This is a genomic window from Niveibacterium sp. COAC-50 (assembly GCF_013184235.1).
GTDB lineage: Bacteria > Pseudomonadota > Gammaproteobacteria > Burkholderiales > Rhodocyclaceae > Niveibacterium > Niveibacterium microcysteis.
This window is the reverse complement of sequence record NZ_JABCJM010000007.1, coordinates 57,672-115,342: the sequence shown is the minus strand read 5'-3', so window position 1 is coordinate 115,342 and position 57,671 is coordinate 57,672. Positions and strand designations below refer to the sequence as shown.

44 protein-coding genes, 1 tRNA gene, 1 other RNA gene and 2 pseudogenes (2 of these 48 cut by a window edge) are annotated in these 57,671 nt (G+C 63.8%); 20 read left to right on the top strand and 28 right to left on the bottom strand.

The window, feature by feature from the left end; translation table 11 throughout:
- From rpsA to gyrA, 10 genes and pseudogenes are all read right to left on the bottom strand, one after another.
- Window positions 1-793 carry the 5' end (the start) of a 30S ribosomal protein S1 gene (rpsA, locus tag HH302_RS19835; RefSeq protein ID WP_172204350.1) on the bottom strand. The gene continues 908 nt to the left of window position 1, outside the view, so 793 of the gene's 1,701 nt are visible here — the first part of the coding sequence; it begins with the start codon at window positions 791-793; the stop codon falls past the left edge of the window.
- A gap of 108 nt (window positions 794-901) precedes the next feature.
- A pseudogene (gene cmk, locus HH302_RS19830) lies at window positions 902-1,555 on the bottom strand ((d)CMP kinase); the annotation flags it as partial.
- A 5-nt stretch (window positions 1,556-1,560) separates the two neighbouring features.
- Entirely contained in the window at window positions 1,561-1,848 is a 288-nt protein-coding gene (locus HH302_RS19825) for a helix-hairpin-helix domain-containing protein (protein ID WP_172204346.1), read from the bottom strand.
- Window positions 1,849-3,582, bottom strand: a complete 1,734-nt coding sequence (argS, locus tag HH302_RS19820) for an arginine--tRNA ligase (RefSeq protein ID WP_172204344.1) — start codon at window positions 3,580-3,582, stop codon at window positions 1,849-1,851.
- Between the two features lie 48 nt (window positions 3,583-3,630).
- Window positions 3,631-4,914, bottom strand: a pseudogene (gene aroA / locus HH302_RS19815) (3-phosphoshikimate 1-carboxyvinyltransferase); the annotation flags it as partial.
- A 160-nt stretch (window positions 4,915-5,074) separates the two neighbouring features.
- Complete coding sequence (locus tag HH302_RS19810; protein WP_172204340.1) at window positions 5,075-5,953, bottom strand: prephenate dehydrogenase/arogenate dehydrogenase family protein; 879 nt, start codon at window positions 5,951-5,953, stop codon at window positions 5,075-5,077.
- The gene (gene hisC, locus HH302_RS19805; RefSeq protein WP_172204338.1) at window positions 5,950-7,056 is read right to left on the bottom strand and encodes a histidinol-phosphate transaminase; all 1,107 of its coding nucleotides are present in this window, start codon (window positions 7,054-7,056) and stop codon (window positions 5,950-5,952) included. The genes HH302_RS19810 and hisC overlap by 4 nt, the downstream gene beginning before the upstream one ends.
- 9 nt (window positions 7,057-7,065) lie before the next feature.
- Window positions 7,066-8,133, bottom strand: coding sequence for a prephenate dehydratase (pheA, locus tag HH302_RS19800; protein ID WP_172204336.1), 1,068 nt, complete (start codon window positions 8,131-8,133; stop codon window positions 7,066-7,068).
- 9 nt (window positions 8,134-8,142) lie between these two features.
- Window positions 8,143-9,255: a 3-phosphoserine/phosphohydroxythreonine transaminase gene (gene serC, locus HH302_RS19795; RefSeq protein ID WP_172204334.1), complete on the bottom strand. Its 1,113-nt coding sequence runs from the start codon at window positions 9,253-9,255 to the stop codon at window positions 8,143-8,145.
- On the bottom strand, window positions 9,252-11,846 hold the full coding sequence (gene gyrA, locus HH302_RS19790) for a DNA gyrase subunit A (RefSeq protein ID WP_172204332.1): 2,595 nt from the start codon (window positions 11,844-11,846) through the stop codon (window positions 9,252-9,254). Before gyrA ends, serC begins: the two co-directional genes overlap by 4 nt.
- Window positions 11,847-12,053: 207 nt before the next feature.
- Between gyrA and HH302_RS19785 the strand changes: the two genes are divergently transcribed.
- From HH302_RS19785 to ssrA, 5 genes are all read left to right on the top strand, one after another.
- A complete protein-coding gene (locus tag HH302_RS19785) occupies window positions 12,054-13,391 on the top strand; it encodes a TRZ/ATZ family hydrolase (protein WP_172204330.1) in 1,338 nt (445 codons plus the stop codon).
- 89 nt (window positions 13,392-13,480) lie between these two features.
- The gene (locus HH302_RS19780) at window positions 13,481-14,215 is read left to right on the top strand and encodes an OmpA family protein (RefSeq protein ID WP_172204328.1); all 735 of its coding nucleotides are present in this window, start codon (window positions 13,481-13,483) and stop codon (window positions 14,213-14,215) included.
- Window positions 14,216-14,319: 104 nt separating this feature from the next.
- Complete coding sequence (gene ubiG, locus HH302_RS19775) at window positions 14,320-15,036, top strand: bifunctional 2-polyprenyl-6-hydroxyphenol methylase/3-demethylubiquinol 3-O-methyltransferase UbiG (protein WP_172204326.1); 717 nt, start codon at window positions 14,320-14,322, stop codon at window positions 15,034-15,036.
- Window positions 15,033-15,710, top strand: a complete 678-nt coding sequence (gene gph / locus HH302_RS19770) for a phosphoglycolate phosphatase (protein WP_172204324.1) — start codon at window positions 15,033-15,035, stop codon at window positions 15,708-15,710. The genes ubiG and gph overlap by 4 nt, the downstream gene beginning before the upstream one ends.
- Before the next feature lie 54 nt (window positions 15,711-15,764).
- Window positions 15,765-16,126: a transfer-messenger RNA gene (gene ssrA, locus HH302_RS19765) on the top strand.
- A gap of 284 nt (window positions 16,127-16,410) precedes the next feature.
- Here ssrA and HH302_RS19760 read toward each other — a convergent pair.
- The 6 genes from HH302_RS19760 to HH302_RS19735 all read right to left on the bottom strand — a co-directional run bounded on the left by HH302_RS19760 (window position 16,411) and on the right by HH302_RS19735 (window position 19,562).
- A complete protein-coding gene (locus tag HH302_RS19760) occupies window positions 16,411-16,644 on the bottom strand; it encodes a DUF2789 domain-containing protein (RefSeq protein WP_172204322.1) in 234 nt (77 codons plus the stop codon).
- A 440-nt stretch (window positions 16,645-17,084) separates the two neighbouring features.
- Window positions 17,085-17,528 (bottom strand): PRC-barrel domain-containing protein, encoded by a 444-nt coding sequence (locus HH302_RS19755; protein ID WP_172204320.1) that lies wholly within the window; start codon window positions 17,526-17,528, stop codon window positions 17,085-17,087.
- Between the two features lie 125 nt (window positions 17,529-17,653).
- The gene (locus HH302_RS19750; RefSeq protein ID WP_172204318.1) at window positions 17,654-17,875 is read right to left on the bottom strand and encodes a hypothetical protein; all 222 of its coding nucleotides are present in this window, start codon (window positions 17,873-17,875) and stop codon (window positions 17,654-17,656) included.
- Window positions 17,876-17,967: 92 nt separating this feature from the next.
- Window positions 17,968-18,114 carry a lmo0937 family membrane protein gene (locus tag HH302_RS19745; protein WP_172204316.1) on the bottom strand — a complete coding sequence of 49 codons (147 nt, stop codon included), beginning with the start codon at window positions 18,112-18,114 and terminating at the stop codon, window positions 17,968-17,970.
- Window positions 18,115-18,409: 295 nt separating this feature from the next.
- A complete protein-coding gene (locus tag HH302_RS19740) occupies window positions 18,410-18,991 on the bottom strand; it encodes a DUF1003 domain-containing protein (protein ID WP_172204314.1) in 582 nt (193 codons plus the stop codon).
- A 64-nt stretch (window positions 18,992-19,055) separates the two neighbouring features.
- A complete protein-coding gene (locus HH302_RS19735) occupies window positions 19,056-19,562 on the bottom strand; it encodes a hypothetical protein (RefSeq protein ID WP_172204312.1) in 507 nt (168 codons plus the stop codon).
- A 665-nt stretch (window positions 19,563-20,227) separates the two neighbouring features.
- Between HH302_RS19735 and HH302_RS19730 the strand changes: the two genes are divergently transcribed.
- Window positions 20,228-21,286, top strand: a complete 1,059-nt coding sequence (locus HH302_RS19730) for an OmpA family protein (protein ID WP_172204310.1) — start codon at window positions 20,228-20,230, stop codon at window positions 21,284-21,286.
- A 397-nt stretch (window positions 21,287-21,683) separates the two neighbouring features.
- Here HH302_RS19730 and HH302_RS19725 read toward each other — a convergent pair whose 3' ends face one another.
- Complete coding sequence (locus HH302_RS19725) at window positions 21,684-23,327, bottom strand: oleate hydratase (protein WP_172204308.1); 1,644 nt, start codon at window positions 23,325-23,327, stop codon at window positions 21,684-21,686.
- Window positions 23,328-23,652: 325 nt separating this feature from the next.
- Here HH302_RS19725 and HH302_RS22360 point away from each other — a divergent pair, with 325 nt between their 5' ends.
- The gene (locus HH302_RS22360; protein WP_216661994.1) at window positions 23,653-24,432 is read left to right on the top strand and encodes a hypothetical protein; all 780 of its coding nucleotides are present in this window, start codon (window positions 23,653-23,655) and stop codon (window positions 24,430-24,432) included.
- 149 nt (window positions 24,433-24,581) lie between these two features.
- Here HH302_RS22360 and fumC read toward each other — a convergent pair whose 3' ends face one another.
- The 4 genes from fumC to HH302_RS19700 form a co-directional block, all read right to left on the bottom strand.
- A complete protein-coding gene (gene fumC, locus HH302_RS19715; RefSeq protein WP_172204306.1) occupies window positions 24,582-25,970 on the bottom strand; it encodes a class II fumarate hydratase in 1,389 nt (462 codons plus the stop codon).
- Window position 25,971: 1 nt separating this feature from the next.
- Entirely contained in the window at window positions 25,972-28,539 is a 2,568-nt protein-coding gene (mgtA, locus tag HH302_RS19710) for a magnesium-translocating P-type ATPase (RefSeq protein WP_172204304.1), read from the bottom strand.
- 113 nt (window positions 28,540-28,652) lie between these two features.
- Window positions 28,653-29,285 (bottom strand): Crp/Fnr family transcriptional regulator, encoded by a 633-nt coding sequence (locus HH302_RS19705; protein ID WP_172204302.1) that lies wholly within the window; start codon window positions 29,283-29,285, stop codon window positions 28,653-28,655.
- Window positions 29,286-29,518: 233 nt separating this feature from the next.
- Entirely contained in the window at window positions 29,519-30,235 is a 717-nt protein-coding gene (locus HH302_RS19700) for a Crp/Fnr family transcriptional regulator (protein WP_172204300.1), read from the bottom strand.
- 429 nt (window positions 30,236-30,664) lie between these two features.
- On the opposite strand from HH302_RS19700, the gene HH302_RS19695 reads away from it, so the two are divergent.
- The 11 genes from HH302_RS19695 to HH302_RS19645 all read left to right on the top strand — a co-directional run bounded on the left by HH302_RS19695 (window position 30,665) and on the right by HH302_RS19645 (window position 46,034).
- On the top strand, window positions 30,665-31,273 hold the full coding sequence (locus tag HH302_RS19695) for a hypothetical protein (protein WP_172204298.1): 609 nt from the start codon (window positions 30,665-30,667) through the stop codon (window positions 31,271-31,273).
- A gap of 61 nt (window positions 31,274-31,334) precedes the next feature.
- Complete coding sequence (locus tag HH302_RS19690; protein WP_172204296.1) at window positions 31,335-31,562, top strand: glycine zipper 2TM domain-containing protein; 228 nt, start codon at window positions 31,335-31,337, stop codon at window positions 31,560-31,562.
- A 220-nt stretch (window positions 31,563-31,782) separates the two neighbouring features.
- Window positions 31,783-31,944 carry a DUF1328 domain-containing protein gene (locus tag HH302_RS19685; RefSeq protein WP_172204294.1) on the top strand — a complete coding sequence of 54 codons (162 nt, stop codon included), beginning with the start codon at window positions 31,783-31,785 and terminating at the stop codon, window positions 31,942-31,944.
- A gap of 44 nt (window positions 31,945-31,988) precedes the next feature.
- Window positions 31,989-32,315, top strand: a complete 327-nt coding sequence (locus HH302_RS19680) for a YqjD family protein (RefSeq protein ID WP_172204292.1) — start codon at window positions 31,989-31,991, stop codon at window positions 32,313-32,315.
- A 170-nt stretch (window positions 32,316-32,485) separates the two neighbouring features.
- Window positions 32,486-32,644: a DUF3309 domain-containing protein gene (locus tag HH302_RS19675; RefSeq protein ID WP_172204290.1), complete on the top strand. Its 159-nt coding sequence runs from the start codon at window positions 32,486-32,488 to the stop codon at window positions 32,642-32,644.
- A 297-nt stretch (window positions 32,645-32,941) separates the two neighbouring features.
- Window positions 32,942-33,223 carry a hypothetical protein gene (locus HH302_RS19670; RefSeq protein ID WP_172204288.1) on the top strand — a complete coding sequence of 94 codons (282 nt, stop codon included), beginning with the start codon at window positions 32,942-32,944 and terminating at the stop codon, window positions 33,221-33,223.
- Between the two features lie 56 nt (window positions 33,224-33,279).
- The gene (locus HH302_RS19665) at window positions 33,280-33,564 is read left to right on the top strand and encodes a ferritin (RefSeq protein WP_172204286.1); all 285 of its coding nucleotides are present in this window, start codon (window positions 33,280-33,282) and stop codon (window positions 33,562-33,564) included.
- Window positions 33,565-33,622: 58 nt separating this feature from the next.
- Complete coding sequence (locus HH302_RS19660; RefSeq protein ID WP_172204284.1) at window positions 33,623-36,121, top strand: bifunctional diguanylate cyclase/phosphodiesterase; 2,499 nt, start codon at window positions 33,623-33,625, stop codon at window positions 36,119-36,121.
- A 220-nt stretch (window positions 36,122-36,341) separates the two neighbouring features.
- Window positions 36,342-36,596 carry a GlsB/YeaQ/YmgE family stress response membrane protein gene (locus HH302_RS19655; RefSeq protein ID WP_172204281.1) on the top strand — a complete coding sequence of 85 codons (255 nt, stop codon included), beginning with the start codon at window positions 36,342-36,344 and terminating at the stop codon, window positions 36,594-36,596.
- A 165-nt stretch (window positions 36,597-36,761) separates the two neighbouring features.
- Window positions 36,762-37,076, top strand: a complete 315-nt coding sequence (locus tag HH302_RS19650) for a BON domain-containing protein (protein ID WP_172204279.1) — start codon at window positions 36,762-36,764, stop codon at window positions 37,074-37,076.
- A gap of 138 nt (window positions 37,077-37,214) precedes the next feature.
- Entirely contained in the window at window positions 37,215-46,034 is an 8,820-nt protein-coding gene (locus HH302_RS19645; RefSeq protein WP_253946244.1) for a glycoside hydrolase family 94 protein, read from the top strand.
- Between the two features lie 208 nt (window positions 46,035-46,242).
- Here the strand turns inward: HH302_RS19645 and HH302_RS19640 are convergent.
- The 6 genes from HH302_RS19640 to acs form a co-directional block, all read right to left on the bottom strand.
- Window positions 46,243-46,333, bottom strand: a tRNA-Ser gene (locus tag HH302_RS19640).
- Window positions 46,334-46,353: 20 nt separating this feature from the next.
- Complete coding sequence (locus HH302_RS19635) at window positions 46,354-48,420, bottom strand: sodium:solute symporter family protein (RefSeq protein ID WP_172204277.1); 2,067 nt, start codon at window positions 48,418-48,420, stop codon at window positions 46,354-46,356.
- A 50-nt stretch (window positions 48,421-48,470) separates the two neighbouring features.
- On the bottom strand, window positions 48,471-49,952 hold the full coding sequence (locus tag HH302_RS19630) for a DUF294 nucleotidyltransferase-like domain-containing protein (RefSeq protein WP_172204275.1): 1,482 nt from the start codon (window positions 49,950-49,952) through the stop codon (window positions 48,471-48,473).
- Entirely contained in the window at window positions 49,933-52,080 is a 2,148-nt protein-coding gene (locus HH302_RS19625) for an exonuclease domain-containing protein (protein WP_253946243.1), read from the bottom strand. The genes HH302_RS19630 and HH302_RS19625 overlap by 20 nt, the downstream gene beginning before the upstream one ends.
- Window positions 52,077-52,448, bottom strand: a complete 372-nt coding sequence (locus HH302_RS19620) for a response regulator transcription factor (protein WP_172204273.1) — start codon at window positions 52,446-52,448, stop codon at window positions 52,077-52,079. Before HH302_RS19620 ends, HH302_RS19625 begins: the two co-directional genes overlap by 4 nt.
- 248 nt (window positions 52,449-52,696) lie before the next feature.
- Window positions 52,697-54,673 carry an acetate--CoA ligase gene (acs, locus tag HH302_RS19615; RefSeq protein WP_172204271.1) on the bottom strand — a complete coding sequence of 659 codons (1,977 nt, stop codon included), beginning with the start codon at window positions 54,671-54,673 and terminating at the stop codon, window positions 52,697-52,699.
- 247 nt (window positions 54,674-54,920) lie between these two features.
- Between acs and HH302_RS19610 the strand changes: the two genes are divergently transcribed.
- Both HH302_RS19610 and HH302_RS19605 read left to right on the top strand, forming a co-directional pair.
- Window positions 54,921-55,481 carry a TIGR00645 family protein gene (locus HH302_RS19610; RefSeq protein WP_172204269.1) on the top strand — a complete coding sequence of 187 codons (561 nt, stop codon included), beginning with the start codon at window positions 54,921-54,923 and terminating at the stop codon, window positions 55,479-55,481.
- A 23-nt stretch (window positions 55,482-55,504) separates the two neighbouring features.
- Complete coding sequence (locus tag HH302_RS19605) at window positions 55,505-57,022, top strand: fumarate hydratase (RefSeq protein WP_172204267.1); 1,518 nt, start codon at window positions 55,505-55,507, stop codon at window positions 57,020-57,022.
- Window positions 57,023-57,095: 73 nt separating this feature from the next.
- On the opposite strand, the gene HH302_RS19600 is transcribed toward HH302_RS19605, so the two are convergent.
- On the bottom strand, window positions 57,096-57,671 hold the end of the coding sequence (locus HH302_RS19600) for an MFS transporter (RefSeq protein ID WP_172204265.1). The gene runs 636 nt beyond the window's last position; 576 of the gene's 1,212 nt are visible here — the last part of the coding sequence; the start codon falls outside the window, past its right edge; it ends in the stop codon at window positions 57,096-57,098.

Here is a 57,671-nt window from a genome sequence, read left to right as displayed (position 1 = left end):
GGCCCAGCGAGACGCGGTTCTTCTCGGCGTCGAACTTGAGGACCTTCGCGGTGACTTCGTCGCCAACCTGCACGACTTCCGTCGGGTGGCGGACACGGCGCCAGGCCAGGTCGGTGATGTGCAGCAGGCCGTCGATGCCGCCGAGGTCAACGAACGCACCGTAGTCGGTGATGTTCTTGACGATACCCTTGACGACGGTACCTTCCTGCAGCGACGAGAGCAGCTTCTCGCGCTCTTCGCCCATGGAGGCCTCGAGCACGGCGCGGCGCGACACAACGACGTTGTTGCGCTTGCGATCGAGCTTGATGACCTTGAATTCGAATTCCTTGCCTTCGAACGGGGTCGTGTCCTTGACCGGACGCATATCGACCAGCGAACCCGGCAGGAATGCACGGATGCCATTGGTCATGACGGTCAGACCGCCCTTGACCTTGCCAGTCACGACGCCCTTGACCAGATCACCGTCGTTCAGTGCGGCTTCAAGGTGGTTCCAGGCGGCGATGCGCTTGGCCTTGTCACGCGACAGACGGGATTCACCGAAACCATCTTCGAGGGCTTCGATGGCGACCTGGACGTAGTCGCCCGCGGCAACTTCGAGCTCACCACGGTCATTGCGGAACTCGTCGAGCGGAATGTAGCTCTCGGACTTGAGGTTGGCGTTCACAACGACGAAGTTGTGATCGACGCGCACGACCTCAGCGGTGATGACTTCACCGGCACGCATTTCCTGGCGATTCAGGCTCTCTTCAAAGAGGGCCTCGAAGCTTTCCGGAGCGGGAATAGAAGTAGACATGGAAAAATTGACCTGTTGCCGTCTTGCGACAGCGGGAAAAAGAAAAAACAAACCCGGTCCGCGGCGAAAAACGCAGCGGCCGGAGCCTCAACCATCGGACTCAGTGCTTCAGCAGAGCTTGTGCGTCTGGGCTTGCTGCAGGACGAATGCGACCGCCTCGTCAATCGTAAGTGGCGTGGTGTCCAGCAGGATGGCGTCTTCACAGGGCTTCAGCGGCGCAACCGGGCGACTGGCGTCGCGTGCGTCACGCTCGCGCAACTCCTGCACAAGACTATCTAGGTTAGCAGCCAATCCCTTTTCAATCAACTGCTTATAACGCCGCTCTGCGCGCGCCTCAGCGCTGGCGGTGAGAAAAATCTTCAGCGGCGCGTCCGGAAAAACCACTGACCCCATGTCGCGACCATCACCGACGAGGCCGGGCGCCTGACGAAAGGCGCGCAGGCGCGCCATCAAGGCGGTCCGCACACCCGGCAGCACGGCAATCTTCGACGCGGCGTTGCCGGTGGTTTCGCGCCGTACATCGAGACTGGCTTCAACCCCGTCAATGTAGATGGCTTCGCCGTCAAAACGCACTTCGAGCTTGGGCGCCAGGTCGGCCAGGCTTGCCTCGTCGTCGAGCGCGATACCTCGTTGCAGCCCTGCGAGTGCCAGAACGCGGTAAATCGCGCCGGAATCGAGGTAATGCCAGCCCAGGGCACTGGCCACGCGCGCGGCCACCGAGCCTTTACCCGACGCAGTCGGGCCGTCGATTGCGATGACGGGGGTGTTCATGTTCGGTCCTTCCAGTTCCACCACTTGAGCAGTTCAGGGTCGTGTGCCGTGTGCCGCGCGAAATACACGGCACAACGGAAGGTGTAGAGCACGCAGGGGTCTTGCCGCGCACCCGAGAGACGGCACAGGCGCTCATAGAGCACCTGTGGATCCGCCTCGACAAGATCCGCTACCCGCCGGATGCCGAGCGCGTGCAGATCGCCCGCCATCGCCGGCCCGATGCCCGGGATGCGCAGCAATTCGGCCGCAACATCCCGTGGCAGCGCGGCCGGCGCGCGGGGCATTTACATGACCTCAAGCGTGGCGATGCCGAGCAAGCCGAGGCCAGTCTTGATCGTGTCGGCCGTCAGGCGGCACAACTGCAGGCGGCTGGCCCGCTGTGCGCCTTCGCTCTTGAGCACCGGGCAGTTCTCGTAGAAACGGCTGAACACCACGGCAAGCTCGAACAGGTAGGCGCACAGTTGGTGCGGTGCCGTGTCCTTCGCAACCGCATTCAACGCGTCAGCGAAACGTGCAAGTTGTAGCGCCAGCACTTGCTCGGCACGTTCTTCCAGAATCACCGGCGCATCCGCCACGGCCGAATCCGCCGCGTCGCGCAAGACCTTGGCGCTACGGGTGTAGGCGTACTGCAGGTAGGGCGCAGTGTTGCCGTCGAAGGCCAGCATCGACGACCAGGAGAATACGTAGTCGCTCGCGCGGTTCTTTGACAGATCGGCGTACTTCACGGCGCCGACGCCCACAGCGCGAGCGATCTCCCAGCGCACATCCTCGGCAAGGTCAGGGTTCTTTTCCGAAACCAAGACGAAGGCACGTTCGACGGCCTCTTCGAGCAGTTCCGCCAGCTTGACGGTGCCACCCGACCGCGTCTTGAACGGCTTGTTGTCTTCGCCAAGCATCACACCGAAGCCGACATGCTCCAGCGACACGGAGGCATCGGCGTAGCCCGCCTTGCGCGCCAGCGTGAACAGTTGCTGGAAGTGCAAGCCCTGACGCTGATCGACCACGTAAAGCACGCGGTTGGCCTTGAGCTCATCGACGCGATAGCGCACAGCCGCCAGATCCGTCGTCGAGTACAGGAATCCGCCGTCCTGCTTGCGCACGATGTACGCCTGCGGCTCGCCTTCCTTGTTCTTGAATTCGTCGAGGAACACGACCTGCGCGCCTTGGCTCTCAACAGCAAGCCCCTTCTGCTGCAGGTCGGCAACGATGCCCGGCAGTGCGTCGTTGTAGGCGCTCTCACCACGCAAGTCGGCACGCGTCAAGCCGACGCCAAGCGTCTCGTAGACCGCCTCGCAGTGATGCATCGACACCTCAAGGAAGCGCCGCCACAACATATTGATGTGCGGATCGCCGCCCTGAAGCTTGACTACGTATTCGCGTGCGGTGTCGGCAAAAGCGGGGTCCTCGTCCATCCGCTGCTTCGCGCGGCGGTAGAAGTCCTCCAGGTCGGAGAGCGCCATCTCAGTATCGGCGCCCTGCTCCACCTCGACCAGGAAGGCGGTCAGCATGCCGAACTGGGTCCCCCAATCGCCGATATGGTTCTGCGCGATGACCTCATGGCCGAGGAAGCGCAGCACGCGCGCCAGCGCGTCACCGATGATGGTGGAGCGCAGGTGCCCGACGTGCATTTCCTTCGCCAGATTGGGCGAGGAGTAGTCAACGACCACTCGCTGCGGCGCGGGATGTGGCACAGCCAGATCTTCACGGCCAAGCGCCGCAGCCACGCGCTGAGCGAGGAAGGCCGGATCGAGCGTGATATTGATGAAGCCCGGCCCTGCGATTTCGACCTTGCTGGCGATGCCGCCAAGATCGAGCTTGTCGACGACCTGCTGCGCCAGCTCGCGCGGGTTTTGCTTGCGGGCCTTGGCCGCACCCATCACGCCATTCGCCTGATAGTCGCCAAATTCAGGGCGCGCAGCCGGTGTAATCACGGCAGGCACACCCTCGCACCCGGCGGCGGCGAGTGCGGCCGAAACGCGGGAATCGAGAAGCTGATAGATCGTTTGTGTGAATGTCATGGCACATCTGAACGCGCGGCCGCCAACTGCGCCGCGGCGTTCTTATCTCCTGCAGACCGACGCGAAGGCGTCGAAGTAATCGGGGAAAGTCTTGGCGGTGCACTTCGGGTCGTTGATGCGCACCGGCACGCCACCCAGGCTCACCAGCGAGAAGCACATCGCCATACGATGATCATCATAGGTGTCGATCGCAGCGTCCGCGGTGAGCTGTGACGGCGCTGTCACACGCAACCAGTCCGGCCCCTCCTCCACCGTTGCACCGACCTTGCGAAGTTCGGTCGCCATCGCTGCGATGCGGTCGGTTTCCTTGACGCGCCAGCTCGCAATGTTCGTCAGGCGGCACGGGCCGTCGGCAAACAGCGCGGCGACAGCCAGCGTCATTGCGGCATCCGGAATGTGGTTGAAATCGCGGTCGAAAGCGCGAAGTTTGCCGTTGGCTGGCGCCGCAGCCTCGATCCAGTTGTCGCCCATGCTGATCTGCACACCCATTGCTTCCAGCGCCTCGGCGAACTTCACGTCGCCCTGGATGCTGGCACGCCCTACCCCTTCAACACGCACCGGGCCACCGCCAATCGCGCCGGCGGCCAGGAAGTAGGAGGCCGACGAGGCGTCGCCTTCAACATGAATCACGCCGGGGCTGCGATAGGCCTGCCCGGGGACATGGAAACGCGCCCAGGCGTCGCGCTCCACCTCAACGCCAAAACGCGCCATCAGGTTGAGCGTGATCTCGATGTAGGGCTTGGAGATCAGTTCGCCGACGACCTCGATCGTGGTGTTCTGGCCCGTCAGCGGCAGCGCCATCAGCAGTGCAGTCAGGAACTGGCTCGATACATCACCGCGCACCTTGACCACCCCACCCGCGGTGATCTTCGATGGCAGCAGCTCAAGCGGCGGGAACCCCTCGTTGCCGAGGTAGCGGATATCGGCGCCCAGCTGGCGCAGCCCGTCGACGAGGTCGCCGATCGGGCGCTCGTGCATACGCGCCACGCCAGAGAGCTTGTAGTGACCGCCGGCAAGCGCAAGTGCTGCCGTCAACGGGCGAAAGGCGGTACCCGCGTTGCCCAGGAAAAGATCCGCCTGTGCCACCGGGAAGCGCCCACCGCCGCCGGTCACGGCCCAGCTCGATCCGCCCAACGACTCGGGCGGCAGCCCCAGGGTGCGCAGCGCCTCGAGCATGCGATCCGTATCGTCAGAGGCGAGCAGATCGCGGATCTCGGTGCGGCCCTCGGCCAGCGCCGCGAGCAACAGCGTGCGGTTGGAGATGCTCTTTGAGCCGGGCAAACGGATGTTGCCGACAGCACCCTTAGCAGGTGCAAGATCCAGGTATTCCATGGGTCAGTCTCAGAAAACGTCGTTGTGCCGACGGCAAACGCGTGGCGCAGGGTCGGTCGCCTGCATGCCGAGATCGAAGCGCACCGCACAGCTATCCATACGGTAGTGCAAAGCTTGCAGCTTCGAAATCGGCGAGGGCAGCGGAATCATGCGCAGCCCGTCAGGCGTCGAATCGGCCGGCCAGCCATGCCTCGCGGGCGTCGCGCGCTTCGCTGAAGAGTTTCAGCAGCGAATCGCCGTCGCCCTGCGACAGCAGCGCCCGAATCCAGGCCAGTTCGGTGATGTAGGTGTCGAGTTCGGCCAGCAGCGCATGGCGGTTGGCCACACTGATGTCGCGCCACATCTCCGGATGGCTGCTGGCGATCCGGGTGAAGTCGCGGAAGCCGCCGGCGGCGAATCCGAATAGCTGTTCCGCATTGGCGCGCCCCGCGATCTCATGGACCAGCGCGAAGGCGAGCAAATGCGGCAAATGACTTACCGCAGCGAACACACGATCGTGTTCCTGCGGCGACATGTCGTGTAGCGATGCGCCCGTCGCAGCCCAGGCCTCGCGCACGCGGGCCACAGCCTCCGGGCGATTCTCGGACAGCGGCGTGATCACGACCTTGCGGCCCGCGTAGAGGTCCGCACGCGCGGCGTCCGGGCCACTCTTCTCGGCCCCGGCGATCGGATGCGCCGGCACAACCTGCTCAAGATGAGACTTGAGGTTCGAGTAGATCGCCTCGATCACATCGCGCTTGGTGCTGCCCGCATCGGTGACCAAAGTATCGGGCCCGAGATGCGGCGCCATGGCCTGCATCACGCCGAGCATCTGTCCCACCGGCATCGCCAGCAGCACGAGTTCAGCACCGTCGAGCGCGGTCGCCCAATCCGTGGCGAAACGATCAATCACGCCCAGTTCGCGCGCGCGCTCCAGCGACGCCGTCGTCCGGCCGATGCCCACCACCTCGCGCACCAGGCCGCGCGCTTTCAAAGCGAGCGCAAACGAGCCGCCAATCAGGCCAACGCCGCAGATGACGACACGACCAAATGGCTTCATGCGCGGCCCAGCGCCTTGGCCAAGGCGCCAAGGAAGCGCTCGTTCTCGGCCGGCAGGCCGATGGTGACGCGCAGCCACTCAGGCATTTGGTAGCTGGCGATCGGACGCACGATCACCCCTTGCTCCAGCAGCTTGCGATTGATCGTGGCTGCATCGCCGACGCGGAATGTCAGGAAGTTGCCCGAGGACGGGATGTACTCAAGCCCGAGCGCCGTCAGGCCCGCAATGATCTGGGCCATGCCATCACGGTTGACCGCATAACTGCGCGCCACGAACGCCTCGTCCCCCAAGGCCGCAGCAGCCGCCGCAAGGGCGACGTTATTGACGTTGAAGGGTTCGCGAACACGATTGAGCAGATCGGCAAGTTCCGCGCGTGCCAGACCGTAGCCGACACGCAAACCACCCAGACCGTAGATTTTGGAGAAGGTACGTGTGATGACGAGGTTCGGATACTTCTCGAGCCATGCGACGCTGTCGTAGCGCTGCTCCGGCTCAAGGTATTCGTTGTAGGCCTCGTCGAGCACGACCAGCACGTCGTCGGGCGCCGCATCCAGGAAGGCCTCGATCTCCGCCGCGGGCAAGAAATTGCCGGTCGGGTTGTTCGGGTTCGCGATGAACACGACGCGGGTGTCAGGACGAATCGCCGCCAGCATTGCCGGCAGGTCGTGCCCGAATTCGCGTGCAGGCACTTCAATGCCGTGCGCCCCGGCGCTCTTGACCGCAAGCGGATACACCGCGAATGCGTGCTGCGAGAACACAGCCGAAGTCTCGTGGTTCAGGTACGCCGCCGCGCACAGGTTGAGCAGATCATTCGAGCCATTGCCGAGCACGATCTGTTCCGGTGCAACGCCAAACTTCTTGACCAGGGCCGCGCGTAGCTCGAAGCCATTGCCATCCGGATAACGGTGGATTTCGGCAATCGCGCGCTGAGCAGCTTCCAACGCCTTCGGGCTCGCGCCCAAGGGGTTTTCATTGGACGCCAGTTTGACGATGTCCTGCTCGCGCAGCCCCATCTCGCGCGCCAGTTCCGAAATCGGCTTGCCCGGGATGTAGGGCGAGATCGAGCGGATGTACTCGGGTGCCTGCTGGACGACTTTGCTCATGCGGAATCCTTAAAGCGCTGCGGCCGGGTAGCTGCCCAGCACCTTGACGAAAGCGGCACGGTCCTGCAGATCGGCGAGCGCCTTCGCCACCGCCTCGTCCGCCCGGTTGCCTTCGACATCGATATAGAACACGTACTCCCAAAGGCCGGTACGCGACGGACGCGATTCGAGCTTGGTCATGCTGACGCCGTGCTTCGCGAACGATTCGAGCAGGAAGAACACCGCGCCCGGGCGGTTCGGCGCGGAACACACCAGCGAGGTCTTGTCCTTGCCGGAAGGGCCGGCATCGTGCTTGCCGATGACCAGGAAGCGGGTCGTATTGTTCGGATCGTCTTCAATGTCCGAAGCAAGGAAGCCCAGGCCGTAGAGTTGCCCCGCCGCCTCGCCGGCGATGGCGGCAGACTCCGGGTCGGTCGAGGCCATGCGCGCCGCTTCCGCATTGCTCGCGACCGGCACCCGATCAACGCCAGCGGCGTGGCGCGCCAGCCAATCCTGGCACTGCGCGAGCGACTGCGAATGCGAGTAGATGCGCTTGACGTCGCCGATCGACGTCGCCTGCGACAGGAAGTGCTGGCGGATGCGCAGCTTCACCTCGCCGCAAATGCTGGCCGAGCTGGCAAGCAGCAGATCGAGCGTGCGGCCCACAGCACCTTCGGTCGAGTTTTCGACCGGCACGATGCCGTAGGCGACACCGCCGGATTCGACCGCGTGGAACACCTCATCGATCGTGCCCTGCGGCAGGAAATCCGGCGCGCCGCCGAAGTGCTTGCGTGCGGCAGACTCTGAGAAGGTACCGGCCGGCCCGAGGAATGCCACTTTCAGCGGCTGCTCCAGCGCCAGACACCAGGACATGATCTCGCGGAAGATGCGCTGGACCGCCTCGCCCGATAGCGGGCCGGGGTTCAGGTCTGCGATCTTGCGCAGCACCTGCGCTTCGCGTTCCGGCCGATAGATTGGGCCGCGTTTGATCTCGCCAATTTTCTTCGCGCAGCCGGCACGTTGGCCGAGGCGCTCCAGAATCTCTCGATCGAGCCGGTCGATATCGGCCCGCAGACGGGACAGTTCTTCTTCGCTCACGGACAGCCCTCAGGCGCGGGTTTGTTCAAATTCGCGCAGGTATTCGACCAGCGCCTGCACACCCTCGATCGGCATCGCGTTGTAGATCGACGCGCGCATGCCGCCCACCGACTTATGGCCCTTGAGCTGCAGCAGGCCGCGCGCCTTCGCGCCGGCGAGGAACGCGTCGTTCAACGACTCGTCACGCAGGAAGAACGGCACATTCATGCGCGAACGCACCGACGGATCGACATGGCAAACATAGAGCTCACTGGCGTCGAGCGCGTCGTACAACAGCTTGGCCTTGGCAATATTCTGTCGCTCGATCGCCGCAACACCGCCCTGCTGCTTGAGCCACTGGAAGACCAGCCCCGCGATGTAGATCGGGTAGGTCGGCGGCGTGTTGAACATCGAACCGTTCTCAGCCACCGTCTTGTACTGGAAGGCCGAGGGGCACGCCGCCTGCGCCTGATCCAGCAGATCGTCGCGCACGATCACGATCGTCAGCCCCGACGGACCGATATTCTTCTGCGCCCCGCCAAACAGCAGCCCGAATTTCGAGATGTCCATCGGACGCGACAGGATGTCCGACGACACGTCGGCGACAACCGGCACATCGGGCGCACCGAGCGCAGCCATGTCGGGCCATTCGAAATACTCGACACCGTCGATCGTTTCATTGCTGCACAGATGCAGGTAGGCCGCGTCACTGCGCAGACGCCACTCATCAAACGACGGGATACGCGTGTACTTGCCCTGCGCCGCGTCCGGATCAAGGCTGGATGCGGCGATGTGCACATCACCGTAGCGGCGCGCCTCTTTCAGCGACTTGGTGGTCCACGAGCCGGTCTCGACAAAATCGATCTTTGGATTCTTGCCCGCAAGGTTCATCGGGATGATCGCGTTCTCCGCGATCGCCCCGCCCTGCATGAACAGGATCTTGTAGTTCGACGGCACGCTCATCAGCGCACGCAGGTCCGATTCGGCCTGCTCGATGATGGACATGAACTCCTTGCCGCGGTGGCTCATCTCCATCACCGACATGCCGGACCCGTGCCAGTCGAGCATTTCCTCTGCGGCTTGGCGCAGCACCGCCTCAGGCAGCGCCGCCGGGCCCGGCCCGAAGTTCCATGGGCGCGTCATTCTGCGGCTCCGGTATCGGCGGCTTCTCCCTCTTCGCCCTCAGCGCCATCGACCGCAGCGTCGCTCTCGATGATCTTCTCGATGCTCGCCAGTTTGGCGCCGTCATCGAGGTTGATCAGGGTCACGCCCTGCGCCGAACGGGACGTTTCACGGATGGTGTCGACATGGGTACGGATCAGCACGCCGTTGTCTGCGATCAGCATCACTTCGTCGGACGGGTCAACCAGCACCGCGCCCACCAGCTTGCCGTTACGCTCGGAGCCCTGAATCGCAATCATGCCCTTGGTGCCACGGCCGTGCAGCGTGTAATCGCCGATCGGCGTGCGCTTGCCATAACCGTTCTCGGTAGCCGTCAGCACATGCTGGGTTTCGCCGTTGGCGACCAGCATGCAGATCACGGACTGTCCGTCTTCCAGCATCATGCCGCGCACACCGCGCGCAGTGCGGCCCATCGGGCGCACATCGGTTTCATCGAAACGCACCGCCTTGCCGGCATCCGAGAACAGCATCACCTGCGAGTTGCCATCGGTGATTGCAACGCCGATCAGGTAGTCGCCCTCGTCGAGCCCGACCGCGATGATGCCGGCCTTGCGCGGGTTGGCGAAATCGGTCAGCGGCGTCTTCTTCACGGTACCTTGCGAGGTTGCCATGAAGATGAAATGCCCTTCGTCGAATTCCTTCACCGGCAGCACGGCGGTTATCTTCTCGCCTTCAACCAGCGGGAAGAGGTTCACGATCGGCTTGCCGCGCGAATTGCGGTTGCCTTCCGGCACTTCGTACACCTTCAGCCAGTACAGACGGCCGCGGCTTGAGAAGCACAGGATGTGGTCGTGCGTGTTGGCCACGAATAGCTGATCGACCCAGTCGTCTTCCTTCACCGACGCTGCCTGCTTGCCGCGCCCACCGCGCTTCTGCGCGCGGTAGTCAGCAAGCGGCTGACGCTTGAAGTAGCCGGTGTGCGACAAGGTCACGACCATGTCCTGCGGCGCGATCAGATCCTCGATGTTGATGTCGGCCGCGTGCAGCACGATCTCCGAGCGACGTGGATCGCTGAACTGCGTGCGGATCGCGGTGAGTTCGTCGCCGATGATCTGCGTCACGCGTGCCGGCTTGGCAAGGATATCGAGCAGATCAGCGATCAGCTCCATGACCTCGCGATACTCATTGACGATCTTGTCCTGTTCCAGCCCGGTCAGGCGCTGCAGGCGCATCTCAAGAATCGCCTGAGCCTGCGTATCCGACAGGCGATAGCCTTGCGACGAGAGGCCGAATTCCGGCAGCAGACCTTCAGGCCGATAGTTGTCGGCCGCTGCACGCGACAGCATGTCCTCGACCAACTGCGACCGCCAGGTGCGCGCCATGATCTCGACCTTCGCGACCGGCGGGGTCGGCGCAGCCTTGATCAGCGCAATGATTTCGTCGACGTTCGACAACGCGACCGCCAGACCTTCCAAGATATGGCCGCGCTCGCGCGCCTTGCGCAGTTCGAAAATCGTGCGGCGGGTCACCACTTCGCGGCGATGCGACAGGAAGCAGTCGAGCATCTGCTTGAGGTTCAGCAGACGCGGGCGGCCGTCGACCAGCGCCACCATGTTCATGCCGAAGCTGTCCTGCAGCTGGGTCTGCTTGAACAGATTGTTCAGCACAACCTCGGGCATCTCATTGCGCTTGAGTTCGATCACGATCCGCATACCGTCCTTGTCGGACTCGTCGCGAATCTCGCTGATGCCTTCGATCTTCTTGTCGTTGACCAGCTCGGCAATCTTTTCGAGCAGCGTGCGCTTGTTAACCTGGTACGGGATTTCGTCGACGATGATCGCCTGACGATTGCCCTTCTCCATGTCTTCGAAGTGCGTGCGCGCACGCATCACGACACGGCCACGGCCGGTGCGGTAGCCCTCGTGTACGCCGTGCAGGCCGTAAATCAGTGCGGCGGTCGGGAAGTCCGGCGCCGGCACCAGCTTGATCAGATCCTCGATGTCGATATCGGGGTTGGCCAGCAGCGCGTGGCAAGCCTCGATCACTTCGCCCAGGTTGTGCGGCGGAATGTTGGTCGCCATGCCCACCGCGATACCGCTGCTGCCGTTGATCAGCAGGTTCGGAATGCGGGCCGGCAGCAGCAGCGGCTCTTTTTCGGAGTTGTCGTAGTTCGGCCCGAAGTCGACGGTTTCCTTGTCGATATCGGCCAGCATTTCGTGAGCGATACGCGACAGGCGAACTTCCGTGTATCGCATCGCCGCAGCGCCGTCGCCGTCGATCGAACCGAAGTTGCCCTGACCATCGACAAGCATGTAGCGCAGCGAAAACTCCTGCGCCATGCGGACGATGGTGTCATAGACCGATTGGTCGCCGTGCGGGTGATACTTACCGATCACGTCGCCGACAATACGAGCCGACTTCTTGTAGGCCTTGTTCCAGTCATTGCCCAGTTCGTGCATGGCAAACAGCACACGGCGGTGAACCGGCTTGAGGCCGTCCCGGGCATCCGGCAAGGCACGCCCCACGATCACGCTCATCGCGTAATCGAGGTAGGAATGCCGCATCTCGTCTTCGAGGCTGATCGGTAGCGTTTCTTTGGCGAAGGAATCCATGTGTCGCGCGATGAAGTGTCCAGCTTTGGGCCGGAGAGACGGCAAATTGCCAAAAGCTTAAGATTTTAGCACGTCCGGCAACCCCACCCTAAGCCGCCTCCGGCGGGCGAGAAACCAGCCCGTTCACGCGCCAGCTACGCGCCACAAGTGCTCGTCAGCCCCGCCTCGCTTGGCTAAGATCGCGCCACCCCGCCACGGAGCCAGACGATGCACCCAGCAGAACCCGTCGACCTGTTGATCACGCCACGCTGGCTGATTCCGGTCGAGCCGCACGCCGTGACACTGGAAGACCATGCCGTCGCCGTGCGCAACGGTCGCATCGTCGCGGTATGCCCGGTCGCCGAGGCGGAGACACGCTTTGCACCGGCCGAGCGGACAGACCTGCCGGACCATGTCCTGATTCCGGGCCTCGTCAATCTACATACGCACGCAGCGATGAGTCTGATGCGCGGCATTGCGGATGATCTGCCGCTGATGCGCTGGCTGCAGGAGGCCATCTGGCCCGCAGAGGCAAAACACGCCAGCGCGGACTTCGTCCGCGACGGCACCCTGCTGGCTGCCATCGAGATGCTCCACGGCGGCATCACCTGCGCCAACGACATGTATTTCTACCCTGACGCGGCGGCCGACGCCTTCTCACAAGTCGGCATGCGCGCAGTCATCGGCATGACGGTGATCGAGTTCCCAACCGGCTACGCCGCCGACGCGGAGGACTACCTGCGCAAGGGCCTTGCGGCGCGCGACCGCTGGCGCGGCGAAGGACTGCTGCGTTTCGCCTTTGCCCCGCACGCCCCCTACACCGTATCGGACGCCAGCTTCGAACGTATCGTGCAGCTTGCCCACGAGCTTGGCTGCCCGGTCCACATGCATCTGCACGAAACCACGCATGAGATCACCGAGAGCATCGCCACCTGCGGACAACGACCGCTCGCGCGACTGGAACGACTCGGCCTGCTCGACACCGACCTGATCGCTGTACACGCAGTACACCTCGACCTACACGAAATCGAAACGCTGGCGGCACACAATTGCAGCATTGCTCACTGCCCGACCTCAAACATGAAACTTGCCAGTGGCGCAGCGCCGATCAAGGCCATGGTCGCGCGTGGCCTGCGTGTCGCGCTCGGCACAGACGGTGCGGCCAGCAACAACCGGCTGGACATGTTCCAGGAGATGCGGCACGCGGCACTGCTTGCAAAAGTCACAACCGGCGATGCTTCGGCCTTTGATGCCCACGAAGCACTGCGAAGCGCCACGCTTGCGGGCGCTACGGCACTGCGAATGGACAACGAGATCGGTTCGATCGTGGCCGGCAAGGCTGCCGATCTTGTTGCTGTATCGCTTGCGTCGCCTGAGTGCAGCCCCTGCTTCAGCCCTGCAAGCCATCTGGTCTATGCGGCCGGAAGGGAGCACGTCACCCATGTGTGGATCGACGGCAAGCCGCGTATCCGCGACAACACACTGTTGTGGCAGCACAACAAGGAATTGCTGCAGCGCGTTCGCGTGTGGCAAACTTTCCTGAAAGAATCGGCTTCTAGCCAATAATTTCGGGCGTATCGTTCATACAACACGGTGCGCCGGGGGACCTCGGGCCATCACGGTTCGCAAAACACTTGCCTTGCAACGAGGAGAATATGAAACACGGTTACACGAAGCTGGTGGTGGCGTTTGCCGCCGTTCTGGGCATGGTGCCTGCTGCGATGGCGCAACAGCAGGAAATCAAGATCAACCCGACCTCGAAGATCCTTCCGTATTCCATCGACGCGCGTAACGTCGTTGTTCGCAGCTCCAATGGCCTTTGCTGGCGCACCGGTTACTGGACCAAGGAACTCGCCGCAACCACCATGGTGGAAGGCAGCGAATTCCCGGTTGGCTGTTTCTGTGACAAGGACCTGCTGCCGAAGGAAGTCTGCGAGCCGAAGCCGGTCGTTGAACCGAAGAAGGAAGAGAAGCCCGTCGGCCCGGCCACCAAGCCTGCAGCCGAGAAGGTGACGATCGCTGCTGACGCCCTGTTCGACTACGACAAGGCCGTGCTGCGTGACGAAGGCAAGGCTACGCTGACCGAGTTCGCGGCCAAGGCGAAGGCGCTGTCGATCGAAGTCATCATCGCGGTCGGTCACACTGACCGCCTGGGTGGCGACAAGTACAACCAGGCTCTGTCCGAGCGCCGCGCTGCTGCGGTCAAGGAATTCCTGGTCGGCCAGCAAATCGACCCGAACCGTGTCTACACCGAGGGCAAGGGCAAGACCCAGCCGGTCTCGCAGTGTAAGAACCTGGGCGCGGAAAGCGGCAAGAACAAGAAGCTGGTCGAGTGCCTGCAACCTGATCGCCGCGTTGAGATCGAAGTCATCGGCACCAAGCAGCAATAAGCCGGGAACTTCCGAAAAAAGCCCTGCTCTGCTGAGCAGGGCTTTTTTTTCGCCTCTTATCGCCGGACAATGCCCCCCTTGCCTGCCACCTTTGCAGTAGGACCATGAACACCACTGTCACCCAGCAGAATGCCGATCCGGCCGAACTCCAGAAATTCAGCGAGCTTGCACATCGCTGGTGGGATGCCGAGTCCGAATTCAAGCCGTTGCACCAGATCAACCCGCTCCGCCTCGACTGGATCGACCAGAACGTCGGCCTAGCGGGAAAGCGTGTCATCGATATTGGTTGCGGGGGCGGCATCCTCGCCGAAAGCATGGCTGCTCGCGGCGCACAGGTAACCGGCGTCGATCTCTCGGACAAGGCGCTCGGGGTCGCTCGGCTGCATTTGTTCGAGAGCAACCTGACGGTCGACTATCGCAAGATATCTGCCGAGGACATTGCAGCGGCGGAACCCGAATCGTTCGACGTCGTCACTTGCATGGAGATGCTGGAGCACGTCCCAGATCCAGCAAGCACTGTCGCCGCGGCGGCGCGCCTTGCAAAACCAGGCGGCAGCGTCTTCTTCTCAACGCTCAACCGCAATCCGAAGTCCTATCTCTTTGCGGTGATCGGCGCGGAATACATCCTCCGCATGCTGCCGCGCGGCACCCATGAGTACGCCCGCTTCATCAAGCCGTCGGAACTCAGCCGCTTTGCGCGCGATGCAGGCCTGGAGGTCGAAGAAGTGATCGGCATGACCTACAACCCGATCACCAAGGTCTACGCGCTCGGCCGCAACACCGATGTGAACTACCTCGTCCGCTGCCGCAAACCCGCATGACCCAAGCCCCGACCTGCTGCGTGCTGTTCGATCTGGACGGCACGCTGGCCGACACCGCGCCGGACCTCGGCGCAGCGCTTAACAGAGTGCTTGAGGAAGAAGGGCTGGCCCCGCTACCAATGGAAGTGACGCGACCAGTCACATCCCAGGGCGTACGCGGTTTGCTCCGGGTCGGACTCGGCATCGGCCCCGACGATACCAATTACCAGACACTCGCGCAGCGCGTGCTCAAGCACTACGCAGCGGGCATCTGCCGGCACACCCGGCTCTTCGATGGCATGCCAGGCGTTCTCGCCACGCTTGAATCGCGCGGCATCAAATGGGGCATCGTGACCAACAAGCACGCGCGCTTCACTGAGCCACTGATCGACGCACTGGGTCTCATGCAGCGCGCCGCATGCGTCATCAGCGGCGACTCTGCAGCGCACCCCAAGCCACACCCGGCACCATTGCTCATGGCGTGTGAGCGCGCAAACGTCGCGCCCACCCACAGCATTTACGTCGGCGACGATCTGCGGGACATCCAGGCAGGGAAAGCCGCAGGGATGTGCACGATCGCCGCCGCCTGGGGCTATCTCGGCGAGGGCGAAGCAATCCATGAGTGGGGCGCTGACCATATCGCGCCGACACCGGAAGCTTTATTGGACGTCGTGTTCGGCATCAACGTACAATGAGCGACTTTCCCGGCTGCCTTGAAAACGCGTCCGGGAACCCAATATCAAGAACATGGGGGCGACCTGGTCTCGACGGGGGTCGCGAAGCAGCTTGGTGCATACCGAGGACCAGTCACCTCGTAAATCCATCTGGAAAACCACAAACGCCAACGACGAGCGTTTCGCTCTAGCCGCTTAAGGCTGGACCACTGCACTGATTGGTCTCTGGGTCAGGCGGGGCAACCCGCAGCAGTGTCATTTACAGAGAATCGTGATGCGTCGGGTTACTTGGCGCAGAACTAAATCCAAGGTGACTCGCTTCGTACCGGCCTGTCGTCCGGCTAAGTGCGGGGTTAAATCAAAATAGGCCGACTAAGTATGTAGATCCAGTTGTAGAGGGCTTTCGGACGCGGGTTCGATTCCCGCCGCCTCCACCAGCTTTTAGTTTCACACCGTCTCGTATTACCTTGGAAACCCGCCTCTGTGCGGGTTTTTCTTTTCCCAGTTTGGCTTTCAGCGGTTCGCACCGCCCCCTCCCGCTCCACGCCAGACAAACGGCAGCGACCGGACGATTGGAAGAGCTGGCAGGACGATCGTAGCCTCATGGGGCCGATCAAACGGGCTGGGTCCGGTTTTGGCGCGGGCACAGCCAGTGAAAGATTACGATGCCGCAAACGTTGACGGGCGGGGAGCCTGGCGACGAGTAGCCCTCCCTGCAAGCCTATTTCGACAAACGTGAGTTCAGTTCGTCGATAACACCCGCCCAATCGGCATCGAGAATGATCTGCTCTTTCAGGAACACCCTCTGTGCTTCCGACCAGAATGGCGCGCATTCAACGGTGAGACCACCGCCGATAGGACGGCTGGCTGAAATGAAGCGCTCGATGTCGGCAGGCTCTGCGGGCAACCCTAGTTGGGAAAACAGGTTAGCCATCGAATGAATGTGGGATTCCATTGGTTCTCCTGTTCTGCGCCGTCGTTGTCGATATGAGCGTCATCGCGGTCGGTTTGCCGCCCGGTGGCACACAGCCGTGGAAGCCGCGTGTTCGTCCAACGCGACATCCGGCTGAAACGAGTGCCTAGTTGGCGGTCATCTGCGCTAGGCGATGGGGCCGTCATCCCACGAAATCCGCAGAATGCAATCGCATCCATGTGTTCAGCGCTTGTGGAGCTGCCGCTGCAATCGGCAGCGACACTTGACTACGCGGACAGCGCTTGCACGTCACTCACCCGCCGTTACTTTTGACAATCGAGGCTGGACTGCGTTCGCACCTTGCGCAATTCGCGCGTGAGCTGTGGGCGACCGACGCTTGTCCTGCGTTTAGAAGCCACGCGCGTGACACTCAGCGGGCAAATCTGCCGACTGGGCCACGCTGGGCCCGGTCGGCAGGTGGTTCAGGAAAGCGGCGTTTCGATCGGCGGCTTCGCGTCGTAGTAGGAGCGGATGCCTTGTTCCCACTTTGCATCAGCCATGTCCGGCCACTGGTCCTTGTTGAATCCCGGCGCCGTCTTGAGGCGGTCTTTGTTTACCCGCAGCACAAAACGCTGGTTCTCGGTATCCAGTTTGAGCGCCTCCCACGGCACGGCAAACAGCTTGTCGCCCATCCCCAGGAAGCCTCCGAAGGCCAGTACCGCGTAGCTGACCTGCCCGGTTCGCATGTCGAGCATGATCTCCTTGATGTCACCCAAGTCTTCACCGTCAACGTTGTAGACATCGTTGCCGACAAGTGTATTGGCCCCCATAAGATACGGGCCGGGACCGCGGCGCACGCTGGGGCCAACTCCATTGCTCATTGATCTTTTGTACATACCAAGCGCATCGCGTTCTTCGTAGTTCATTGTCGACTCCAGGCGGCAGCAGATGGTCGGGGTCGGCGCCATGCTGACCGGGTGACGCCGAGTACTGAGGCTAACCGGCACTGCGTCACGGGTCTGTTCGTTAGCGCACTCCGCGATCGGCCGGTTCAGCGCTTCTTGCCACCAATCACGAGCAGTACAAGCCCGGTCGCGATGGCCGTTCCCCCCAGCCACGCAGGGATGTTGACGGTCTGCTGCTCCTTGACCGACAGCTCAAGCGGCCCAATCCTGGTCTGGTGGGTTTCCTTCGTGTAGCTGAAGCCGCCGTAGATCGCGCTGAGTACGCCGCCCACAACGAGTACGAGACCAAGCCATCTGATGGCGTTCATGTTGGTACCTCCAATGAACCGCCAAGGCGGCTCGATACGCGGTGGATGCCCGCACGATAAAGCGATGCGCGCTCACTCAGAATTGTTTGTGACTAAACGCGGCGACCGCCAATCAAACGGACCAGGATCACGACAACCGCGATCACCAGAAGGATGTGGATGAAACCACCCATGGTGTAGGACGTGACCAGCCCGAGGAGCCACATCACGACGAGTACGACTGCAATCATTTCAAGCATTTTGCTTTTCCTTCTTCGGTGATCTCGCGTTGCTTGCTGGGCCTGCCGGCGTGATTTGCCACGGCGCCGAGCGCGCCCGCGCTGAGGTGTCGATCGCGCTGCGCCGTCATTCAAGTGCAACGCTGGTGGAACGCCGCCCGGTGATGCCGGCGGTACCTTGGTTCTAGCCCTGCTGCACCGTGTCGTCGGTGCGCTAGCGCACCCAGTGGTGGAGCTCAGTGCTTGCATGCAGCTCGCCACGATGCGCAGCGGAGGCGACGGCATTCGTCGCCGCCCGCTTCGGGGTTGCCAAAGCTCAGGGGCGATTCGCGGGATCGCTGTGTTCGTCCAGTGCCGCCAGCACCCGCTCTGGATTCATGGACTTTTGCAGCGCGGCGGCATCCGGGTCATGGCGATCTCGCACATTGGGCAAGTCGCGCCGCAGTTCTTCGATCAGATCGATCAGCTTGGCCGCTTTCTGCTCAGTGAGCAGCGTGACTTTGAGGTCCAGGTGCGCGCGCTGAGCGGCAAGCTTCTCGAGTCGATTCTGCTTGGTCAGAACAACAGTCGCCGTCAGTAACGCCGTGAGGCCGACGATGCCCTGCAGGTAAATGTATGGGGCCGGATCAAACTGCACCACGTTAAGCGCACTGAGCATCGAGTTCAAACACGCCCAGAGCAAGACAAACGTGAGGATGACGGCCAGGAAGACCGGCTGCCCTACGAAACGGCCGAAACGCTCAAGGGCGCGCTGGGACAGGCTGATGTTCTCTTCCTCACGTGTGTAGAACTCAAGTACCGCAGCGATGTTCTGGCTGATCTGGTCACGTTCAGACGACTCCGCTCCGCCAGCGGGAGACTCCGCGATCGTCGGCGGGACGCCGGCGACGGACCTCATCCGGGCAACCGATTGGCGGCTGTTCGTCGCGTACGCCTGCCGACTCCGTCAAGCGACGCCTGGCTCATGTGACGGGAAGCTCGTTGTAGCCACCCACGGCGGCCTTGATCACTTCACGCGCTGCGGTGGTTTGCGCTTCGCTCAGGGTTTCAGCGGTCAACACCACCTGGCCGCTTGCGATGGCATCGCGAATCAACGCGGAAAAGCGTCCGTCCTTGTTTCCTGTGCCGATCGCCGCGCCGAGAAAGCCGCCAAGCGTGGCACCCCAGCCGAGCAGCATGAGTGGCGCGATCAACGGACTGGCGACAAAAAGGCTGAAGCTACCGGCAACAAGAACGAGCTCAGTCAATGCACCCACGCCCGTACCGACTGCCGCACCAACGGCACCGTCCACAACAAGGTCTTTCAGCACCTCGTTGCTGTCTGATGCACGGGGTGCAGCGCCGGACCCGCTATCCAGGATATGAATTCCTTCCGGTGAGACACCCAGCCGGGTCAATTCGGTACGGGCATTCTCGGCGTCCGCGCGATGAGCAAAGAAGCCGGAAACATGATGAGGGTAGTCGTCCATGAGCGCTCTCCAAAGCTGGATCTCGGACTCAGGACGCTAGCGGTCGCCCGCAGCTGTGTCGGTGCGCCGTCGCACAGAAAGCGATTGCCGCCCGGAGCAAACGGAATCCACCACTCGTAGCGGGGCGCCGCGGCCAGCCATAGAGGGACCGGGAGCAACGATGCGCACTCTGTGCGGCATCGAACACACAGCGTGACGGCTGGCTTCTGGAGTCCGACAGCCATCCCGCTGAGACCGGGTTGCACCGCCGGCGCTCATATTGCCGTGATCAGGAAGGCGCCAGCGATGACCACTCCCGAACCTCGCGGCGTGCTGAGCGCACCGCGCTGCCGGTTTCAGAAGATCGCCTGCAAACATACCGTCCCCTACTTCACGAACGCGTGTGCGACAGCGTACAGACGCCCTGAGGGCACAACGCGCAGTGTGCGGGCCAAGCGAACGTGAATGGTTCGGTGCAGCGCGGGTACGGCTCATATGCGTATGGATTGCCGCGCAACCACCAACAAACGAGAACTGAAACATCCGGGAGGCGTGGCCCTGGCCGGAACGCCTTCACAGATCCACCCGGTGTTCGCATGGCTGCGACGCTGACTCTCCCTGGCTGATCACCGCGCTGTCTGCGGCTCGCGTTAGCCAGTCCGAACGCTCATTCAGTGAGAAAGACCATGAACTCGACAAACACATCAGTGCGGATCGCGCCTGCGATCCTGTTGCTCGGCTGCGCCCTCTCCTGCGGAGTCCTCGCGCAAACGGCCGCCTACACCGATACGGTTGGCTACAACCCATCGTGGTACCTCGCACCCAGCATGAATGGGTTCGACCCGGATAGCGACTTCGGCACCGACCACCGTGGCGTTGGCGCCGGTGTGCGACTTGGAAAACCGCTCTCGCCTGCCTGGGACATTCAGTTCGGGACAACGTACTCGCGCTCGCACGAGGGCGACACTCAGTATCGTCAGAACACATTGGGTGCGGACGCGCTCTACCTGTTCTCGCGTTCGAATTTCCGGCCTTTCGTAATGCTCGGAACCGGGTTTGAATTCGACAAGGTCAACTCACCCACCTTGCACGCAGGCCATACGTCGCCCTACATCGATGCGGGTCTTGGCTTCCAGTATCTCTACAACGCCCAGTGGGGGCTGCAAGCCGATTTGCGCCGCCAGCATGCCTGGTTGCACCAGGATGACTTCGGCTTTGGTCACGCCGACACCAACATCGCAACCGTCGCGCTGCTGTATGTGTTTGATCGCCCGGCCAGCCCCGCCCCCGCGCCGCGGACTGGGCCGGCGCCGGTCGCGGCGGTCACGCCACCACCGGCAGCGCCGCCGGCCCCGGCCCCACGCTTCGAGCGCTACACCTTGTCGTCGACCGAGTTGTTCAACTTCGACAGTGCGGAGCTTCGCCAACCGCAGCCCAAGCTGGACGAAATCGCGATGGTGCTAAACAACAACCCGCAGGTGGAGAAGGTCGTGATCACGGGCTACACCGACCGAATCGGCATCGATCGCTACAACCAGCGGCTCTCCGAGCGCCGCGCCGCTGCGGTGAAGGACTACCTTGTCTCCAAGGGCTTGGCAGCGGACCGACTCAATGCAGTCGGCCGGGGCGAAAGCAACCCCGTCGTAAACTGCACCGAGACCAAGCGCGCAGCATTGATCGTGTGCTTGGAACCCAACCGCCGGGTTGAGGTTGATGAGTTCGCCGTACAGCGCCGCGCCCCGTAAAGCAGTCACAACACAAGACAGCCGGCCACAAGGTCGGCTGTCTTTTTGTGTTCTGCGCACAGGCGCGAAGCATGCGCACCAACATGATCGTGCCCAATTGGGGTGCCACACCTCAACGGGCAAGTGGTCAAACGTTACGCCGGCAGACGCCGATTCGCGTCAGTAGCGATTCCGTTTTGCGTCGTCAAGCCGTTCGGGTGCACCGGGCGGTATCGGGCGTTTGCTTCGCCTTGCCGCGGTTTGGTCTGGCGGCGGCGCAGAATGTTCGCCCTCATTGACGAAACTCTCATTCGCGCGCTCGCCGCCCTGCTTTTGATATCGCCTGACTGTTCGGCTCATGGTCTCTTCATCCATTGATGACGGGCGCAACCAAGGGCCTGCGCCATGGCCCGGGTCTTCACGCTGCGTGGTCATGCAGGGCACGGTAGGCGTTGTAGAGCACCTTCGGATCGAACTTGCCTTGATAGACCGGAGGCGGATCCTGCTCAAGGGCAAGAAGCCGGTACACCGCGGTTTGCGCGGAGCGAATCGAATACTCGACGGTGAACACCACGTCGTCAGGCTGTTCGCAAAATTGGCCAATGAAGGCAAAGTTGCGCGCGCCAGCCGGCACGATGTCGGGACGGTCGCCAGGCTCTCGGGGAAGAAACTGGCTGGTGATGAACGGCATCATGCAAGGGACGCATAGCGCGCTCTCAAGTATCTTCTCGGCGTCGGCCTCCATCCCGAGGTGACCCAACAGCTCGGTCATGATCTCGCGGCCGCTGCAGGCTGCCATGGGTTGCGACACGAAATTGCCGGGCTCACCAACCGTCAGCCCGTAGCCCCAGAACACCGCCACATCGTCCGGCTGACCGATGAAATGCGGCTGATGGGGCACCACGATCGACAGCATCCACGCGGAGTCCGGGAAGGTAATCAGTCCCCCTTCGCCGGGTACGTTGCCAGTCAGCTCGATAAGTGAGCGCAGGAAGTCCGGCGCATACAGCGTGGTGGTAAACGACACCCAACGCGATTGGTCGACATGGTCAGCGAAGGTTGCGGGGTGCCCGAAATCGCCGCGGCCGGCGGCAAGCTTCGCCCACAGCGCCCAGGCGCCACCATCGTTCTTGCCCAGGATCGGCGGCGCCAGATCCATCGCACCGAGGCTTGAGGCCTCGGTCATTGAGCCAAGCGTGACCAGGACACGATCCTCGGGACGCACGCTGATTTCGCCCGCCACGCCATCGCGCAGGTAGTGGATGCGTTCTACATGCAGTTCGTTCGCGGCGTCGTTGATGTCGAGGTCTACCACCCGTGTTCCGCGCACGAAGCTGACGCCACGTCGGCTGAGCCATTTGAGCAGTGGGCGCACCATTGAATCGTATTGGTTGTAGACCGTTCGCAAGATGCCATGCAGCTGGTTGAACCCGGCCACCATATGTACGAATCGCACAAGGTAGCGTTTGAACTCGACCGCGCTGTGCCACGGCTGAAGCGCAAACGTGGTGGACCACATGATCCAGAAGTTGGTCTTGAAGAAGCTGGCGTCAAGCTGGTCATCGATCCGGCTTCGCCCAAGCATCGACTCGGGTTCCACCGCGAGGCGTTCGATCGTGAGGATATGGCGTTCGCTGAGGCCGAAAAGCGGCGCGGTCTCGCGCTCCGCACGCCGTATCAGGCGCGCGTTCGACGAGGTCTTCATCGTTTCGTTCCAGTCGAGCATCTCCTGCGTCACCGTCTTGCTGTCATCCAGCGTAGGGATCGAAGCAAACAAGTCGAATGTGCAGACGTAGTGGCGCTCAAACATGCGCCCCCCACGTGCCACATAGCCTTCCTGTGGGGACCCGGCAGCGTCCAGCGCACCGCCGAGTTGCTCGCTCTCCTCGAACAGCGTGATCTGCTGCCCTTGAACACCGCCATCGCGAATCAGGAACGCTGCGGCTGCGAGCGACGCGATACCGGCGCCTACGAGATAGAACTGCGCGCCAGCATGCTCTGCAGGGCCCGCGCGCAGCCCGGAATCGGCGGTGAAACAATCGCTGCTGGTATCCCCTGACATGGGGTGCTCCTGAGTCAGACACACGGGGCGGTGGAGGGCAAGGCACGGATCGGCGTTGACGTGATCAAGGCTTGCGCCAGCCTGCTGTCGAACAACGGACGACGTCTGTGCGCTGCCGAACAAAGACCGGCCGGACTCAGCCGGCCACCGCACGTCTAGAGTGCTGCCACTGCCTGTGTGCGCGAGCGAACGGTAATGCGGCGCGGCTTTCTGCAACATGAGCCAGTGGTCGCCTCAGCGCCGCACCGGCTCGGATTCCGCGTCGGGATTGCCGCGGCGCAGCACGATTGCCGCGAGGCCTTGGCCTCGATACAGGAGGACTCCCATGCGCACACTGGTTCTTGCGTGCTCGATCGCGCTGATCCCGCTTCCCGTCGCTTACGCCGAGCTGAGTATCGGCATCGCGATGCCCGGTATCAGCATCGGCCTCAACATGCCCTCGTATCCGCAGCTCGAACGCGTGCCGGGCTATCCGGTCTACTACGCGCCCACCGCGGAGGCGAATTTCTTCTTCTATGACGGCCTCTACTGGGTCTATCAGTCGGACGACTGGTATGCGAGCAGCTGGTACAACGGCCCATGGCGCAGAATTGCCCCAACGGCGGTGCCGCTCTATGTGCTTCGCGTACCGGTTCGCTACTACCGCCATCCGCCGCCGCACTTTGAAGGCTGGCGACGCGACGCCCCACCGCGCTGGGGCGAGCACTGGGGACCCGATTGGGAAGAGCAGCATCGCGACTGGGACCGCTGGGACAGATCGGCCGCACCGCGCCCTGCTCCGTTGCCCACATACCAACGCGGCTATTCGGGCGATCGTTATCCGCGCAACGTGGTGGAGCAGCGCGATGTGCAGGCAAGGCACTACCGCTACCAACCCGTGGAGCCCGTCGAGTTGAGAACGGGTTCCCCCCGCCCAGCCGACAGATGGGGCCATGAGACCCGATCGCAGTCATCGCAGCAGCCGCGGCAAGTGACCACCCAGGATCAACAGTACGGACCCGCCGAGCCCGAACACCGCAGGCAGAACAAAGGCAACGACGGCGACAACCGGGACGATGGCCCCGGAAATGGCAAGGGTGAAGGGCGAGGCAAAGACCATCGCTGAGACCCACCGTGATGTCGGCGCCCGGCGCCGACATCACACCTGTCGAGATCTCCAGACAATGCGATCCGACGATCGGATGCTCACCCCACGACGACGCGCATCAGAAACGCCCGCTTCGAGAGGGCGCCCAGACTTGGCGCGGCAGCGCGTCAGATCATCCGTTCCGGCCGCACCCAGTCGTCGAAATCCGATGGGCTGACATAGCCCGACGCAATCGCGGCGGCGCGCAGCGTGGTACCGCGCACGAATGCCGTGCGGGCGATTTCCGCGGCGTGGTCGTAGCCGATGTGGGGGCTCAGCGCGGTGGCCAGCATGAGCGAGTGCTCAAGGTGTTCGGCGATGCGCGTCGGGCGCGCAGCGAGGCCTTGTGCGCAGTGGCGGTCGAAGCTGCGCACCGCGTCCGCCAGCAGGCGCGTACTTTGCAAGAAGTTATGCGCGATCAGCGGCTTGAATGCATTGAGCTCGAAGTTCCCCGATGCCCCGCCAAACCCCAGCGCAACGTCGTTGCCAAACACCTGGCAGCACACCATCGCCAAGGCTTCGCACTGCGTCGGGTTCACCTTGCCCGGCATGATCGAGCTGCCGGGCTCATTCTCGGGCAACTGAAGTTCGCCAAGCCCGCAGCGCGGGCCGGACGCGAGCCAACGCACGTCGTTGGCGATCTTCATCAGCGCGGCCGCCAACGTCCGCAAGGCGCCGTGGGCACTCAGCAGCGGATCATGTGATGCCAGCGCGGCGAAGCGATTCGGCGCGCAGTGGTAGGCGGTGCCGCTCAGTTTCGCCAAGCGCTGCGCAACGCGAGCGCCAAATTCGGCGTGCGTGTTGAGGCCCGTACCCACGGCCGTTCCGCCCACCGCCAAGGCGCGCAACGGCGCCAAACTGTTCGCGATGCCCTCGATCGCATGGTCGAGCTGCGCACCCCAGCCCGACACCTCCTGCCCCAGCGTCAGCGGCACCGCGTCCTGCAGATGCGTGCGCCCGATCTTCACCAGTCCGGCAAACGCTTCGGCCTTGCCGGCGAGCGTGCCACGCAGCTCGCGCAAGGCTGGCAGCAAGCCTGATTCGATGGCGGCTACGGCGGCGACATGCAGTGCAGTCGGGAAGATGTCGTTGGTCGATTGGCCAAGGTTCACATGGTCGTTGGGATGCACGCGCCGCGGCGCCGCGGGTGTGTCGGCCAACAGGGCGGTGGCGCGATTCGCCAACACTTCGTTCATGTTCATGTTGGTCTGGGTGCCCGATCCGCTTTGCCACACTGCAAGCGGGAAGGCGTCGGTATGGTCGCCTGCCAGCACCTCATCACAGGCCGCGACGATGGCGTGGGCGGTGTCCGCATCGAGCAGACCAAGCTCTGCATTCACCTCCGCCGCGCAGCGTTTTACGAGGGCCAGTGCGAGGATCAGCTCGGGCGCCATGCGCTCGGTCGAAATGCTGAAATGCGCCAGCGCGCGCTGGGTCTGGGCGCCCCAGAGGGCTGTTGCAGGCACCGCCACTTCGCCGTGCGAGTCGCGTTCGATACGGGTATCCAGCTCGGTCATGTCAGCCCCCTTTAGCCGCGGGCAACAGCCCGCTGCGGTGACTTGCAAAGTGATAGAAGGCGCGCTTGGCAAGCTCCACCGCGACCAGATAGACCGCGACCATGGCGCCAAGGATCAGGTAGAACCGCAGCGGCGGCGGCACAAAGCCAAAGTGGCTGGCGAGCGGCGTGTAGGGCAGCACCAAGGACAGCGCCACCACGGCCAGCGAGGTTGCCGTGAGCACCCCGCTTGCGCGGCTGCGCAGCGGATTGCCGCGGGTGCGGATGATGAAGATCACCAGCACCTGGGTGCACAGCGACTCGACGAACCAGCCGGTCTGGAACAGTGCTGCGTCGGCGTTGAGCACCTTGAGCATCACGTAGAACGTGAGGAAGTCGAACAAGGAACTGATCGGCCCGATCACCAGCATGAAGTTGCGGATGAAGGAAAGATCGAGCACCCGCGGCGCGGCAAGGTCCACCGCATCGACTTCGTCGAGCGGGATCGCCACTTCAGAGATGTCGTAGAGGATGTTGTTGAGCAGGATCTGCGTCGGCAACATCGGCAGGAAGGGCAGGAACAGCGATGCGCCCGCCATGCTGAACATGTTCCCGAAGTTCGAGCTGGTGCCCATCATGATGTACTTCATGATGTTGCCGAAGGTGCGACGCCCCTCCACCACGCCGGCGTGCAGCACATGCAGGTCTTGCTCCAGCAGGATCATGTCCGCAGCCTCCTTGGCCACGTCCACCGCAGATTCCACCGACAAGCCCACGTCGGCGGAATGCAGCGACGGCGCGTCGTTGATGCCGTCGCCCAGGTAGCCGACCACATGGCCGCGTGCGCGCAGCGCTTCGATCACGCGGTTCTTCTGCGCCGGATTCACGCGGCAGAACAGGTTGCTCTGCTCAACGCGGATGCGCAGCGCCTGGTCATCAAGCGTGGCGATCTCGGCGCCGCTGACAACACCCGACACCGGAATACCGAGCTCACCGCACACATGCCGGGTCACGCGATCGCTATCCCCAGTGACGATCTTGATCGCGATGCCATCCCTGCGCAGGGCCTCCAGCGCTTCGGCCGCACTGGCCTTGGGCGGATCGAGAAAGGCGCCGAAGCCGGCCAGCACCAGGCCCGTTTCGTCGCCCACCACGGCATGCGGGTGATCGCGCCCCACTTCGCGCCAGGCAATGCCCAGCACGCGAAAGCCGTCGTCTTCGAGTGCGTGGCAGCTGGCCCTGGCGGTCGTTGCGGCCGCGGCGTCAAACGGCATCTGATGTGCGTCCTCGCCCATCTCGACATGGGTGCAGAGGCGCATGATTTCGTCAGGCGCACCCTTCACGACCAGCCAGCGCGTTTGCCCATCGTCGATCAGCACCGACACGCAGCGGCGCTCGAAGTCGAACGGCACTTCGTCGATCTTCTGCCAGGCGCCGACGGCCTGCCCGGCGGAGTCGAGAATCGCCTCGTCGAGCGGTGTCTTGAGCCCGCTCTCGAAGAAGCTGTTGAGCCAGGCGAGGTGCAATACCCGTTCGCTCGATGCGCCCTGCGCATCCACATGGCGCACCATGCGGATCTTCGCCTCGGTCAGCGTGCCGGTCTTGTCGGTACACAGCACGTCCATCGAACCGAGATCCTGGATCGCAGAGAGGCGCTTCACGATCATCTTGGCCCGCGCCATGCGTGCCGCGCCGCGTGCAAGGGTCACCGACACCACCATCGGCAGCAGCTCGGGCGTGAGGCCCACGGCGAGCGCCACGGCGAACAGGAATGATTCGAGCCAGGGGCGGTGCTGCAAGGCATTCACCAGCAGCACGAACATCACCATCAGCACGGTCAGGCGCATGATCAACATGCCGAAGCGCCGCGTGCCCACCTCGAACGAACTGGGCGTTGCCGGGCGCGAGATGGTGTCGGCGATCTCGCCGATCGCCGTCGCCAGCCCCGTCTTCACCACGCGCATGCTGGCACTGCCGCTGATGACCGAGGTACCCATGAACACCGCGTTGGCGGCGTCCTGCATGTCGGTTGCGGTATCCGGCAAACGGCCTGCATGTTTCTCGACCGGGTACGCCTCGCCGGTCAGCAGCGCCTGTTTGACGAAGAAATCCTTCGCCGCGATCAGCAACCCATCGGCCGGGATCAGGTCACCCGCTGCGAGCATGGCTACGTCGCCGGGCACGATATCCGCAATCGGCAGAGCTGCCGCCACGCCATCGCGCACCACCGAGGCGCGCACGGCAACCGACTGCCGCAGCTTGTCCGCCGCGGCGTTGGCGCGGTACTCCTGAACAAAGTCTAGCGTGATGCTCATCAACACGATCAAGGTGATGATGATGAAGTTCGTCACCTCACCCGAGAGGGCCGACACGCCCCCTGCGATCAGCAGGATCAGCACCAGCGGATTGCCGAATCGGGCGACGAACTGCCTCAAAGGTGACTTCTGGTCGTGCGCTCGAAACTCGTTTGGCCCTGCGGCATCAAGCCGGCTCTTGGCCTCGGATGCGGTCAGACCAAGCGCAGCAGAATCCGCAGCGGCGGCGTCCTGCTCGGCCGCATCGAGCCACCATGGCTTCGTATCCGCGGCCATCACCTACTCCCGGCACCGCAACGCATCGGCCTCGCGTGGCGATCGGCAAGCCGAGTGCGGTGTTCGCGTCGCTGCGTACTTTTGATGCCGCACGCGTCCATGCTGTTGCATGCCTAGTGCATGCCGGCGGCGTAGGTTGCGCAGTCCGCTGCATAGCAATTGCACGCCGCGGCCTCCAGCCCAACCCGGTCAAGAACCGTGATCTCACCCCGCGCGTAGTGGATCAGTTTGCGCTGTTGCAGGGCGCCGGCAGCCTTGGTTACGCCAACCCGCCGCACGCCAAGCATCCAGGCGAGGAATTCCTGTGTGACATGAAGGCCGTCGGCATGCGTGCGGTCGTGGGTCATCAACAGCCAGCGCGCGAGCCGAGCCTCGACCACATGGAATCGGTTACACGCAGCCGTTTGCGCCAGCTGCTGCATCAGCACATACATGTAGCGGAAGAGCACCCGGTGCAGCGCACTGCCGACTGCAGCGGCGCTCAGGAAGCTCTCTCGGCTCATCGACAACGCGGTTCCCTGCCCTTGCACCAATGCGTGCAATGGCGCGGCATCGACACCCATCAGCAATGTAGCGCCAAGCATGCCCTCGTCACCGATCAGCCCCACTTCCAACCCGGAATGCGGCCCGATCGCCGTGGTCAGCGAAATGATGCTTCGCACCGGAAACAGGACCCGGCGGATCGCGCTACCCGGCTCCGCAACGACATCGGCGAAAACAAGGTCTACCTCCACGCAGGATGTCATGACCTTTGAGAGTTCCCGACGCGGCAAACGCGCGAGTAGCTGATTGCTTGATGGTGTCGCCGTTCTGGTTTGCACGTTTGGCCCCTGCCGCGAAACTGGCGTTGGCCGCGGGCGGATGCGCCGCGGCTTATCAGGCCCCCAGCCTGCGTTTGGCGGATTGGGTTGTCTGGACGCTGGCGCACATAGACTGCGGCAGTTTGGCGCCGCTCAACTGGCGCGAGGCAAGCTTCGCATCACGCTGGCGCGTCCGGCAGCAGACGATCGCACTCGCGTTTCACCACCGCGTAGCATTCGCAGGATCGTGCTTCCAGGCCGGGCCGATTGATCACCGTGATATGCCCGCGGTGGTACTCGATCAGTCCCGCCTTCTGCAGATTTCCGGCGGCCTCGGTCACCCCCTCACGCCGCACCCCGAGCATGTTCGCAATCAACTCCTGGGTCATGACCAGCTTGTTGCTTGGCAGGCGGTCGAGACTCAGCAGGAGCCAACGACAAAGCTGCTGATCAAGCGAGTGATGGCGGTTGCACACCGCGGTCTGCGCCATCTGCGTGAGCAAGGCTTGCGTGTAGCGCAACAAGAGGCGTTGCAGGGTATCGGCACGTTCGAATTCGTCCTTCAGAACCTGCCCCTTCATTCGGTAAGCGTGGCCTGCACTCTGCACAACGGCGCGGCTTGGCGTCGTCTCCCCGCCCATGAAGAGTGATACGCCGACGATGCCTTCGTTACCGACCACGGCAATCTCGGCCGAGGCGCCATCTTCCATTACATAGAGCAGCGACACGATCGATGTGGTCGGGAAGTACACACTGCGCATCGGAATACCGGGTTCGTACAACACATCACCGAGCGGCATCGCCACCAGTTCGAGTGCGGGTGCAATACGCGCCATCTGATCGTCCGGCAGTGCGGCGAGCAGATGGTTTTGCAGCGGGGAATGGGTCGTTTCCATGCGGGGTCTCCGGCCTTGGGCGCCACCGAGCCAAACGTGGCCGGATCGGCGACCGATGCAAGTCGCATTTCCAGTATAGGTCGCCAAAATCCCTCCATATGTGCGCTAGCGAACATACGGAGGGAGGCTGTTGATGTAGCGCCTGCCTGCGGGCCGAAGTGCACCTTTGCCAGATTCAGATCCCAATGGCGGTTGGTCGCAGACCGCCCCCGCCACTGCTCCGGTTGCAGCCAGTTCAGGGTGCGTCAGCGAACAGACGCGCCCCACCCCAAGCCCTAGCCTCCATACATCCGAGTGCCGCCAAGGACAAGCTGACCCGGCGGGGCCGAGGCCCCATCTCTTCGGATCTGTCACGCGGCATCGGCCAACAAGGGCCTGCAATGCCAAGCCCGCGGAGCCGCACCCAACCCCAACACTTGAGGTCACACCATGAAGCACATCCATACCATCCTCGCCATGTCGTTCTTTCTTGCGTTCGCCCCGATCGGGCTTGCACAGGCCATGACCAAAACGGACTACCGAACCCAGCAAGACAAGATCGACGCCGACTACAAACTCGGTAAAGCGGCCTGCGCAAACATGTCTGGCCAGCAAAACAAGCTCTGCGTCGCCCAGGCAAAGGCTGCACAGAAGATCTCCGAGGCCGACCTCGAAGCGAGCTATACCCCCACTCGCAAAACCCACTACAACGCACGTGTCGCCAAGGCCGAAGCCGACTACTCCGTCGCCCGCGAGCGCTGCAACGACAAGGCGGATAACGCCAAGGATGTCTGCATCAAGGAAGCCAAGGCGGCTGAGACGAGCGCCAAGGCCGACGCGACCGTGCAGCTGAAGAGTTCTGACGCGGCAGCAACGGCTACGGAGAAGACAGCCGTAGCAAAGAGCGATGCGAAAACAGCTGCCGCTGATGCTCGCACCGACGCCACCGTAGAGAAGCGCGACGCGCGCTATGCCGTCGAGAAAGAGAAGTGCGATGCGATGGCCGGCGCAGCGAAGGACCGTTGTCTCGCCCAAGCAAAATCGACGTTCGGCAAATAAGCCTCCGCATGGCCGGTGCGCCGCACCGGCCATCGACAGCGCATAAGGACAAGGTCACATCATGAGAGTCAATCGAAGTAATACCCGCTACGCATTGGCCATTGCGCTGATCGTAGGCGTCACCGGCTGTGCCGGCATGTCACGCCAGGACAAGGGAACGCTGATCGGCGCCGGCGCCGGCGCGGTGGGCGGATCGGTACTCACCGGAGGCAGCCCAGTCGGCACGATCGGCGGGGCCGCCGTGGGCGGCATCATCGGGCACGAAATCGAGAAGCCCGCCAAGAAGTGAATCGAGACACGCGCTGAGCGCCGTCCAACCGAACAAAGAGCCGCCACCTGTGTGCGGTGCCGAACAGACGTCCGATACGCCTTGGCACACGATTCACATTGAAGAGCCGGCTCGCAGACGCACCGCACTGCAGACGTGGGGCCTAACAGCCTGACGACACTGCGAGCGGGTTCTTCACCGAGCACACCTCCGGGCACCGCGCCCTGCATGGGAGGCCGTCATGTTGAGATGGGCCCTGATCTTCTTTCTGGTTTCAATCGTCGCTGCGGTTTTCGGTTTCACCGGCGTTGCCGCGGGCACCGCTGAGATCGCGCGAATCCTCTTCTACATCTTCGTAGTCATCTTCGTCGTAACCCTGCTCTTCGGGCTCGGCCGTGGCTAGCCCCGCGCCGCACGCGAATCAAACCGACAAACCAAGGAGACACCATGAACACCGAACTGAATCCAGTGACCGGCATCGGCAGCAAGGATCGACTGGCGGTTGACCTGAAACATGTCGTCGCCGACACGAGCGGCCTGATCCAGGAAATCGCTGCGGCGACGGCCAGCGATCTGGCGCAAGTTCAGACGAAGGTTGCGCAGTCCTTCGACGACGCAAAGACCTACGCCATCAACAGCAAGGGTGCGCTGGGCGAGAAGGTGCGTGGCGCAGCGATCGCAACCGATGGCTATGTGCGGACCAACCCATGGAAGACCGTCGGTGCAACCGCCCTGGCGGGACTCGTCATCGGGTTCATGTTCAGCCGTCGCTGACGACCACCACCAAGGGCGCGTGCAGTCTCAGGACGATTCGGTGCGCGCCCGCCACCAAGCCCGCTGCCCGCCCCTTCCCCCCACCGACACAGGAACGCCCGCGCGTCTGCCGAGGGCACTTGCCCCGCCCCCGCGGCTGGCTCGCCATGTCGCCATACCAGGAGGCCACCATGAGCCTTGGAACACTGCTACTGATCGTGCTGATCGTTCTTCTGATCGGCGCGATACCCACGTGGCCTCACAGCCGCAGTTGGGGCTATCTGCCAAGCGGCGGGCTGGGCCTGGTGGTGGTCGTCATCATCGCGCTGCTGTTGATGGGCCGACTATGAAAAGCGCCCCGCCACGCGTACCGACTGATCGGTCGCCCCCGTGCTTGGCACCCACTCGCGGGTGGGTGTCATTGGTCCCTACGACCAACCAGAGAGGCAATACACCGTGTTCATCGTAAGAGACTTGCTGCTCCCACTCTCGCTGCTGACGGCCTTTGCGGCGGTGAACGTCTTTCTGACCTTACTACTGCGCCGCTACGGTCATCCGGCGTTGGCGACCGTCGCCGTCGAATACGCTGCGGCCAAGCCGACAGGAGACCGGAACAAGGGCCAGCCTCCACCAGCGCCGGCACCAGCATGCTGAAAGCAAACGCGACCATCCTGCATGTGCGCGAACCTGCTCACGCTTGTGTCGTAAGCCGAGTTCAAGCGGCACATCTGGCGCCCGGCCACCGCTGCCCGCTCTGCGCGAGCCCGATCTACCGAATCCGACGAAGGGTGCTCGACCGGCTGCTGAGTTGGTTCACGCCGGTCCATCGGTACCAGTGCAGCGCCATGCACTGCCGCTGGGAGGGCAACCTGCTCGAACAACAGACCACTGCCAACGCGCCGCAAGCAGGCGCGCCTCTGAAAAACTGAACCGCCTGCAGCGAAAGCCCAGGATGCGCCCGCTACGGGTACGAAAGGTGCAAACGATGTCGACCATGGGTTATCAGGAGCCGGTTCACGAATTACCGCATGAAGCGCGCGACATGCACCGTGCGCTCATTTCGCTCGCCGAGGAGCTGGAGGCGATCGACGCCTACAACCAGCGCGCAAATGCCTGTCATGACGAGGCGCTGAGATCGATCCTGGAGCACAACCGCGACGACGAGAAGGAACACGCTGCAATGCTGCTCGAATGGATACGGCGCACCGACGACACCTTTGGCACCCAGGTGCGCAAGTTTCTCGCTGCCAACGGCAGCGTAGCCGACTGATGAGTATCGCCGCCCGCATCGTCGAATTCAATCCCCGCACTCAGGATCAGTGATGCGCATGACACCACCGCCAACCAAACTCCTCCTCGTTGAAGCGGACCGCCTGGTCGCCGAACGGGTAACGCATGCGCTGTCCGCCTCGGGCGATGGCATGTTCCGCGTGCGATGGGTAACGCGCCTCGCCGATGCGCTCGACTGGTTGCACCGGCACGCCGAATCAAGCGTGCTGCTGAACCTGAGCCTGCCCGATCAGCAAGGCCTCGCGGTCTTTCTGCAGGTGAGCGAAGCGGCGCCTGACGCCGCGATACTCGTGCTGAGTTCCGGTAGCGATGACGCACTCGCGCGCGAAGCGGTCGCGCTCGGCGCGCAAGGCTATATCTCGACCGAGAGTTTCGACGCCAGCGCCCTCCCCCTGCTCTGTACGCATGTGATCGAGACGCAAGCCGCCAAGCACGCGTTGATGGATAGTGAAGCGCGCTTTCGCGCGATCAGCGATGCATCGCCGCTGGGGATACTGGTGGCCGATTCGGAAGACCGCTGCGTCTATGCCAATGCGGTGTACCACGCCATCGTAGGCAAAGGCCCGGCCGCTGCGGTGGGCTCGTCGTGGTTCGGCACCGTCCATGCGGGCGACCAGAAACGGGTGCGCTCGGAATGGCGACACGCGATTCATCACGACCAGCGGTTTCAATCGGAATTGCGCTTCAGCCGCCCCGGCGAACCAGAGCTCTGGGTGCGGGTGCACAGTGCCGCGCTGCCCGGTCGCCACGCCCCGCGTGGCCATGTGCTGACCTTCGAGGACATTACCGGCCGCAAGGCGAACGAGGCGGTGCTACGTGCCGCGGAGGACGCGCTGTTCGACGAGAAGGAGCGCGCCCAGGTCACGCTCAATTCGATCGGCGACGCAGTGCTTGCCACCGATGTGGAGGGTAACGTCAGCTACCTCAACATCGTGGCGGAACGGCTTACTGGCTGGCCTAAAGCCGAGGCGCAGGGACGCCCCTTGGGCGAAGTGTTCCGCACCATCGACGGTGAAGACCGGACCGAAGCGGAAAACCCCGCACTGATGGCGATACGGGAGAACCGCACGGTTGCCCTGGCGGCCGGCAGCATGCTGGTCCGGCGCGACGGTTCCGAGGCTGCGATCGAAGATTCCGCGGCGCCGATCCACAACCGCGCCGGCAAGGTCGTCGGCGCAGTCATCGTGTTTCACGACGTCAGCGAATCGCGGGCGATGACGCTGAAGATGGCGCACCTCGCGCAGCACGACTTCCTGACGGATCTGCCCAATCGCGTGCTCCTGACCGAACGCCTGTCGCAGGCGATCCGCTTCGCGGTACGGCACCGCAAGCAGGCCGCATTGCTTTTCCTCGATCTCGACTACTTCAAGCACATCAACGATTCGCTCGGTCACACCGTCGGCGATCAACTGCTCAAATCCGTTGCCGACCGTCTGCGCACATGCGTGCGGGCGACAGACACGGTGTGCCGCCAGGGCGGCGACGAGTTCGTGATCCTGCTTGCCGAGATCGAGCGCCGGGACGATGCGGCGCAGATATCCGACAAGATCCTCGCTGCCTTTGGGCCCCCGCACCACATCGGTGGCCACGAGCTTCATGTCACCTTGAGCATCGGCATCAGCGTGTATCCCGACGACGCACCGACCCTCGATTCCATGTTGCAGAACGCGGATGCCGCGATGTATCACGCAAAGGCATCCGGTCGAAACAACTACCAGTTTTTCAAGGCGAACATGCATGCCGAGGCGGGCCACCGGATGTTCGTGGAAAACGGCCTGCGCCGTGCGTTGAAGCGCGGTGAGTTCGTGCTGCACTATCAGCCCAAGGTCGATATCGCCTCGGGCGCGATGACCGGTGCCGAGGCCCTGCTGCGTTGGCATGAACCGACACTGGGCTTGATTGGTCCCGCCCAGTTCATACCGATTGCAGAGCAGTGCGGGCTGATCGTACCGATCGGCCGCTGGGTATTGCGACAGGCCTGCGAACAGGTGATGAGCTGGCAGCGCGCGGGCCTCGCGGTAGTGCCCGTGTCGGTAAACATCTCGGCGCTGGAGTTCCGGCATCCGCTCTTCATCGACGAGGTTTCCAAGATCCTCACAGAGACCGGGATCGACCCAAGCCATCTTGAGCTTGAACTGACCGAAAGCGTGCTGATGCACGACGCCGAGAGTTCGGCCACCGCGCTTGAAGCGCTCAAACGCATGGGCATACAACTGGCCATCGACGATTTTGGTACCGGCTATTCCAGCCTCAGCTACCTGAGGCGCTTTCCGATCAACACGCTGAAGATCGATCAATCCTTCGTGCGCGACATCGAGACCGATGTCGACAACGCCACCATCGTCGGCGCGGTGATCGGCATGGGGCGCAACCTCAAGCAGCGCGTGATTGCAGAGGGCGTTGAAACGGCACTACAGCTGTCGTTCCTCCGCCGCGAACACTGCGACGAAGGCCAAGGCTTCCTGTTCAGCTATCCCTTGCTGCCGGATGCGCTCGCACGGCTGCTGAAGATGCCGCACGCAGCAGTCGTCGCCTGACACCGCTTCGCGCTGGCTTGGCGCCGCCGGCCTTATTCACTGCGGGGCGACAACGCCAACAGCATATTTGTCCCCGCCCAATGTACGGCAGCGCACCGACGCCCGGGCGCCGACCCGCTACGCTGCACCTGAGGTTTCCGCCAGGTGATCGGGCAGCGTTGAACAGTTTCACTCAACGTGCCGGGAGCACTCCGGATCGCCCGCCTCATTGGAGGCACTCATGTCACTACTTGGATGGATCGTCATCGGCCTGGTCATCGGCTTCTTCGCCAGCATGCGCATGCACAGCTCGGAGCGCACGACCCTGATCGACGTTGGCATCGGCACCATCGGCGCCGTCATGGGCGGCAGCATCATCACCACCTTCGGCCACAACGACGTTGCCGGCATCAACCTGCCGAGCCAAGTGCTCGCCGTCGTCGGCGCTGCAGCCCTGCTGCTCGCCTACCACGCAACCTTTCGCGTGGTTCGCTAATGCTCGCGGACCTCGCACTCCAACGCGCAGCGGAGTTGCGTCGGCACGCCGCGCGTGCCCGCAAGAACCGCGACGCGAACACGTAGCGCCGAGCGTGCGACTGCAAAACGCCGTCGCCGCCTCAGCGCTGCGCCCCATCGCTATACGAATTTCAGGAGTTCCATCATGGGCAAGACACGTCACTACCTCTCCAGCATCCTCATCGCCGCATCGTTGTTCTCGGTCGTCGGCTGTGCTTCGACCGCCCGGAATGAAGGCACCGGCGAATACGTCGACGACACCGTCATCACGAGCAAGGTCAAGGGCGCAATCTTCAACGAGCCGAGTCTCAAGTCGGCCGAGATCAATGTCGAGACCTTCAAGGGGGTCGTTCAGCTCAGCGGCTTCGTAACGTCGCAGAGCGCCATCAACAAGGCCATCGAAGTCACCCGCGGTGTTGGTGGTGTGAAGTCGGTGAAGGACGACATGCGTATCAAGTGAGAAACGGCTTGCCCATGATCGCCCCCGCGGCACCGCCGCGGGGGCGACCGACAGTGTGCACACCCAGCCCCCCAACCCCCGCACGTTTCGCTGCGCCAACGCGATCGGCCCCCTTCCGCCGCAACAAGGGCCTCTGACATGCCCAAGGAAAACGGCTTCATCTCCGACCTGTTCTGGACGCCGCTCCGCGCATCACTGCGCGGCTTGATGCGGCACCGTGAGGTTCGCACCGACGAGCCGCCGCTGCGCGCCGAGTTGTTCAGCGCCAAACAGATGGCGCAACACGGCAAGCGGCTAGCCGCCATGCATGCGGTGGTACACGCGCACGACGCCGATCACCTTTTGCTGCGTTTGGCTGACAACGAGCGCATGCTCATCGAAGTCTGCCGAACGCTCAACGACAGCCCAGCGGGAAGCCGTCGCTTCACGCCAGCGGGCGAGTGGCTGCTCGACAACTTCTACCTGATCGAAGAGCAGATTCGCAACGCAAAACGGCATCTACCGAAGGGCTACAGCCGCGGCTTGCCTCGACTGAAGGCCACCTACGGGCCTGCCCTGCCACGCGTCTATGACATCGCGCTGGAGATCGTTTCGCATGGCGATGGCCGTATCGATCCGCATGGGCTGAGCCAGTTCGTTTCCGCCTACCAGACCGTCACGCCCTTGCGGCTGGGCGAGTTGTGGGCGACGCCGATCATGCTGCGCCTGGCGGTGATCGAGAACCTGCGGCGCGTCGCAATCCGTATCGAGAGCAGTTGGTCAGACCGAAAGCTGGCGGGCGCCTGGGCTGACCAGATGACCACCGCCGTGGAGTCAGACCCGAAGAGCCTGATTCTGGTGATCGCGGACATGGCGCGATCCAACCCACCGATGACCACCGCCTTCGTCGCCGAGCTCGCGCGACGCTTGCAGGGCCGGGGCCCTTCCCTCGCACTGCCGCTGACCTGGATCGAACAGCATCTTGCGGAAGCTGCGCTGACGATTGAACAGCAGGTTCAGGCCGAGAACCAGCAACAGGCGGCGGATCAGGTATCGATCAGCAACAGCATTGGCAGCCTGCGCGTGATCGGCGCGATCGAATGGCGTGAGTTCGTCGAGGCGCACAGCATCGTTGAAGAGACGCTGCGCGAAGACCCGGACGGCCACTATGCCCGCATGGACTTCGCCACCCGCGATCGCTATCGCCACGTGACCGAAGACCTGGCCAAACACGGGCCGCTGAGCGAGGGTGAGGTGGCACGCGCGGCGGTCACGCTGGCTCAGGCGCGAGCCACCGCAGCATCCGCCGCGGATACACCAGCCCGCCACGTCGGCTACTACCTGATCGGCGATGGCCGCATCGAGCTTGAGCGCGTGGCTCAGGTGAGGCCGCCCTTGCTCACGCGCGTGTCGCGCGCAGCGGGCCGATCGCCGCTGCTGCTCTATCTGGGCGCGATCGTGCTCATCACCCTGGGCGTCAATACCGCGCTGCTCGCACAGGCGCGCTCGCCCCTGCTGGAGCCCTGGACGCTGCTTGTGATCGGCATCACATCCTTGCTCGCGGCCAGTCGGCTGGGCGTGGCCATGGTGAACTGGCTGACGAGCCTGATGGTGAAGCCACAGCTGCTGCCGAAAATGGACTTCTCGACCGGCCTGCCGGCAGAGATGCGCACCCTGGTCGTGGTGCCCACGATGCTGACGTCGCAGGCGGGGCTCGCCGCCCTGATCGAAGCCCTGGAAATCCGCTACCTCGCCAATCAGGATCCGAACCTTCACTTCGGCCTTCTGACCGACTTCTGCGACGCGCCGACCGAGACGCTGCCGGGCGATGCCGCCCTGCTGCTGGCAGCCAAACGCCAGGTCGACGCGCTCAATCAAAAATACCCCGGCGCACCCGGCGAAGACCGCTTCTGCCTGTTCCATCGCCCACGGTTATGGAACGCCCACGACCATATCTGGATGGGCTTCGAACGCAAACGCGGCAAGCTGGCCGATCTGAACAAGCTGCTCCGCGGCGCAGCGCCCGGGGCCTTCTCGCTGATCGTGGGCCAGTTCGGTCCGCTTGGCGGCGTGAAGTACGTGATCACGCTGGACACCGACACGCTGCTGCCGCGCGATAGCGCCCGCCAGTTGATCGGCACCATGGCGCACCCGCTCAACCGGCCGCATTTCGACGCAACCCTCGGTCGCGTCGTATCCGGCTACGGCATCCTGCAACCGCGGGTAGCCAGTACCCTGCCGGGCAACAATCGTTCGCGCTATGCGCACATGGCGGGCGGCGTGCCAGGCATCGACCCCTACACACGCGCGGTGTCCGACGTGTACCAGGATCTGTTCGGCGAGGGCTCGTTCACCGGCAAGGGCATCTACGACGTCGATGCCTTCGAACAGGCTCTGGGCGACTGCATGCCCGACAACCGCATCCTCAGCCACGACCTGCTTGAAGGCTGTTATGCGCGCGCCGGGCTGCTGAGCGACGTGCTGCTGTACGAGGACTATCCGTCGAGCTACCGGGCCGATGTGCGGCGCCGGCATCGCTGGGTCCGCGGCGATTGGCAATTGTTCGGCTGGCTGCTGCGCCGGGCCCCTGCGGCAAGCCCAGCCGCAACGCGGCCGCGCAACCCGCTCTCGCGGCTCTCGCATTGGAAGCTGCTCGACAACCTTCGCCGCAGCCTGGTGCCGAGCGCGCTGGTGGCGATGTTGCTGATCGACTGGGTACTGCTTGCGTCGCCCGGCTACTGGACGCTCGCGGTGCTCGCCATCCTGAGCCTGCCCACCTTGTGTGCGGCGCTCGTCGCGCTGCTCAACAAGCCGGCCGAGGTGTTGCCACACCAGCACCTGGCAAGCGCTGCCCAGGCGCTCACACGCCGCATCGCACAGCTGATCTTCGAGCTGGCGTGCTTGCCGCATGAGGCCTTCTACACCCTTGGCGCGATCCTGCGGACCACCTGGCGCCTGATGCGGCGGCGCGGGCACATGCTGGAGTGGAACGCATCGAGCGACGTGGAACACAAGGCCGCGACCGAGAACCTCGACGGGCTTCCCGCCACGCTGCGCATGATGGCGGCAGCACCGCTGCTCGCCGGCATCGTTGCAATCGGCCTCGCAACCTACGCGCCGGCAAGGCTGATGCTGGCGGCGCCGATTCTCGCGCTGTGGCTTTGTGCCCCACTGATCGCATGGTGGGTGAGCCAGCTGCGGCATGAACACGTTCAGCCCCTGTCGGCGGTGCAAACGCGCTTCCTGCGCGTTATCGCCCGCAAGACCTGGGCGTTCTTCGAGCGCTTCGTCGGGCCGGACGATCACTGGCTGCCGCCCGACAACTGCCAGCACTACCGCGCAGCCGCAATCGCGCACCGTACCTCGCCAACCAACATCGGGCTCGCATTGCTGGCGAATCTGAGCGCCTTTGATTTCGGCTATATCCAGGGCGGACGCCTGCTCGAACGATGCGCGGCGACGCTGGCGACAATGGGGCAACTGGAACGCTACCGCGGCCACTTCTACAACTGGTACGACACGCAAACATTGCAGCCGCTCAATCCGCGCTACGTCTCGACGGTTGATAGCGGCAACCTCGCAGGTCACCTGCTGGTGCTCCGCGCCGGCCTGCTCAAGCTCGATCTGGAGCTGATTGCCGGGCCACAGCGCCTGGAGGGCTTACGTGACACCCTTGGCGTCGCCGCCGAGGCCGCGACCGGCCCGCTCTCTTCACAGCTCGCGGCAATGGATCAGCGGATTGCGGCAGTGATCGCAGCGCGAACCGATTCGCTGGAACCCTTCCATTGCGTACTGGAAGCGATCGTATCCGACGCCGAGCGCATCTTCGAAGGCGCAGCGCCGACCAACCCATCAGAGGCTCCCAGCCTGTGGGTGGACGCCCCGCTGGCCGCGCCGGGCGGCAACGCGCTGCGTACCCTCTGCGATGCGTGCCGCGAGCTGGCTGCGGAGCTGACCGAGCTCGCCCCGTGGCTACTGCTCCCGCCCGCCCCGGCCGGGCTCCAGGCGCCGCTGCGCAGCATCAAGGCGATTGCAGAAGCGCGAAGCATCAGCGACATCGCGCGGCTTGAATCGATGGCGGGCCCATCGATCTACGCCTGGCTTGCACGCGTAAGCGCCCCCGACGAGCGGGCCTGGCTCACGCAGCTTGCTGCGTCGATCGTGCTGGGGAGCCAGCGTGCGCACGCGCGGCAAACGCTCGCTGCCGATCTGGCACGCAAGGCCGAACAAATGGCCGAGATGGACTACGAGTTCCTCTACGACGCAAGCCGGCATCTGCTGTGCATCGGCTACAACGTTGCCGACCGGCGCCCGGACGCCAGCTACTACGACCTGCTCGCCTCGGAAGCACGCCTCGGATGCTTCGTCGCGATCGCGCAAGGCCGCATCCCGCAGAAGAGCTGGTTCGCACTCGGTCGCCTGCTCACCGGCATTGGCGCCGCACCGGTTCTGCTGTCGTGGAGCGGATCGATGTTCGAGTATCTGATGCCATTGCTGGTGATGCCCAGCTACGACAACTGCCTGCTCGACCAGACCTGCAAGGCCGCAGTGGCCCGCCAGATCGAATACGGCAAACAGCGTGGCGTGCCATGGGGCATATCGGAGTCCGGCTACAACACCGTCGATGTGCAGCTCAACTACCAGTACCGTGCGTTCGGTGTGCCCGGCCTGGGCCTCAAGCGCGGCCTTGCGGACGATCTCGTGATCGCGCCCTACGCCTCGGTGATGGCACTGATGGTGGCGCCAGAACCCGCCTGCCGCAACCTGCAGCGCTTGGCGAGCGAGGGCTTCGTCGGCGAATTCGGCCTATTCGAGGCAATCGACTACACACCGGTGCGGCAGCGTCGCGGCCAGACCAAGGTGGCAATCAAAGCCTTCATGGCGCACCACCAGGGCATGAGCCTGCTCTCGCTTGCTTACCTGTTGCTCGGCCGACCAATGCAGCGGCGCTTCGAGGCCGAACCACTGTTCCAGGCAGTGCTGCTACTGCTGCAGGAACGCATTCCGCCCCCGACCGAGCGCTTCGTGATGCGGACACTGCCCTTCGACACCGGCGGTTCGGATCCGGTTACCGAACTGCCGCTGCGCACCTACCCAGGCGTGCTGACGGCTACGCCGGAAGTGCAGTTGTTATCCAACGGCCGCTACCACGTGATGGTGACCAACGCGGGGGGTGGCTACAGCCTTTGGCGCGACATCGCGGTGACACGCTGGCGCGAGGATGGCACGCGCGACAACTGGGGCAGCTTCTGTTACCTGCTCGATGTGGCCAGCGGCGAGTTCTGGTCCAACACCTACCAGCCGACGCTCGCGGTGCCGACTCGCTATGAAGCAAGCTTCTCCGAAGGCCGTGCTGAGTTCCGCCGACACGACGAGCTGGATGGCGGGCGGGCGGCATTCGACACGCAGACCGAGATCGTCGTCTCGCCGGAAGATGACATTGAATTGCGGCGAATCCGCATCACCAATCGTGGCCGTCGCAGCCGCGATGTGGAGATCACCAGCTACGCAGAAGTCGTCATCGCGTCCGCCGCCGCAGATGCCATGCACCCGGCGTTCAGCAATCTGTTCGTGCAGACCGAGATCCTGCCTGGGCGCAGCGCGATCCTGTGTTCGCGCAGGCCTCGGGCAGCCGACGAAGCGGTGCCGTGGATGCTGCATGCCATGACGGTGCACGGTGCAAAGACCAACGAGGTGTCGTGCGAGACCGATCGGGCCCGCTTCATCGGCCGCTGCCGCAGCACCGCATCGCCGCTCGCGATGAGCGAGGCCAACGCGCTTTCGGGCACCGCGGGCTCGGTGCTCGACCCGATCGTTGCGGTGCGTTACCGGATCACGCTCGAACCCGAACAGTCGGTGGTTGTCGACATCGTGACCGGCATGGCAGAGACCCGCGCTGCGGCGCTGACTCTGGTCGAGAAGTACCGCGATCGCCACCTCGCCGACCGCGTCTTCGAACTTGCCTGGACCCACAGCCAGGTCGTGCTGCGGCAGCTCAACGCCAACGAGAGCGAAGCGCAGTTGTATGCCCGCCTCGCAGGCGCCGTCATCCACGCCGAGGCGCGCCTGCGCGCCGACCCGTCGGTGATGCTGCGCAACCGGCGCGGTCAGTCGGGGCTTTGGGGCTATGCGGTGTCGGGCGACCTGCCGATCGTGTTGCTGCAGATTGGCGACGCAGCGAACATCGGCCTCGTGCAGCAATTGATCCAGGCGCACGCGTACTGGCGGCTCAAGGGCCTGCAGGTTGATCTGGTGATCTGGAACGAAGACCACGCTGGGTACCGCCAACGCCTGCAGGAACAGATCATCGGCCTGATTGCTTCGGGCATTGGCGCCAGCCTGCTCGATCGCCCCGGCGGCATCTTCGTGCGCCCTGCCGAACAGATTTCGAACGAAGACCGCACGCTCTTCCAATCCGTCGCACGCGTCATCCTCAGCGACAGTCGTGGCACGCTCGAAGAGCAGCTCGATCAGCGCCCGCCGCGCGAACCACGCCCCGCGCAGTTTGTCGCCGCTCGCCAGGATCGCCCCGCCCCTGCCGCCACACCGACAGCCGCCGACCGCAATCTGCTGATGTTCAACGGCCGCGGCGGCTACACGCAAGACGGGCGCGAGTACGTGATCCTGCTGGCACCGGGCGAGACCACGCCGGCCCCTTGGGTCAACGTGCTGGCGAATCCAGCATTTGGCACGGTGATATCGGAAACCGGCGGCGCCTACACCTGGGTCGAGAATGCGCACGAGATGCGCCTCACGCCTTGGCATAACGACCCGGTGTGTGACCCAAGCGGCGAGGCGATCTACCTGCGCGACGAAGAGAGCGGCCACGTCTGGTCGCCCACACCGCAGCCCGCCCATGCCGCCATGCCTTGCGTGGTGCGCCACGGATTCGGTTACAGCGTGTTCGAGAAACACTCGGGCGGCATCCACTCCGAGCTGTGCGTATTCGTCGCGACCGATGCGCCGGTGAAGTTCTCGGTGCTTCGCGTACGCAACGACTCTGGACGCGCCTGTCGCTTATCCGCAACGGGTTACGTCGAATGGGTGTTGGGCGATCTGCGCGCGCGTTCGGCAATGCACGTCAGCACCGAAGTTGCCGCGCAGAGCGGCGCTCTTTATGCGCGCAACCCATACAGCGCGGAGTTTGGCTCGCGCGTGGCGTTCTTCGATGTGGACGACCCGACCCGCAACCTCACCGGCGATCGCAACGAGTTCATCGGCCGCAACCGCACGCTCGAACGCCCCGCTGCGATGGAGCGCGTGCGACTCTCCGGCAAGGTCGGCGCAGCGCTCGACCCCTGCGCCGCAATCCAGGTGTGTTTCGAGCTGGCAGAAGACGAAGAGCGCGTGATCGTATTCAGGCTTGGTGTCGGCCGCGATGCCGACGATGCCGCAGCGCTGGTCAGGCGCTTCCGCGGCACGCAAGCCGCGGATGAAGCGCTCGACGCGGTACACCGGCAGTGGCGCCAGAGCCTGGGCGCCGTGCAGATTGAAACGCCCGACCCGGCCATCAACGTGCTTGCAAACGGCTGGCTGCTGTACCAGACGCTCGCCTGCCGCCTGTGGGCGCGCAGCGGTTACTACCAGTCCGGTGGCGCATTCGGCTTCCGCGACCAACTGCAGGATGTGATGGCCCTGGTGCACGCCGAGCCCGATCTGGTTCGGGCGCATCTTCTGCTGTGCGCCAGCCGGCAATTCGAAGAAGGCGATGTGCAACACTGGTGGCATCCGCCTGCAGGGCGTGGCGTGCGCACGCATTGTTCGGACGATTACCTCTGGCTGCCGCTGGCGGTCGCCCGCTACGTCCAATGCACCGGCGACACGGGTGTGCTTGACGTTGAAGTCACCGGCCTGGAGGGGCGTCCGGTCAGTCCGTCCGACGAGGCGTACTTCGATCTGCCGAGCCGGGCCACCACGTCAGCCACCCTCTATCAGCACTGCCTTCGCGCGATCGACCACGGCCTGCGTTTCGGACGGCATGGCCTGCCGCTGATCGGATCGGGCGATTGGAACGACGGCATGAACCTGGTCGGTGCCGGCGGCGAAGGTGAGAGTGTCTGGCTCGGATTCTTCCTATGCGAGGTGTTGCAGCAGTTCGCGCGCATTGCAGCGGACCATGCCGACCCAGCCAGTGCAGCCCGTTTCACGGCCCAGCGCACGCAATTGCAAACGCAGCTCGAACAGCACGGCTGGGACGGCCACTGGTATCGCCGCGCCTACTTCGACGACGGCAGCCCGCTTGGCTCAGCAAGCAACGAGGAATGCCAGATCGACTCGATCGCGCAAAGCTGGTCGGTGTTGTCGCACACCGCGGCCCCAACACGCGCCGCCGATGCCATGGAAGCCTTGCTCCGCCGCCTCGTCCGCCAGGACGACGGCCTGGTCCAATTGCTTGACCCTCCCTTCGACCACTCACCGATGAACCCCGGCTATATCCGCGGCTATGTGCCGGGCGTGCGCGAGAACGGCGGCCAGTACACCCATGGCGCCATCTGGGCAGCCATGGCCTTTGCGGAACTGGGTGACAGCGAGCGGGCATGGGCGCTGACCAATCTCATCAACCCGGCGCAGCACAGCCGCACCGCAGAAGACATCGCGCGCTACCGCGTCGAGCCCTACGTCATGGCCGCCGACGTTTACGGCAGCCCGCCCCATGTGGGCCGTGGCGGCTGGACCTGGTACACCGGCTCCGCCGGGTGGATGTATCGGCTGATCACCGAATCCCTGCTTGGACTGCACCGTACCGGCGACACCCTGCACTTCGAACCATGCATGCCGAAGTCGTGGCCAGGCTGCAGCCTGACCTACCGATACCGCGACACCCGCTATTTGATCACCCTGGTCAACGCCATCGCCAGCGTTGAGGACACCGCGGTCGACAGCGCCACGGACTCAACCGCCCGCCCCCGCACGGAGATCAAGCTCACTGACGACGGACTCCCGCACCACTTTGACATAGCCGCCATTGCCAAACTCTGACGCCCCATCGCGCCACGGGACCGTCAAACAGGGCGGCACGTCATCACCGCCATGACCGGAACGGCGAATCGACCAGAGTCGCCATTCGTGGCGCAGATCCGCCCGAATGCGGGCTCAGGGCCAAGCACTCAAAGTGTTTTCTTAGAGTCGGGCTGGATGTTGGGAGCAACAAAAAAGCGCCCCGGAAGGCGCTTGATTGCTTGTGTCTTGGCGGAGAGGGCGGGATTCGAACCCGCGTTAGGTTATTCACCTAAACACGCTTTCCAGGCGTGCGACTTAAACCACTCATCCACCTCTCCGTGGTGAGCCGGCGAATATATCAGAAAGTGGCGCGATTATCCAAGTCCGATGTATTGGCGCCGGCGGCGGATTTTGGGCGCGGGGTCCGGAGCGAGAGGACCAGTGAGCGCGCAGCTTCGCTGGGTTTCGGGGTGACGAGGCTGACCAGCACGATGGTGATGAAGCCGGAAACGACGCCAAAGATGCCGCTGGCGATCGGATGAATGCCCCACCACGCGTTGGCCATGGACCCGCCGAAGAAGGGGTGTGTGAGCACCGCATAAGACAAGGTGGTCGCCAATCCGGCCGCCATGCCGGCAATGGCGCCCCACTTGTTGGCACGCTCCCAGAAGATGCCGAGCACAAGCGCGGGGAAGAAGCCGGCCGCGGCGATCGAGAACGCGAAACCAACGGTAAACACGATGCTGTCCGGGCGCTGCGAAGCCAGCCATGCGGCGAGAAAGGCCACCAACAGCAGGGTCGTTTTCGAGATGACCAGACGCCGGGGCGTTGAGGCGCGCGGGTTGATCATACGGAAGTACACGTCGTGCGAGAGCGCGCTCGAAATCGTCAGCAGCAGTCCATCGGCCGTTGAAAGTGCGGCGGCCAGCCCGCCCGCGGCGACGAGCCCGGAAATGACGTAGGGAAGCCCCGCGATTTCGGGCAGCGCAAGCAGGATCACGTCCGGATTGAGCGTGAGCTCGGCAAGTTGCAGCACACCGTCGTGGTTGAGATCTTCGATCTTGACGAGCCCGACCTTGCCCCAGGATGCCACCCAGGCCGGCAACTCCGCGATCGGAGAGCCAACGATGCGGGTATAGATCTCCCACTTGGCGAAGACTGCATAAGCCGGCGCAGTCAGGTAGAGCAGCAAGATGAAGAACAGCGACCAGAACACCGATCGCCGCGCGGACGCCACGCCCGGCGTGGTGTAGTAGCGCGCCAGGATGTGCGGCATGCCGGCGGTGCCGACCATCAGGACGAACACCAGCGCGAGGAAGTTGTTGCGGGCGTCGGTTGTCTCCTGCCCGGTTGTGCCCGCGTGGGGTTGCGCGTGCGGCAAGGGCGGGCGCGCACGGGCCAGTTCGTCACTACGCGCACGCGACCACTGACTGTGCGCATCAAGCGTGTTGGCCGGCATCTCCCGCAGCTGGCGTTGCACGACAGCGATTTCCCGGGCAGCGGCATTCGGCTGCGAGCGCAGCGCATCAAGCCGCGCCTCAGCCAATTCGCGCGCCTGAACCAGTGAGCCCGGCAGCGCGGCAGTCTGGGCCTCGAGCGCTGCCGCGCGCGCCACGCGCAGCTCACGCACCTCCATCTCGTGTGGGTCCGTAGCGAGCCGCTGCTCGACCTTCGTGAGGTCATGCAGCACCTTGCCGTACATGATTTGCGGCGCCGGGATACCGGTCACGGTCCAGGACAGGATGAACACCGGCGCGAGATAGGCGACGATCAGCACCGCATACTGCGTGACCTGCGTCCAGGTCACCGCGCGCATGCCGCCCATGAAGGAGCACACCAGCACGCCGGCCAACCCCACGAACACACCAATCTCAAACCGGATGCCGGCAAAGCGGCTGGTGATGAGGCCGACGCCGTAGATCTGCGCCACCACATAGACGAAGCTCGCCAGCACCACCGCCGCCACGCCGATGAAGCGCGGCAGGTTGCCCTCGTAACGGGCGCCGAGAAAATCGGGAATCGTGAAGGCGCCAAAACGGCGCAAGAAGGGTGCGAGCAGCAAGGCTACCAAGACGTAGCCACCTGTCCAGCCCATCACGAAGGCGAGCCCGTCGAAGCCCGAGAAGTACAAGGTACCCGCCATGCCGATGAAGCTGGCGGCGCTCATCCAGTCCGCAGCAGTCGCCATGCCGTTGAACACAGCCGGGATGCGGCGACCCGCAACGTAGTATTCGACGACATCCGAGGTACGGCTCGCCACGCCGATCGCGGCGTACAACACGATCGTAGCCAGCAGGAAGGTGTAGCCGATCCAGCGCGGCGGCAGCCCCGCGCGTTCCGCCCCCGCGAGGAATGCCAGAAAGCCGAGCAGTCCCAGCAGGTACATCAGGTAGAGCTTGGTAAGGCGCTGGCTGTAGGGATCCATGACGAGCGCTCAGGTGCCGCGAGAAGCTGCCGAGTATAGGGCGGTGGCGATCACAACCGGTAATCGGCGCGCAGGCGATCCTGCAGGCGGTTGGCCTGGCGGAAGGCGTGCTTCAGCACTTGCCGTTCGAGGTGGTTGATGCTGCGTACCGGATCGATGCGGTTGGGCGAACCGTACTCCGCTTCGCCCTTCTGGTTCTTCAAACGAAGTAGCTGGATGAAGTGGTAGCCATCAATCACGGCGGCAATGTCCTCGCCGCCGAAGGACACATGCCGCGATGCGTCGCGCAGGCGTTGCGCGGTGTTCGTCGCACGCAAGCCCTGCTCCAGCGCAAACAGCCGCGCGGCATCCACATAGGGGCGAACGCCATGCAGCTTCAGATCCAGGGTGCGCGGATGCTCGCTGTGCTTGTCGAACACAAAATCGCGGATCAAGCCGAGCGGCGGGCGCCCCTGCAGTGCATTGGCCGCCATCAGGCGCAGGAACAGGGCGCTGCCGACCGTGTGATCGAGCAGCCAGTCGCGCAAGGATTCGGCCAAGGCCGCATCGCCATACAACGGGCGAAAGTCGAAGAAGATGCTCGCGTTGAGCAGTGCAACCGGCTCGGCATGCGTGATCCAGCCGAGAAAGCGCGCACGCCACTCTTCCGCCGAGAGGCACCACTTCGGGTTGCCCGCCATGATCTCGCCCTTGCAGAGGGGGAATCCACAGTCTGCGAGCGCCGCATTCACCGCTTGCGCAAAGGGCAAGAACTGCGCACGCAGCGCCGCCGTATCGGCCTCGCCATTGGCTTCAAACAGGATGCCGTTGTCCTGGTCGGTGGCCAGGGTCTGCTCGAAGCGGCCCTCGGAGCCGAAAGCCAGCCAGCACCATGGCACATCCGGCAAGCTGTGTTGCGCCCGCACCAGGTCGATCGCATGCAAGGCAATCAGATCGTTGAGTGACGAAATCCACTGGATCGTCTGCTCGGCGGCCATGCCCTGTGCAACCAGCCGCGCCGAGAAGGCACGCACCGCATCCGCGGCAACCGCCAGCTGCGCGAGATCTCGCGCCGACAGCACTGCATTGACCACCTCTTCCGACGCGATCCGCTGCGCGCTGTAAAGATCGCCGCGCGACACCACGCCGGCGAGGCGGCCGTTGCGATCCATCACCGTCACGTAACGCACGTTGCGGCGCGCCATCAGAAGCACCGCCTCGTAGGCGGTCGCATCGGCGCCAAGTTTCACCACGCCGGGAGTCATCACCTCGGTCACGGGCCGCCACAGGTTTGCTTCTTCCGACAACACGACGCGCCGAAGCACATCGCCGAAGGTCAGGATGCCCTGCGGAATACCGTCCTCCGCGGCGATCAGCACCGAACCGATGCGGCCCGCATCCATCAGCTCCAGCGCTTCACGCACGCTGGCCTCGGGCGTGACGGTGACCGGCGCCCGCCGCACCAGTGCACGCAAAGGCGTGTGCAGTGAGAACGCCGTGCTCGCCGGCGTGCTGTCGGGCAATACCGGCGCCTCAGTATCGGATGCGGGCATAGAAGGTTTTCTCGGAGGCTTCGCGTGCTTCGCCAAGTGTCACGATACCGCGCTCGGCAAGCAAGGGGATCATGCGCAGGAACAACTGCCCCGTCACCAGCGCGTCGCCAGCCGCGTCGTGGCGGTCCAGCAAGGGTACGCCGAAGCGTTCGGCAATGGCGTCGAGCTTGTGGGTTTCCTGGTTCGGGTGCAGTACGGCGGAAAGCAGCAGCGTATCAAGCACCGGCTGATCAAAGCGCAGCCCCGTCGCGGCCTCCTTCAATTGAAGGAAGCGCATGTCGAAGGCGGCGTTGTGCCCCACCAGCACCGTCTCGTGCGCAAAAGCGTGAAAGCGCGGCAGCACGGTCAGGATGTCCGGCTCGCCGCGCAGCCGTTCGCGCGAGATGCCGTGTATCGCCTCCGAAGCGGGGTCGACCTCCCGACGCGGATCGACCAGTTGCTCAAAACGTTCACCGCGCAGCAGGCGGCCATTGACGATGCGAATCGCACCGATCTGAATGATTTCGTCACCGGCGGACGGGTCCAGACCCGTGGTCTCGGTATCGAAAACGGTGTAGGCCAACTCCGCGAGCGGGCGGTCTTCCAGCGCCCGGCCCCGCTCACCCCACGCGAAAAGGTCAAAGTCGTAGAACTCCGGCCGCGCCCCATCGCTCTCAGGCCCGCTCTGGACTTCGTCGCCGGCGCCCGCACGCGGTAACAGCACGCGAAACCACGACCGCGCGCTCGCACGCTCTCGCCCATAGGCGAGCTCGCCTTCGTGGCGACGCAACACCTCGCGGATCGAGCGCGGGCTGGTCTCGCCCGCCAGCAGCATGGGCTCCATTTCCCAGCCGGCGGCCGATTCGCTCGACAGCGCCGTGCCGCCCCACGACAACTCAACCTGCGCCATGCTGGCATCGCCGCGCAGCGCAAGGCGCACTTCGCGCGGCTCGATCGATTCGTACACCCGCTGGGCGAGCACCGTCAGCACTTGCACGATCGCAAAACTATCGACGCGCAGCCAGATCTCGGCATCGACGTCGTCGAGCTTGGTCAGCATACCGGTGCGGGCCTCGATGCGACGCTGCGCCGCGCCGACGAGGTCGACCCCGTGCATCGCCTCCAGCGCGGTGTTGCCGCGTAACACGTCGGAGAACTCGCGCGCCGTGTCGCTCACCCGCTCGCCAAGGCGAACCGCCTCATCGCGGATCACTTGAAGGAAGCGGCGCTGCTGGCTCGCGTCCAGGTCATCGAATTCAATCAGGTTCTCGGCCGCTGCGCGGATGCTGGCAAGCCCGCCCCGCTGCGATTGCGTCAGCAGCTCGACCAGGCGATCACGCCGTGCCGCCTGCTCAGACTCGCGCGTAATGTCTTCGGTGAGGATCAGATAGCCATTCAGGCGCTCCATGACCGGCCGTTCGGTATCAGCGTCGAGCACCGGCGACACTCGGGCGCGGATCAGGCGCCCGGCGGCGGTTGCAGTGACGAAACTGACCACCACGCGCCCGTTCACGCGCGCCATCTGGCGCCACAGCCGATCGCGCGTGTGCGCGAGCAGGCGGCGGTCAAACACCGATTCGATCGGCCGCCCGAGTCCGATCAGACCACCGTCGCCGATGCCGCCGAACAGATCGCGCGCATGGCCGTTGTAGAGCAGGATGCGCCCTTCCCGGTTGCAGGCGAGCACGCCTTGCGGCATTTCGGTGACCAGTGCGGCGAGCTGGTTGCGCTCGCGCTCCACGGTTGCGCGCGCCTGCTCGGCTCGTAACTCGGCATCGCGCCGCGCGGCCTCGAAGGCAATGATCAGGCGATTTACGCGACCGGCAAGTTCGACGAGCTCGGGCGCACCGCTCGGTTCGATCGCACGCCCATGCTGGCCACCCAGCACCAGTTCAACATCGTCGGCCATGCGCAGCGCCGCCGGGGCATAGCGCTCGCCAAACTTCCACGCCAGCGCCGCGGCAAGCCCACTGGCGACCAAGCCCACCAGCACCAGAAGCGGCCACTGGTTGCTCAGCAGCGTGGCTAGCGCAGCGCGTGCAGCCTCATCGAGCTCACTGCGGACGGCCACAGCGGCGAGCAAGACCGCCAGCAGCGGCAAAGCTGCCAGCACCACACACCACACGATCCGCTCACGCTTCGCGCTCAAGCATCCCCCGTTGCCAGGCGCGCGACGCGCTCAAGGAATTCCCGGGTCGGGAACGGTTTGGCAAGAAAATCCGCCGCCCCCACCGCACGCGCCTTGGCCGCATCGGCCTCGCGTGCGCGCGACGCAAGCATCAGCACCGGCGGCGCGAGCCGCTCCGCACTCACCGCACGGCAAAGCTCGAACCCATCGAGCGCGCCGCGTTGCTCATCGGCAATCACGACCACATCGGCGGCTTCGCTGACAACGCGTTCGACCAACTCCGCGGCGTGTTCGACCACCACCACCACGTACCCGGCGCGATGCAGCAAGAACTCGAGCGAGACAACGATTGATTCGTCCGGATCGGCGATCAGGACACGCTTGGCCATTTCTCTCCTCCTCGCCCGCCTTACGTTGAAGCGGGCTTTTGGTATCCACTGCCTGTGTGACGCCCGGTCAATCGACGCCGGGCAGGCAGCAGTGGAATTGTGCGCCATCAAGCCGCTTGGCGCAGAGAAAACGAACGGTAAGGGCGTCCCCCAACGCCCTTACCGTTTCAATACCGCCGGCGCTCGGCGCCGGCGATTTCCCCTGCTAGCCAATCAGGGCGGCGGCAGCACGCGGCTGCCGCCAGGCATCAGGCCTTGAGCTGATCGAGGATCGCCGGATTCTCAAGCGTGGACACGTCTTGCGTGATTTCCTCGCCCTTCGCCAGCGCACGCAGCAGGCGCCGCATGATCTTGCCGGAGCGGGTCTTCGGCAGGTTCTCGCCGAAGCGGATGTCCTTGGGCTTGGCGATCGGGCCGATTTCCTTGCCGACCCAGTCCTGCAGTTCCTTGATCATCTTCTTCGCCGCATCGCCGGTCGGGCGCTCGCCCTTGAGTACCACGAAGGCACAGATCGCCTCACCGGTCAGTTCGTCCGGACGTCCGACGACGGCTGCTTCGGCGACCAGCGGGTTCGCCACCAGGGCCGACTCGATTTCCATCGTGCCCATGCGGTGGCCCGAGACGTTCAGCACGTCGTCGATGCGGCCGGTGATGGTGAAGTAGCCGTTGTCCTTGTCGCGGATCGCGCCATCGCCCGCGAGGTAGTACTTGCCCTGGAAATCCTGCGGGTAGTAGCTCTTCTTGAAGCGCTCCGGGTCACCCCAGATGGTGCGGATCATCGACGGCCAGGGTTTCTTCACGACCAGGATGCCGCCCTGCCCCCAAGGCACGTCATTGCCGGTCTCATCGACGATCGCGGCCTGAATGCCCGGGAACGGCAGCGTGCAGGAGCCCGGCACCAGCGTGGTCACGCCCGGCAGCGGCGTGATCATGTGGCCGCCGGTTTCCGTCTGCCAGAAGGTATCGACGATCGGGCATCGCGCGCCGCCCACGTTGTCGTAGTACCACTGCCACGCGGCGGGGTTGATCGGCTCGCCGACCGAACCCAGGAGACGCAGACTGTCGAGCTTGTACTTGGTCGGATGAACCGCGGGATTCACATCTGCCGCCTTGATCAACGACCGAATCGCGGTCGGTGCGGTGTAGAAGATCGACACCTTGTGCGACTCGATCATCTTCCAGAAGCGGCCGGCATCCGGATAGGTCGGCACGCCTTCGAATACGATCTCGGTTGCGCCGCAAGCGAGCGGACCATAGGTGATGTAGGTGTGGCCGGTGACCCAGCCGATATCGGCGGTGCACCAGAAGACATCGTCCGGCTTGATGTCGAAGGTCCACTTCATCGTCAGCACCGCGTGGAGCAGGTAGCCGCCCGACGAATGCTGCACGCCCTTCGGCTTGCCGGTGGAGCCCGAGGTGTAGAGCAGGAACAGCGGGTGTTCCGCATCGACCCATTCCGGTTCGCAGGTCTCGCTCTGGTTCGCGATCAGCTCATGCAGCCAGACGTCGCGGCCTGCGGTCATCGGAATCGAGCCGCCGGTGCGCTGATACACCACGACGTTCTTGATCGACTCGCAACCGCCCATTGCGAAGGCCTCATCGATGATCGGCTTGAGCGGAATCGCCTTGCCGCCACGGCACTGCTCGTCCGCAGTGATCACCGCCACCGCGCCGGCATCCTGGATGCGTTCCTGCACGCTCTTGGCCGAGAAGCCGCCGAACACCACCGAATGCGTCGCACCGATGCGGGCGCATGCCTGCATCGCGGCAACGCCTTCCACCGACATCGGCAGGTAGATCAGCACGCGATCGCCCTTCTTGATGCCGATCGATTTCAAGCCGTTGGCGAACTTGCTGACCAGCGCGAGCAACTGCTTGTAGGTGACCTTGGTGACCTTGCCGTCATCCGCCTCGAAGATGATCGCGACCTTATCGCCAAGCCCTGCCTCGACATTGCGATCGAGACAGTTGTACGAGACGTTCAGCTTGCCGTCTTCAAACCATTTGAAGAAAGGTGCGTTCTCGGCACCCAGCGTCTTCGTGAAGGGCTGCTTCCAGCTCAGATGCTCGCGCGCCAGCCGGGCCCAGTAGCCTTCATAGTCGGTCTCGGCTTCCTTGCAGAGGGCTTCGTACGCAGCCACACCGGACACGGCGGCAGCTTTGACAACCGCCTCCGACGGCGGGAATACGCGGTGTTCATGCGTTGCGGTTTCGACGTTCGACATCGCCACTAGCCTCCTCGGGTTCTGACTGGTTTGAGTGCCGTTCGGCCCTTTTGATCTGCCCGCAGGCAAACGAAGCGACCCGGCTCTTATGGGTCTGAATTACATCGGCAGCGCCTTACGCAGCTCTTACATAAGACTTGGGGCTTTCCCGCACAGAGCGCCATCGACGGCCTGCTAGAATCCATTGCTGCACTGCGGCGCTTAAACGCGCAACACCACCAACCCCAAGCAATTCCCAAAAGAAACCATGAGCACAAAAGCCATCAACGCGCTTGAGAAATTCATCTTCGCCAGCCGCTGGCTGCAAGCCCCGCTCTACCTGGGCCTGATCTTCGCCCAGGGCGTCTACGTCTATAAGTTCCTCGCAGAGCTGTACCACCTGGTGTCGCACGCGACCTCGCTGTCTGAAGTCGAGATCATGCTGATCGTGCTCGGCCTGATCGATGTGGTGATGGTTGCGAACCTGCTGATCATGGTCACCGTGGGCGGTTACCAGACCTTCGTCTCGAAACTCGACCTCGATGAGCATCCGGATCAGCCGGAATGGCTCAGCCATGTGAACGCCGGCGTGCTGAAGATCAAGCTCGCCACCGCGCTGATCGGCATCTCATCGATTCACCTGCTGAAGGTGTTCATCGACGTGGGCAACAAGATGAGCCAGGCCACCGACGCCTTCCAGCTCATGGTGATCGAGCACGGCGTGATGTACCAGATCGGCATCCATGTCACTTTCGTCATCTCCGCGCTGGTGATGGCGTACACCGACCGCATCATGAACAGCACGCTGCTCATGGGCAAAGACCACTGATCAATCCGGGGGGGAGAGACCACATGACCATCATCAAGCAGAGCGACCTGATCGACAGCGTCGCCGGCGCCTTGCAATACATCAGCTACTACCACCCGGTCGACTACATCACCAACCTGGCGCGCGCCTACGAGCTCGAAGAGAGCCCCGCCGCCAAGGACGCGATGGCGCAGATCCTGATCAACTCGCGCATGTGCGCCGAAGGCCACCGCCCGATCTGCCAGGACACCGGCATCGTCACCGTATTCGTCAAGGTCGGCATGGACGTGCGTTGGGAGGGCTTCACCGGCTCGCTCGACGACGCCATCAACGAAGGCGTGCGCCGTGCCTACAACGATCCGGACAACAAGCTGCGCGCCTCGATCCTGCTCGACCCGGCCGGCGCCCGCAAGAACAGCAAGGACAACACGCCGGCGGTGATCCACTACTCGATGGTGCCGGGTGACAAGGTCGACATCACCGTCGCCGCAAAGGGCGGTGGCTCCGAGAACAAGTCGAAGATGGTGATGCTCAATCCGTCCGATTCGATCGTCGACTGGGTGCTCAAGACCGTGCCGACCATGGGCGCCGGCTGGTGCCCGCCGGGCATGCTCGGCATCGGCATCGGCGGCACCGCCGAGAAGGCCGTGCTGCTGGCCAAGGAAGCGCTGATGGACCCGATCGACATGCAGGAGCTGCTTAAGCGCGGCCCGCAGAACCGCATCGAGGAGCTGCGCATCGAGCTGTACGAGAAGGTCAATGCGCTAGGTATTGGCGCACAGGGTCTCGGCGGCCTCACCACGGTGCTGGACGTGAAGATTCTCGACTACCCGACGCACGCCGCCTCGCTGCCGGTGGCGATGATCCCGAACTGCGCCGCGACCCGCCACGCGCACTTTGTGCTCGACGGCTCCGGCCCGGTCTTCCTCGACCCGCCCTCGCTCGCGGACTGGCCCAGCCTCACCTACGACGCTTCCAAGGGCAAGCGCGTGAATCTGAACGCAGTCACCCGCGAGGAAGTCGCCTCCTGGAAGCCGGGCGACGTGCTGCTGCTCAACGGCAAGATGCTGACCGGCCGCGACGCCGCGCACAAGCGCATGGTCGACATGCTCAACAAGGGCGAGGCGCTGCCGGTCGATCTGGCCGGCCGCTTCATCTACTACGTCGGGCCGGTCGACCCGGTGCGTGACGAAGCCGTCGGCCCCGCCGGCCCCACCACCGCCACGCGCATGGACAAGTTCACCGAACAGGTGCTGGCGCAAACCGGTTTGCTGGGGATGATCGGCAAGGCCGAACGTGGCCCGGCGGCGATCGAGGCGATTAAGAAGCACCAGTCGGTGTACCTGATGGCCGTCGGCGGCGCCGCATACCTCGTATCCAAGGCGATCAAGACCGCCAAAGTGGTCGGCTTCGCCGATCTGGGCATGGAAGCGATCTACGAGTTCGACGTGGTCGACATGCCGGTCACCGTGGCCGTGGATTCGCTCGGCACCTCGGTGCACCAAACCGGCCCGGCCGAGTGGCAGGCGAAGATCGGCAAGATCCCGGTCAAGACCGTCTGAGCGTTTCTGCTCGGATAGTGAAGCGGCGGGCGCTTTGGCGCCGCGCCGCTTTTCTTTTGGCAGCTGCAGGGGCTTACGTCACCGCCGGCGCAGGTCGCCGCACCGTGCGGCGATACAGCAGCCCACACAACAAGCTGGCTACTCCGCAAGCCGCGAGCGTGTCGCGGATGCCCAGCACATGACCGAAGCTCCCGACGGCGAAGCTGCCCAAAGGCGCGATGCCCAGGAAGGCCATCGAGTACAGCGCCATCACCCGACCGCGGAAGGCATCTTCGACACGTGTCTGGATCAGCACATTGCTGCCCCCAACGGCCAGGATCACCGCAAAGCCGACCCCCATCAGCAACGCCGTCGCAAGCCAATGCCACGGCGTCAGCGCGAAACCGGCGAGGCAGGCCCCAACCGCTGGCGCCGCCCACGCCACCCAGCGCGCGATTCGTCGCGGTTCGCCGTGCGTCGCCAGCAGCAGGCTGCCAGCAAGCGAGCCCGCACCCGCACTGCCGACCAGGAAGCCATAGGTGCGCGCATCGCCGCCGAAGATCTCGCGTGCGAACACCGGCAGCATCACCGCATAGGGCGTTGCGAGGAAGCTGATGCTCGCCACCAGCAGCAAGGACAGCCGGATGAACGGATGCGCCACAGCGTAGGC

Bases quoted from the DNA above. Each gene is read 5' to 3' on its own strand.
- fumC (WP_172204306.1), bottom strand. From the start codon at position 25,970: ATGACCGAGCTGGATACCCGTATCGAACGCGACTCGCACGGCGAAGTG.
- HH302_RS22360 (WP_216661994.1), top strand. From the start codon at position 23,653: ATGCGCACACTGGTTCTTGCGTGCTCGATCGCGCTGATCCCGCTTCCC.
- HH302_RS19670 (WP_172204288.1), top strand. From the start codon at position 32,942: ATGCTGAAAGCAAACGCGACCATCCTGCATGTGCGCGAACCTGCTCAC.
- HH302_RS19630 (WP_172204275.1), bottom strand. From the start codon at position 49,952: ATGCCCGCATCCGATACTGAGGCGCCGGTATTGCCCGACAGCACGCCG.
- HH302_RS19660 (WP_172204284.1), top strand. From the start codon at position 33,623: ATGACACCACCGCCAACCAAACTCCTCCTCGTTGAAGCGGACCGCCTG.
- HH302_RS19650 (WP_172204279.1), top strand. From the start codon at position 36,762: ATGGGCAAGACACGTCACTACCTCTCCAGCATCCTCATCGCCGCATCG.
- HH302_RS19785 (WP_172204330.1), top strand. From the start codon at position 12,054: ATGCACCCAGCAGAACCCGTCGACCTGTTGATCACGCCACGCTGGCTG.
- HH302_RS19780 (WP_172204328.1), top strand. From the start codon at position 13,481: ATGAAACACGGTTACACGAAGCTGGTGGTGGCGTTTGCCGCCGTTCTG.
- HH302_RS19725 (WP_172204308.1), bottom strand. From the start codon at position 23,327: ATGTCAGGGGATACCAGCAGCGATTGTTTCACCGCCGATTCCGGGCTG.
- HH302_RS19605 (WP_172204267.1), top strand. From the start codon at position 55,505: ATGACCATCATCAAGCAGAGCGACCTGATCGACAGCGTCGCCGGCGCC.
- HH302_RS19760 (WP_172204322.1), bottom strand. From the start codon at position 16,644: ATGGAATCCCACATTCATTCGATGGCTAACCTGTTTTCCCAACTAGGG.
- serC (WP_172204334.1), bottom strand. From the start codon at position 9,255: ATGACGCGCCCATGGAACTTCGGGCCGGGCCCGGCGGCGCTGCCTGAG.
- HH302_RS19645 (WP_253946244.1), top strand. From the start codon at position 37,215: ATGCCCAAGGAAAACGGCTTCATCTCCGACCTGTTCTGGACGCCGCTC.
- HH302_RS19825 (WP_172204346.1), bottom strand. From the start codon at position 1,848: ATGCCCCGCGCGCCGGCCGCGCTGCCACGGGATGTTGCGGCCGAATTG.
- HH302_RS19750 (WP_172204318.1), bottom strand. From the start codon at position 17,875: ATGAACGCCATCAGATGGCTTGGTCTCGTACTCGTTGTGGGCGGCGTA.
- gph (WP_172204324.1), top strand. From the start codon at position 15,033: ATGACCCAAGCCCCGACCTGCTGCGTGCTGTTCGATCTGGACGGCACG.
- HH302_RS19705 (WP_172204302.1), bottom strand. From the start codon at position 29,285: ATGACATCCTGCGTGGAGGTAGACCTTGTTTTCGCCGATGTCGTTGCG.
- ubiG (WP_172204326.1), top strand. From the start codon at position 14,320: ATGAACACCACTGTCACCCAGCAGAATGCCGATCCGGCCGAACTCCAG.
- HH302_RS19695 (WP_172204298.1), top strand. From the start codon at position 30,665: ATGAAGCACATCCATACCATCCTCGCCATGTCGTTCTTTCTTGCGTTC.
- HH302_RS19610 (WP_172204269.1), top strand. From the start codon at position 54,921: ATGAGCACAAAAGCCATCAACGCGCTTGAGAAATTCATCTTCGCCAGC.
- HH302_RS19690 (WP_172204296.1), top strand. From the start codon at position 31,335: ATGAGAGTCAATCGAAGTAATACCCGCTACGCATTGGCCATTGCGCTG.
- HH302_RS19635 (WP_172204277.1), bottom strand. From the start codon at position 48,420: ATGGATCCCTACAGCCAGCGCCTTACCAAGCTCTACCTGATGTACCTG.
- argS (WP_172204344.1), bottom strand. From the start codon at position 3,582: ATGACATTCACACAAACGATCTATCAGCTTCTCGATTCCCGCGTTTCG.
- HH302_RS19735 (WP_172204312.1), bottom strand. From the start codon at position 19,562: ATGGACGACTACCCTCATCATGTTTCCGGCTTCTTTGCTCATCGCGCG.
- hisC (WP_172204338.1), bottom strand. From the start codon at position 7,056: ATGAGCAAAGTCGTCCAGCAGGCACCCGAGTACATCCGCTCGATCTCG.
- gyrA (WP_172204332.1), bottom strand. From the start codon at position 11,846: ATGGATTCCTTCGCCAAAGAAACGCTACCGATCAGCCTCGAAGACGAG.
- HH302_RS19620 (WP_172204273.1), bottom strand. From the start codon at position 52,448: ATGGCCAAGCGTGTCCTGATCGCCGATCCGGACGAATCAATCGTTGTC.
- HH302_RS19755 (WP_172204320.1), bottom strand. From the start codon at position 17,528: ATGAACTACGAAGAACGCGATGCGCTTGGTATGTACAAAAGATCAATG.
- HH302_RS19675 (WP_172204290.1), top strand. From the start codon at position 32,486: ATGAGCCTTGGAACACTGCTACTGATCGTGCTGATCGTTCTTCTGATC.
- HH302_RS19700 (WP_172204300.1), bottom strand. From the start codon at position 30,235: ATGGAAACGACCCATTCCCCGCTGCAAAACCATCTGCTCGCCGCACTG.
- HH302_RS19810 (WP_172204340.1), bottom strand. From the start codon at position 5,953: ATGAAGCCATTTGGTCGTGTCGTCATCTGCGGCGTTGGCCTGATTGGC.
- HH302_RS19655 (WP_172204281.1), top strand. From the start codon at position 36,342: ATGTCACTACTTGGATGGATCGTCATCGGCCTGGTCATCGGCTTCTTC.
- mgtA (WP_172204304.1), bottom strand. From the start codon at position 28,539: ATGGCCGCGGATACGAAGCCATGGTGGCTCGATGCGGCCGAGCAGGAC.
- HH302_RS19665 (WP_172204286.1), top strand. From the start codon at position 33,280: ATGTCGACCATGGGTTATCAGGAGCCGGTTCACGAATTACCGCATGAA.
- HH302_RS19730 (WP_172204310.1), top strand. From the start codon at position 20,228: ATGAACTCGACAAACACATCAGTGCGGATCGCGCCTGCGATCCTGTTG.
- acs (WP_172204271.1), bottom strand. From the start codon at position 54,673: ATGTCGAACGTCGAAACCGCAACGCATGAACACCGCGTATTCCCGCCG.
- HH302_RS19740 (WP_172204314.1), bottom strand. From the start codon at position 18,991: ATGAGGTCCGTCGCCGGCGTCCCGCCGACGATCGCGGAGTCTCCCGCT.
- HH302_RS19680 (WP_172204292.1), top strand. From the start codon at position 31,989: ATGAACACCGAACTGAATCCAGTGACCGGCATCGGCAGCAAGGATCGA.
- HH302_RS19685 (WP_172204294.1), top strand. From the start codon at position 31,783: ATGTTGAGATGGGCCCTGATCTTCTTTCTGGTTTCAATCGTCGCTGCG.
- HH302_RS19745 (WP_172204316.1), bottom strand. From the start codon at position 18,114: ATGCTTGAAATGATTGCAGTCGTACTCGTCGTGATGTGGCTCCTCGGG.